Source organism: Pseudescherichia sp. (genome assembly GCF_031998825.1).
In the GTDB taxonomy this organism is placed as follows: Bacteria; Pseudomonadota; Gammaproteobacteria; order Enterobacterales; family Enterobacteriaceae; genus Pseudescherichia.
In genome coordinates, this window is the sequence record NZ_DAMACX010000031.1 from 1 (window position 1) to 52,554 (window position 52,554).

Genomic DNA, 52,554 nt, shown 5'->3' on the forward strand with positions numbered 1-52,554 from the left:
ACTTTCATGATATCTCCTGAGCGTGGGAAAATTACTGGCGCAGATTGTAACGGAATTCTGCCCCCGTGTACCCTTAAGCTTAAAAAAAGCTGGGACATATCGCTAGTCCGGATGAAAAATCCCGATCACTTGCTCATCTTTGCGAACATGCTCGCGGGCCTCTTTATCCGCCTCGCGCATCTGATGGCCGCACTTAATACACTCAACAATATCGACATTATTCTCGCGCCACATTGCCAATGTGTCCTGCGCCTGGCAGGCCGGGCACTTTGCGCCCGCGATAAAACGTTTACGTATCGCCATACATTTAACCTCTATTCAAACTCGTCCCAGCCATCAAGCTGCCGCCGCTCCTGCTGCATTTCACGCTGGAAAATCTCTTCCAGCTCGCGCCGCGCCTCACGACTGCGGGAGATCTGCTGTGTATCAGTATGCACCACCGGCATCAGCTCGCGCAGCATTCGCATATCGAGACGGCGGAAGTGCAGCTGCGCCCGCAGCGCCTGGTGCGGGTGCATGCCCAGCGATACCAGCGCCTTGCGTCCCAGCTCCAGCGCACTGGAGAAGGTCTCACGGGAGAACTGCGTTACGCCCGACTGGAGCAGCTCGTGGGCCTCGAAACGTCCCCGCGCCCGGGCGAGGATCGCCAGGTGTGGGAAGTGCTGCTGGCAGATCGCTACCAGCTTCATGGTGTCTTCCGGCTCGTTGCAGGTGATGACGATCGACTCCGCTGCCTCCGCGCCCGCCGAGCGCAGCAGCTCTATCTGGGTAGCGTCGCCATAGTAGACCTTGTAACCATATTTCCGCATCAGGTTAACCGCACTGATATCGCGCTCCAGCACGGTGATGCGCATCTTGTTAGCCATCAGCAGGCGGCCAATCACCTGGCCGAAGCGGCCAAAGCCGACAATGATCACCTGCGGCTTATCATCCTCAACCCAGGGTTTCTCACCCTCCTCATCCGGCGTGTTAAAGCGCCGGGAGAGTCCCTTATCGATGCCCTTCATCAGCAGTGGCGTGGTCATCATCGACAGGGTGACCGTCACCAGCAGCAGCGCCATCTGATCGTTATGGAACAGTCGCTGCGAGGAGGCGGTAGAGAAGAGCACAAAGGCAAACTCTCCGCCCTGGCTAAGCACGCCGGCGAACTGCATCCGCTCCGAGCTTCTCAGGCCGTAGAGGCGCGCCAGCAGATAGAGCACCGTGGTTTTCACCGCCACCAAAATAGCGACCGCCGCGATGACCCACGGCAGGTGGGTATAGAGCACGCCCAGATTCAGCGCCATCCCTACTGAGATAAAGAAGAGCCCCAGCAGCAGCCCCTTGAAGGGATCGATTGCCGACTCCAGCTCATGGCGGTACTCGCTCTCTGCCAGCAGCACCCCGGCGATAAAGGTGCCGAGCGCCATCGACAGCCCCAGCGCGTCCATAAACAGCGCCGAGCCGAGCACCAGCAGCAGCGCGGCGGCGGTAAAGACCTCGCGCACGCCGGAGCCGGCAATAAAGCGGAACACCGGGCGCAGCAGATAGCGGCCGCCCACCAGCATCCCGGCGAAGGCGATCACCTTCATGCCGATCTTGATCCAGTCGAAGTGCTCATCGCCGCCGCCCGCCAGCAGCGGCACCAGCGCCAGGGCCGGGATCACCGCCAGGTCCTGGAACAGCAGCACCGAGAACCCCAGCTGTCCAGCTTCGCTGCGGTTCATCCCCTTGTCGCGCATTAGCTGGAGCGCCATCGCGGTAGAGGACATCGCCAGGCCAATACCGCCAATGACCGCCGCCTGCCAGGCGAAGTCGGTCAGCATCAGCAGACCGGCGAGGATCGCAGCGCTGAGCAGCACCTGCGCCGCCCCAACGCCAAAGATCGACTGCCGCAGCTGCCACAGCTTCGACGGGTTGAGCTCCAGACCGATGATAAACATCAGAAACACGACGCCCATCTCAGAGAAGTGGAGGATCTCATCGACGTCGCTGATAAATCCCAGCCCCCATGGGCCGATGGCAATGCCTGCCAGCAGATAGCCCAGTACCGCGCCAATGCCCAGCCGGGCGGCTAGCGGCACGGCGACCACGGCGGCAAACAGAAACAGCACGCCTGCCAGCAGCAGATCGGTTCCGTCCATTAGCGACCTCCCGTCGCGGTAGGTGATGCCAGCCAGTCACCGTAGGCTCGGGCATGGCTTGCCAGCGCCTCTTTCGGCTGGCGGCGCGCCCAGTAGACAATATAGGGCGTCATCCACTGCATGCGGCACATGGCCGCCGTCAGCTCAAAGGGACGCAGGATATCGCTAAGCGGATAGCGATTAAGGCCGTCGTAGCGGTAGGCGCTCTCCGGCTCGCCGGTGGTGATCACGCAGCGCCAGCGCTTGCCTGCCAGCTGGTTGCCTCCCGGTCCGCTGGCGAAGCCGCGGGTCAGGACGCGATCGAGCTACTCTTTGAGCAGCGCTGGGCAGCTGTAGGTGTAGAGGGGAAACTGAAAGACGATCACGTCGTGCTCGCGCAGCAGCGCCTGCTCGCGGGGAATATCGATAAAAAAGTCTGGGTAGTGCGCATAGAGATCGTGTACGGTCACATTGTGCAGCTGCATTGCCGGCTTAAGCAGGACCCGGTTGGCTACTGAGTCCTGGGATTCCGGATGGGCATACAGCAGCAGCACTCTGGCTGTCTGGGACATCACTCCCCTCCCGGTTCTATTTTTGTATATCGTTGTCGTTTCGGGCTACCATTGCGCCCCAGTGCGGCATTATAGGCGCACCCCACATTATCATAATGACAAATTAACATAGTCTGAACATACGGCGCTCTATGATTGTTTTCTCCTCACTACAAATTCGTCGCGGCGTGCGTGTCCTGTTGGATAACGCCACCGCCACCATCAACCCCGGCCAGAAAGTCGGGCTGGTGGGTAAAAACGGCTGCGGGAAATCGACCCTGCTGGCGCTGCTGAAAAATGAGCTGACTGCCGACGGCGGCAGCTTCACCTACCCCGCTAACTGGCAGCTGGCGTGGGTGAATCAGGAGACCCCTGCCCTCAGCGAGCCTGCCATCGACTATGTTATTGATGGCGATCGTGAGTATCGCCAGCTGGAGGCCCAGCTGAATGACGCCAACGAGCGCAACGACGGTCATGCCATCGCCACCGTTCACGGCAAGCTCGACGCCATCGACGCCTGGACTATCCGCTCTCGCGCCGCCAGCCTGCTGCACGGGCTGGGTTTCTCTACCGAGCAGCTTGAACGGCCGGTAAGCGACTTCTCCGGCGGCTGGCGTATGCGCCTCAACCTTGCCCAGGCGCTGGTCTGCCGTTCGGACCTGCTCCTGCTCGATGAGCCGACCAACCACCTCGATCTCGATGCGGTGATCTGGCTGGAGCGCTGGCTGAAGAGCTATCAGGGGACGCTGATCCTCATCTCCCATGACCGTGACTTCCTCGATCCGGTGGTAGATAAAATTATCCATATCGAACAGCAGAACATGTTCGAGTATACCGGCAACTACAGCTCGTTTGAGCGCCAGCGCGCAACCCGTCTGGCGCAGCAGCAGGCCACCTACGAGAGCCAGCAGCAGCGCGTGGCGCATTTGCAAAGCTTTATCGACCGCTTCAAAGCTAAGGCCAGCAAGGCCAAGCAGGCCCAGAGTCGGGTGAAGATGCTGGAGCGCATGGAGCTTATCGCCCCGGCGCACGTGGATAACCCCTTCCACTTCAGCTTCCGCGCGCCGGAGAGCCTGCCCAATCCGCTGCTGAAGATGGAGAAGGTGAGCGCAGGCTACGGCGATCGCACCATTCTTAACTCGATCAAGCTCAACCTTGTTCCTGGCTCGCGCATTGGCCTGCTGGGGCGCAACGGCGCGGGTAAATCGACGCTGATCAAACTGCTGGCGGGCGAGCTTGCCCCTACCAGCGGCGATATCGGTCTCGCGAAGGGCATCAAGCTTGGCTACTTCGCCCAGCACCAGCTGGAGTTCCTGCGGGCGGATGAGTCGCCGTTGCAGCATCTGGCCCGCCTTGCCCCTCAGGAAGCGGAGCAGAAGCTGCGGGACTATCTTGGCGGCTTTGGCTTCCAGGGCGATAAGGTCACAGAGAACACCGAACGCTTCTCCGGCGGTGAAAAGGCCCGGCTGGTACTGGCCCTGATCGTCTGGCAGCGCCCTAACCTGCTGCTGCTTGATGAGCCAACCAACCACCTGGATCTCGACATGCGCCAGGCCCTGACCGAAGCGCTGATTGAGTTTGAGGGCGCGCTGGTGGTGGTGTCGCACGATCGCCACCTGATCCGCTCCACCACCGACGATCTCTACCTGGTCCACGACGGCAAAGTCGAGCCGTTTGACGGCGATCTGGAGGATTACCAGCAGTGGCTGAGTGACGTGCAGAAGCAGGAGAGCCAACCTGCCGATGCGGCGAAGGAGAATGGCAACAGCGCCCAGGCGCGGAAAGACCAGAAGCGCCGGGAAGCCGAACTGCGTACCCAGACCCAGCCGCTTCGCAAAGAGATCGCCCGTCTGGAGAAGGAGATGGAGAAGCTCAACGCCCAGCTGGCGAAGGCCGAAGAGAAGCTTGGCGACAGCGGCCTGTACGATCAGAGCCGCAAGGCCGAGCTGACCGAGTGTTTACAGGCGCAGGCGAGCGCGAAGTCGGGCCTGGAGGAGTGTGAGATGGCGTGGCTTGAGGCACAGGAGCAGCTTGAAGGCATGCTGCAAAGCGAGTAGCGCTATGGAGATCGCCAGCGACATCACCTTCCGCAAGCTGACCATCTTCATGACCTTTATGGAGAAGGGCAACATCGCCCGCACCGCCGAGGCGCTGGAGATCAGCGGCGTCAGCGTCCACCGGGCGCTGCACACCCTGGAGGAGAGCGTGCGCTGTCCGCTGTTTGTGCACAAGGGACGTAACCTGCTGGCGCTGCCCGCCGCCTGGACGCTGCTGGAGTATTGCCAGGAGGTGACGCAGCTGATGGCCCGCGGCCTCGAGGAGACGCGCAAAACGGCGGGCGTCGGCCAGGGTCGGCTGCGCGTCGGCACGCTCTACTCGCTCACCCTGGAGACGGTGCCGCACCTGATTATGGGGATGAAGCTGCGGCGGCCGGAGCTGGAGATTAACCTGACGATGGGCTCCAACGACATGCTGCTGCAGAAGCTGGAGGATGGCGAGCTGGATGCGATCCTTATCTCGCTCTCTGACAACCAGGTTGATCTGGTCCAGTTCGAAGTGCTGCCGCTGTTTCACGACGACATCTTTCTGGCCGCACCGGCCTCCGCTACCCTCAATACCGGTGAGCTGGCCGATCTGCGCGACTACCGCCAGCAGAAGTTTGTCTCGCTGGCGGAGGGGTTTGCTACCTACGCCGGATTCCAGGAGGCGTTTCACATCGCCGGGTTTGAACCTGAGATCGTCACCCGTGTGAATGATATCTTCTCAATGCTCAGCCTGGTGCAGGCCGGGGTAGGCTTTACCCTGATGCCGGGGCGGATGAAGAAAGTCTATGAAAGTTCGGTACAGCTGCTGAAGTTGGCCCAGCCGTACCAGATGCAGCAGCAGATCGGCATTGTCTTTGCCCGCAGCCGCGAGCACGACCCCAACCTGCTGGCGCTGGCCGCCGAAGGGCGCATGTACGCCCGCAGTTTGCCGACGTCGTAATACCGTAGGCCCGGTAAGCGTAGCGCCACCGGGCAATAAAACATTATCGGGCGAGACGCTTCGCCAGGTGCGCAACCACTTCCGGCCCGCTGCGCTCAAGAGAGACTGTCTCCCCTTCCCACGCCGCCTGACGGGTTAAGCAGGTCAGAATGCCGCCCGGCGGCATCTCAATAGCCAGCCGCGCCTCGCGCTCGTTGGCGGCAATCACCGCCTCCTGCCAGCGCACCGTCCGCGCCATGTTCATCGCCAGATCGTCCGCAATGCGCTCCGGCTGCCACAGTACGCGGGCGGTGCTGCCGCTGAGGTAGGCGCAACGCGGTCGGGAGAGCCTCACCTGGGCAAAGGCCTGCGCCAGCTTCTGCGCGGGCGCATTCAGCAGCTCGCAGTGCGACGGCACGCTCACCGCCAGACGCTGAGCTTTCGTCGCCCCTTTCGCCAGCGCCTGCTGCGCCACCTGGGCCATATCCTCATCGCGCCCGGCGATAACGATCTGCGTCTCGGCGTTGAGGTTAGCGATATAGGTGCCGCTGCCGTCAACCAGCGCCTCCACCTGCGTCAGGGTCAGGCCCATGATCGCCGTCAGGCCATAGCCGTGCGGGTAGGCCTGCTCCATCAGATCGCCGCGCAGCGCCACCAGGCTTAACGCATCGTTGAACGCCAGCGCCCCGGCGATCACCGCCGCCGGGTAGGCACCAATCGACAGGCCGCTAACCAGATCCGGTTCAATGCCGCGGCGCTGCATCTCTCGCGCCCAGGCGACGCCAGCAATCAGCAGGGAGAGCTGCACCGCACGGGTATGCTTCAGCGCCTCAGGGCTGTCGAGGGTATCGGCCTCCGCGCCCAATACTTCACGCGCCTCGGCCATCTCATGACCCGGCAGATGTTGCAGCATGCCGGGACGCTGGGTTCCCTGTCCGGGAAAGGTAAACAGAGTTTTCATCAATCCTCCCTGCGCCAGGGATCGCTGACAAGGCGTGGGCCCCGGCTGGTTTTAAGCAATACGCGCCCATCGCGCAGCCATTCGTTGAGGGCAAAGCCGCCGTACGGGGTATCCACTTGGGTATCCACCCGGCACAGGGCATGGTTCAACGGCGTCTGCCAGCGGAGCAGCAGCGCGCGGGAGAGCGGCTGCGGGGCGCGGATCAGCAGGTCAAGGTCGCTGCTGGCGTGGATCACCGGAATGCCAGTAGCCAGGGCATAGCCGCTGCTGCCGGTGATGCCCCAGACCCACGGCCACGCCTGCTGGGCGAGCTGCAACGCCACCTGCACTGGCGGCTGGGAGATAAACGGCGAGCGCAGCAGATCGTTACTGTCCACCAGCTGCTCCGGGGAGACCACCCGCACCACCTGCGATGCGTGGGTCCAGCCCGCTGCGCGCTGGTCGCGGCGGATACCTCGGACGCCAACCGGAATGCGCTCCTCGTCCACATCACGCCGCACCACCACCGGTAAATCAGGATGCCAGACCGTCTCCACCCAGGGTTCATCAACCCCGTCGAGAGCCTCGCGGTTTGTCAGCCAGATAAGATCGTGGGGGCGCAGCATGGTCATAGTTACATTCCTGAAGTCAGCGAGATAAACAGCGGCAGCGACAGGATACACAGTACGGAGCTTAACAGCAGCACGGCTTCTGCATCCGGAGACTGCACGCCAAAGCGGTTACCGAACACCACGCCGAAGAAACCGGCTGAGAGTGCAATCATCAGAATGGCGGTGATCGCCACGGAGCCGGAGAGGCCGAGGGCCAGCACGATACCCCAGGCAATCGCCGGTTGGATAAGCAGTTTGGCAATCGTTGACGTGATCACCATGGTGTTAATTTGCAGCTTCCGCGCGGAGAGGATCACCCCGGTCAGGAAGAGCGCTGCCGCCGTGGCGGAGAGGCCCAGCGGTTTAATCGCCGCCAGCACCAGCTCCGGCATTTTGATGCCAATCGCGGAGAGGATCACCCCCAGCAGCGGCCCCATGACGATCGGTTTTTTAATTGAGCGCCACATCAGCACCGGCAGCATGGAGAGCGTAGAGCCGCTGTTGTTGCCTTCGGCACGCGCTTTTTCACGCTCCAGGATCAGCAGGCAGAACGGGGTCATCAGCACGGAGCCGCAGGCGATAGAGACCGCCACGGAGAGTGACGTTGACGGGCCTTCACCCAGCACGCTGCCCAAAATCGGCAGGCCCAGTGCGGCGTAGTTCGGCAGCGCAACGGTAAGGGTCAGCACGGCGGCATCCTGCGGCGACTTTTTAAAGACTTTTGTCGCCAGGAAGTAGATCGCGGCATAGGTGATCCACATCGCCAGGGTCAGGACCAGAATCAGCGGCGACTGGGCGACAATGCCGGTCCACGGGGTCTGCACCGTGGCGCTAAACAGCGCGGCGGGCAGGGCAAAATCCATCACGAAGATATTGAGCAGGGAAACATTTTTATTATCAACCATCTTTGCTTTGCCAGCCCAGAATCCCAGCAGCATGATGATAAAAATCGGTGCGAGAGCATGAACAATTACGTAAGTCATAAAAAATCACCTGTGGTTAAAAGTTTTAGCACTGGCGCGATGATTATTATTTTTTCAGGGCGTCGTTCTCCTCGCGGGCGCAGCGAGTGCGCCCACGGGGACTTACCTCTGGCAGGTCTCTCTTTTCTTACCAGCTCGCTTTCATGCGCTCGCGCACAAGAAGGGAGCTATGGCGGTTGTCAGCCCCGAGACGGTTTTTCAGCGTACGGTCCTGACGAGCGTCATGGATGGCCTGTTGCAGAGTGCTGTGCACCTGCGCCAGATCGTTATCGGTTGGCGCATCGGGATTGCTAATATCCAGCAGATTGGCCAGCAGCCCGAGGGTAGCGTAGTTATCGATGTCGTAGGCCATCGGCGGAATGGTCGCCGCCAGCTTCTCCAGCGCCTCGACGGTACGCAGCGTAATGCGCGCCGCGGACTCTTTGCCCATCGCGTGGATCAGGACACCTTTATCGTTGAAGGCGATCAGCCGGTTTGCCTGGTAGCCGTGGGCCAGAAACGCCCCGGACATCGCTTTCCCGACGATCAGCCCAATCACCGGATGGCCCGCCAGCCGTGCGTTGGCATAGGCCGCAGCGGCCCCGGCCAGCGCCTGATGAATACCAAACGCCTCTTCACGGCGGCCATAGGCCTGGCTTGGCACATCGATTATCGCCACAATCGGGCGCTTAACGGCGCTGTCGGCATCCAGGGCGATGGTTTCACTCACCACCTTCGCCAGGGTCCACCCCTCCAGCAGCCCGACTTCACCCTGGGCGGCGCGAGGATAGTGGTTGTGGGCATCCGGAACCACGGTAATGAAGCGCACTGCTTCCCCGTTAAGCTCGCCGTCAGCGGCCTGAACGGACGGACACAGTCCTGCAAGACGTGTGGCATTGGGCGCGAGTTTTTCCAGCCATAACGCGCCGCGGCTTATTGAATGACTCATTATTTCTCCTCCCGGGCAAAGAGCGCGTTGATCTGCTCAGCATCAGCCTGTTTTGCCGTATCGAAATGGCTCAGGCGATCCAGATACCAGGCGTAGTTGTCGGTACGGTGCTTAGCCGGAACGCCTTTGGCGATAGCGTCGTTCATCGCGCCTTTTACGGCGTTGATGCCGTCGCCCACCAGCGCATCCACCAGCCCGCTCTGATAGCGGACCTCACCGCCGGTCATGCTCCAGATAAACGGCCGGTCGCGAGAATCGTACTCGGCAATGCCGGCTTCCTGCTCAATAACCTGCGGGCCGTTCAGGCCGAGACGTGCCTCACGGGTAACAATCAGGTAGCTACAGAGCGCCGCGGCAATGGACATCCCGCCGAAGCAGCCCACCGTACCAGCCACAATGCCCACCACCGGGGTGTAGCGGCGCAGATCGACAATCGCCGCATGGATATCAGCAATCGCTGCCAGGCCGAGGTTAGCTTCTTGTAAACGTACCCCGCCGGTCTCCAGACAGAGCACCGCCTGGGTAGGTATACCGTTGCGGTTATCTTCCGCCGCCAGCTCCAGCGCCGCCGCCATTTTTGCGCCTGACACTTCGCCCATGCTGCCGCCCTGGAAGGTCCCTTCGATAGCCACCACCACGGCGGGCTGACCGTTGATAGTCCCTTTAGCCACCACCATGCCGTCATCGGCCTGCGGTACGATGCCCTGCGGCCCCAGCCACGGCGAGATAATGCCTTCAAACGGATCCAGCAGCTCGCGGAAGCTACCCTCATCCAGCAGTGTACGCGCGCGCTCACGCGCTTTCAGTTCGATAAAGCTACGGTCATCACGCATGGCTCACCCCCTCAAATACCTGTTCGATACGAATGCGTGCCACGCCCGGCGTTGCGCCAAAATCGTGAATAACCAGCTTGCCCGCAGGCAGCTCGCTTACCACGCCGAGGCGGTTAAACAGCGCCTCCCAGCGGGCACGGCTGTTGTCTACGGAGGTGGTGATATCAATAGTCAGCGTCTCGCCCGGCGCGGCGGTGAATAACACCTCCATATCGCCAGAGCCGACAACGCCTGCCAGCGCTTTGCCGCTTAGCGTGCGGCTGGCGGGCACAGAGATTGTGATCTGTTCCATAACATCCTCTTAATGCTGTAAATAGGGCGATTCGACACGGTCAAGAAACAGGGTCGCAGCGAGCAGATCCGCTGCGCCACCCGGCGAGGCGTTGAGCATCAGCATCTGACGATCTAACCTCGCCAGCGCCTGCTGCCCGGCCAGCTGCGCGGTGCCGCCTGCGTTGAGTACGGCACGTGCGCCAAACTGCATGGCCTCAAGGCCTTCCATCCCGGCGCGTGAAAGTACGCAGGTGTCGGTCAGCGACGTCATGATCGCCATCAGCGCATCGAGCCTGGCCTGCGTTTCGCTGCTGCCGTTCAGCCGGCTCTGCCGCAGCTGCGGTAAAGCGTGCTGCATGATGTGCGGGAACCCCTGCTGAGCCTCTTCACGTGCACCCGGCACGCGATAGCGATGCGTAGCGCGAAGTCCTTTGCTAAAGATCTTCGGGGCAGCGTCATCCGGCAGCATCGCCAGCGCTGCGGCGGTGTCGGCAATGGCCTGTGCGTTTTCCGCGCCACCGAGCATCGCCACCGCGCTGACCAGCAGCCCCAGCGCCCAAATCGCACCCCGGTGGGTATTCACGCCATAGGTGGCTGCCATCATCTGCTGCTCGCCTTCGCGGCCGAGTCGTCCAATGGTTTGTCTAAGCGCAATATCCGCTGGCCGCTGCCAGCTCTGCTGCGCCAGGGCCTGAAACGTCGGGGTCAGGCTGCGCGCCGAGCGCTCCATCAGCGCTAACGACAGGTCGTGATGTGCGCCGTTTCCCCGGCTGTCCACAAGTCCGGGCTTCGGGCTTAATCGTGCTTCGTCAATCAGACACTGGGTGGCGGTATGCGCCAGCCACTCGGCACCGCCTGTAACCTGAATTTGTGGCAGATGTTTCATTACCAGCTCCGGAATTTCGCAGGTGGGTTGTAGAGGCCGTCTGACCACTCGACCAGGTCAGCCACGCTGCCTGCCGCCAGCAGAGAGCGGGTGGCATCGGAGCGGCGAATCCCCATATCTTCCGGGTAGAGCACCTTGCCGCTTTGACGCAGCGCAGCGACGCGCTTAGCATCAACGCCCAGACCGATGTCGGTGATCCCAGCCACTGCGGCAACCATCGCCCGGCGCTCCTCCATGCTCTCGGCGCGCCACAGGTGAGCCAGACCCTCTTCGGTCAATACGTGGGTCACGTCGTCGCCGTAGATCATCACCGGTGCCAGCGGCATGCCGGAGGCTTTTGCGACCTCAACGGCGTCGAGCTTCTCAACGAAGGTCGGTTTCACCCCGGCCTGGAAGGTCTCTACCATCTGCACCACCAGTTTTTTACCGCGCTGTAGCGGATCCGGTTCGGCAATCATGTTGAGCCACGCCGGGGTAGCGTGACGGCGGCCGTGAGGATCGTGGCCCATGTTTGGCGCCCCGCCGAAGCCGGAGAGGCGGCCCCGGGTTACCGTTGAGGAGTTGGCATAGCCATCCACCTGCAACGTTGAGCCGATAAACATATCTACCGCATACTGGCCAGCCAGCTGGCAGAAGGCGCGATTCGAGCGCATTGAGCCGTCGGCCCCGGTAAAGAAGACGTCAGGACGGGCGCGGATATACTCCTCCATCCCCAGCTCGCCGCCGAAGCAGTGAACGCTCTCCACCCAGCCACTTTCAATTGCCGGGATCAGCGTGGGGTGCGGATTCAGGGTCCAGTGCTTACAGATTTTGCCCTTCAGGCCGAGCTGTTCCCCGTAGGTGGGCAACAGCAGCTCGATAGCGGCGGTGTTGAAGCCGATCCCGTGGTTCAGGGACTGCACCTGGTGCTCGGCGTAGATGCCTTTAATCGCCATCATCGCCATCAGGATATGCTCCTGCTTGATCAGGCGCGGATCGCGAGTAAACAGCGGTTCGATAAAGAACGGCTTGTCGGCCACCACCACGTAGTCGATCCACGAGCCGGGGATATCGACACGGGGCAGGTCGGACTCGTCATCTACCAGCTCGTTGACCTGCGCAATGACGATACCATCATGGAACGCCGCGGCCTCTACCAGCGCCGGGGTATCTTCGGTGCTTGCCCCGGTGTAGAGATTGCCCTTACGGTCGGCTTTAAAACCGGCGATCAGCGCCACGTTCGGGGCCAGGTCAACATAGAGGCGTGAGTAGAGTTCGATGTAGGTGTGAATAGCGCCGATCTCGAGGAGATCGTCCTCTAACAGCTGCGAGATGCGCAGGCTTTGTGTCCCGGAGAAGGAGAAATCCAGCTTACGGGCGATGCCCTTTTCGAAAATATCGAGATGCTCGCTGCGCCCAACGCTTGGCATGATCATATGCAGGTTGTGCACTTTTTGCGGATTGACCTCCGCCAGCGAGCGGGAGAGAAAGTCTGCCTGCTTCTGGTTGTTCCCCTCGAGAACCACCCGGTCGCCCGGCGCAATCAGTTTTTCCAGCATGGCGACAAGGTCGCCGGTCGGCAGTACCTTGCCCTGCACCGGTACAGAGTCCAGACGGCGCTGCTTCTCAGTGCGTCGCGTGTTCCATACCCGCGCTGGCTTTTGCCCAGATAACATTATTAACCTCCTGATTCAGCTAATCATTTTGATTTGCTTAACGCTGAAACAAGTGTGCACCCTGTAGAAAAATGCATCAATAAAGCGACCAGCAGGATCGTTAGCCTGAGAGTAATAATCAAAACGAGGATTTGTGATTCAGATCAGACCAGAGGGTAGAAAAATGCGCTAAGGCGGGATGATGCAGGGGTATTGACCCATTTTCATAAACATAATTTATCTGTGAAGGTATAGTATTCAGCAGATCACTGAAGAATATATCGCACGAGATGGCCCAGATAACTCCCTTAACACTCCCCGCTGCGGCGGAGGATGACGTTGAATTTCGCCCGATGCCGGGGGCACGTAACCCGCATTTGCAGACGATGCTGCCGCGTATTTTGCGCCGTCGCCTGCAATTTACCGCTCAATGGCAACGTCTTGAGCTGCCCGACGGCGACTTTGTCGATCTGGCGTGGAGCGAAGATCCGCAGCAGGCAAAAGATAAGCCCCGGCTGGTCGTTTTTCATGGCCTGGAGGGCAGCCTGCATAGCCCCTACGCCCACGGACTGATCCATGCTGCTAAACAGCGTGGCTGGCTCGGGGTAGTGATGCACTTTCGCGGCTGTAGCGGCGAGCCTAATCGCCTGAACCGCATCTACCACTCTGGCGAAACCGAAGACGGCAGCGCATTCCTGCACTGGCTGCATAATGAGTTCGGCCCGGCACCGACGGCGGCGGTGGGTTACTCCCTCGGCGGCAATATGCTTGGCTGCCTGCTGGCAAAAGCCGACGATAGCCTGCCGCTCAACGCGGGGGTGATTGTTTCGGCTCCGCTGGTGCTGGAGGCCTGTAGCCTCCATATGGATAAGGGTTTCTCACGTTTTTACCAGCGTTATCTCCTCAACCTGCTGAAAGCCAACGCTACACGCAAGCTGAAGGCCTATCCCGGCTCTCTGCCAATCGATCTCGCCCAGCTTAAGCGCGTGCGCCGCATCCGTGAGTTTGATGACCTGATCACCGCGAAGGCACACGGATTCGATGATGCCATCGACTACTATCGCCGGAGCAGCGCTATGCCGGTGCTGCCGCAGATCCGCAAGCCAACGCTGATTATCCATGCTAAAGACGATCCCTTTATGGATCACCACGTCATTCCGGCAGCGGGCCATTTACCCGCTAATATTGAGTATCAGTTAACCGAACATGGCGGCCACGTTGGCTTTGTTGGCGGCACCCTGCGCCGCCCTGAGATGTGGCTTGAGAAGCGCATCCCCGACTGGCTGGCGCCCTATCTGGAGGCATAAATGATTATTCCCTGGCAAGAGGTTGCCCCTGACACGCTCAACAGCCTGATTGAGAGCTTTGTCTTGCGCGAAGGCACCGATTATGGTGAACATGAGCGTTCGCTTGAGCAAAAGGTTGCCGACGTAAAGCGTCAGCTGGAAACGGGTGAGGTCGTGCTGGTGTGGTCAGAGCTACACGAGACGGTCAATATTATGCCCCGGAAACAGTTTCGCGAATAACGCTGCGTCAGGCGATCCGCCCTCTTCTGTTCTTTATCAGGGAGTCGTTCGCTATGTCAGCCAAACATCCGGTGATTGCTGTTACAGGTTCCAGCGGCGCAGGAACCACCACCACCAGCCTCGCCTTTCGTAAAATCTTTGCCCAGCTTGGTCTGCGCGCCGCCGAGGTGGAAGGCGATAGCTTTCACCGCTATACCCGTCCGGAGATGGATATGGCGATCCGCAAGGCGCGCGATGCCGGACGGCATATCAGCTACTTTGGCCCGGACGCTAACGATTTCGGTCTGCTTGAGCAGACCTTTATCGAATATGGCCACAACGGCACCGGCCAGGCGCGCAAGTATCTGCATACCTACGACGAAGCCGTGCCCTGGAACCAGATCCCCGGCACCTTCACGCCGTGGCAGCCGCTGCCGGAGCCTACCGATATTCTGTTTTATGAGGGGCTGCACGGCGGCGTGGTGACGCCCCAGCACGACGTGGCGCGACATGTGGATCTGCTGGTAGGCGTGGTGCCGATTATCAACCTCGAGTGGATCCAGAAGATGATCCGCGATACCAGCGAGCGCGGCCACTCCCGGGAGACGGTCATGGACTCGGTGGTGCGCTCCATGGATGACTACATCAACTTTATTACGCCGCAGTTCTCCCGCACCCACATCAACTTCCAGCGTGTCCCCACCGTCGATACCTCTAATCCCTTTGCTGCGAAAAATATCCCCTCGCTGGACGAGAGCTTTGTGGTGATCCACTTTCGCGATCTGGAGGGCATCGACTACCCCTGGCTGCTGGCGATGCTGCAGGGCTCGTTTATCTCCCACATCAACACCCTGGTGGTGCCGGGTGGCAAAATGGGGCTGGCGATGGAGCTGATTATGCTGCCGCTGGTGCAGCGGCTGATGGAAGGCAAGAAGATTGAATAAGGTAATGCGCGTCATCCAGGCCCGGCAAGCGCAGCGTCACCGGGCGTAAAATCACCCCTCAACCACCTCGTATGAATGGGTGATATTGACCGCTTTCTCCAGCATCAGCGCTACGGAGCAATATTTTTCCGCCGAGAGATCCACCGCGCGTGATACCGCCGCATCCTTCAGCTCTTTGCCGGTAACGATAAAGTGCAGGTTGATGTGGGTGAAGAGACGCGGTGCCTCTTCCCGACGCTCGGAGGTCAGCTTCACTTCGCAATCGGTCACGTTATGGCGCCCTTTTTGCAGGATCGACACGACGTCGATGGCGCTGCATCCGCCTGCCGCCATCAGCACCATCTCCATCGGGCTAGGCGCTTTATCCCCGGCGTTACCGTCCATTAAGATCTGATGGCCGGAAGCGGATTCCCCGAGGAACGTCAAACCTTCAACCCATTTTACGCGTGCTTGCATTTTCATCACTCCAGAGTGGCAATTTTCCCGACAGATTACGCGCACCGGGTAAAACGCGCAACGGAAGGCGACCTGTATCAAGCTGAAGCGAGACACCAGGAGACACACGGCGAAAGCTATGCTAAAACAGTCTGGATGCTACAGTAATGCATTGACATTATGCAGGTATGCAGAGGACTTCAACCATTACAGGCCGCATGCCTTTTTGACGGCCCCCTTCCCAGGAATCGGGAAGCATATGATTGCAACCCCAGCCGCCGGATTCGTCCCGCGACTGGCGCCAGCTTATAACAGAGGATAACCGCGCATGGTGCTTGGCAAACCACAAACAGACCCGACTCTCGAATGGTTTTTGTCTCATTGCCATATTCATAAGTACCCGTCGAAGAGCACGCTGATTCACCAGGGTGAAAAAGCGGAAACGCTGTATTACATCGTCAAAGGCTCAGTGGCAGTGCTCATCAAGGACGAGGAAGGGAAAGAGATGATCCTCTCTTACCTGAACCAGGGAGACTTTATCGGTGAACTGGGCCTGTTTGAAGAGGGCCAGGAGCGCAGCGCATGGGTACGGGCGAAAACCGCCTGTGAAGTGGCCGAAATTTCCTATAAAAAGTTCCGTCAGCTTATCCAGGTTAACCCGGATATTCTGATGCGCCTTTCGTCGCAGATGGCACGTCGCCTGCAGGTCACCTCTGAGAAAGTGGGCAACCTTGCCTTCCTCGACGTTACCGGCCGCATCGCGCAGACGCTGCTGAACCTGGCTAAACAGCCGGACGCGATGACCCACCCGGACGGGATGCAGATCAAAATCACCCGCCAGGAGATCGGCCAGATTGTAGGCTGCTCCCGTGAAACCGTGGGCCGTATCCTGAAGATGCTGGAAGATCAAAACCTGATCTCCGCGCACGGCAAAACCATCGTCGTCTACGGAACGCGTTAAGCTTTAAGAACGGCGTGTTGCCTCTGCATACGCCGTTTTTGCTCTCTCCCTCATGTGGCGCAGGCTAATCTACCACCCCGAAGTTAACTACGCACTGCGGCAAACGCTGGTGCTGTGTCTTCCCGTGGCTATCGGCCTGGCGCTGGGTCATCTGCAACAGGGGCTGCTCTTCTCGCTGGTGCCTGCCTGCTGCAACATTGCCGGTCTCGATACCCCACACAAACGCTTCTTTAAGCGCCTGATTATCGGCGGCTCGCTGTTTGCCGGCTGCAGCCTGGCGGTGCAGCTGCTGCTGGAGGCTAACGTAGCGCTACCGCTGATCCTCGCCGGGCTGGCAATGCTGCTGGGCGTCACGGCGGAGATTAGCCCCCTACACGCTCGCCTGCTTCCGGCCTCGCTTATCGCCGCTATCTTTACCCTGAGCCTGGCGGGCAATATGCCCGTCTGGGAGCCGCTGCTTATCTACGCCCTGGGCACGCTCTGGTATGGCGCCTTTAACTGGTTCTGGTTCTGGCTGTGGCGCGAGCAGCCCCTGCGCGAATCCCTGAGCCTGCTCTACCGCCAGCTCGCCGACTACTGCGAGGCGAAATACAGCCTGCTGACGCAGCATGCCGACCCGGAAAAGGCCCTGCCGCCGCTGCTGGCGCGCCAGCAAAAGGCGGTGGATCTCATCAGCCAGTGCTATCAGCAGCTGCATATGCTTGCCGCTAACCAGCATAACGACTACAAACGCCTGCTGCGGGCGTTTCAGGTGGCGCTGGATCTGCAGGAACACATCTCGGTAAGTCTGCACCAGCCGGAAGAGGTGCAGAAGCTGGTGGAGCGCAGCCATGCCGAAGCGGTGATCCGCTGGAATGCGCAGGTAGTCGCCGCCCGGCTGCGGGTGCTCGCGGACGACATTCTGTATCATCGCTACCCGACCCGCTTCACTATGGAGAAGCAGATTGGTGCCCTGGAGAAGATCGCCCGTCAGCATCCGCAAAATCCGGTTGGCCAGTTCTGCGCCTGGCACTTTAGCCGTATCGCCCGCGTGCTGCGCACCCAGCGTCCGCTCTATACCCGCGACCTGATGGCCGACCAGCAGCGCCGCCAGCCGCTGTGGGAGGCGCTCAAGAGCTATCTGTCGCTGAAGTCTCCGGCGCTGCGCAATGCCGCCCGCATCAGCGTTATGCTGAGCATCGCCAGCCTGATGGGCAGCGCGCTGCATCTGCCGAAGCCCTACTGGATCCTGATGACGGTGCTGCTAGTCACGCAGAACGGCTACGGCGCTACGCGGGTGCGTATTTTACACCGGGCGGCGGGCACGCTGGCCGGGTTAACCATTGCCGGGATCGCCCTGCACTTCCATGTCCCGGAGGGGTACACGCTGCTGGGGATGCTGTTTATCACGCTGGTAAGCTACCTGATTATTCGCAAAAGCTACGGCTGGGCAACGGTGGGCTTCACCATCACGGCGGTATACTCAATTCAAATCCTGACCCTGAGCGGCGAGAACTTTATCGTTGCCCGCCTGATCGATACCCTGATTGGCTGCCTGATCGCTTTCGGCGGGATGGTCTGGCTCTGGCCGCAGTGGCAGAGCGGGCTGCTGCGGAAAAATGCCCATGATGCCATTGAGAAGGATCAGGATGCGATTCGCCTGATCCTCAGCGACGATCCGCAGCCAACGCCGCTGGCCTACCAGCGGATACGGGTCAACCAGGCGCACAACGCGCTCTTTAACTCGCTCAACCAGGCGATGCAGGAGCCGGGGTTCAATACCCACTATCTGGAAGATATGAAGCTCTGGGTGACCCATAGCCAGTTTATCGTTGAGCATATTAATGCCCTGACGACGCTGGCCCGAGAGCACGCCATGCTGACGCCGGATCTGGCCCAGCGCTATCTGGAGTCCTGTGAAATTGCGCTGCAGCGCTGCCAACAGCGGCTGGACTATGACGGGGCCGGAGCTTCCGGCGACGCGAATATTCTTGAAGCGCCGGAGACGCTCACCCACGGCCCGATGAGTCCAATGGAGATGCACCTCCAGCGCATTATCGGGCATCTGAACAGCATGCACACCATCTCGTCGGTGGCATGGCGTCAGCGCCCGCATCATGGCATCTGGCTTAACCGCCGGTGGAGTAAAGATTAAGCCCTGACGATGTTGGCGACCGCCACGGCAAAGCGCTGCATACCTTCATCAATATCCTGCTCGCTGACCACCAGCGACGGCGCAAAGCGCATCACGTCTGGCCCGGCATTGAGCACCATCACGCCCTCGTCGGCTGCCGCGTAGAGCAGATCGCGGGCGCGCCCCTTGAACTGCGGCTTCAGTTCTGCCCCAATCAGCAGGCCCATGCCACGAATATCGCTGAACACGTTAAACTGTTCGTCGATCTGCTGCAAATGCTTCACAAAGCGCTGGCGCTTCTCACCAACGCCTTGCAGCACCTCAGGCGAGCTGATGATGTCAAACGCTGCGCCCGCTACTGCGCAGGCCAATGGGTTGCCGCCATAGGTCGAGCCGTGGGAGCCAACGTGGAAGGCGCTGGCGATCGCCTCGGTGGTCAGCACGGCGCTGATCGGGAAACCGCCCCCCAGCGCCTTGGCACTGGTGAGGATATCCGGCGTTACGCCGTAGTGCATGTAGGCAAAGAGATCGCCGCTGCGTCCCATCCCGCACTGCACCTCATCAAACACCAGCAGCGCCTGATGCTGGTCGCACAGCTCGCGCAGGCCCTGTAAGAACTCAGGCGTCGCGGCGGTGACGCCCCCTTCCCCCTGTACCGGCTCAACCACCACCGCACAGGTGTGATCGTCCATCACCGCTTTGACCGCATGAAGATCGTTAAACGGCACGTGGATGATATCAGCCGGTTTCGGTCCAAAGCCGTCGGAGTACTTCGGCTGGCCGCCGACCGAGACGGTAAATAGCGAGCGCCCGTGGAAGGCGTTATGGAAGGCGATGATTTTGGTTTTATAGGGGCTGTGACGGGTAGAGGCGTAGTAGCGCGCCAGCTTAAAGGCGGTTTCGTTGGCCTCGGTGCCGGAGTTCATGAACAGCACGCGCTCGGCAAAGGTGGTGTCGATAATCTTGCGCGCCAGGCGCAGCGCCGGCTCGTTGGTGAAGACGTTGCTGGTGTGCCACAGGGTTTCGCCCTGGCTCTTCAACGCCTCTACCAGCGCAGGATGGCAGTGGCCCAGCGCCGTAACGGCAATCCCGCCCGCAAAATCAACATACTCTTTGCCCTGCTGATCCCACACCCGACTGCCTTTGCCTTTCACCGGGATAAACTCCGCCGGTGCATAAACGGGCAGTATTACTTCGTCAAATGTTGCGCGCGTAACTGCGTTCTGTTCAGTTGCCATGTCATGCCCATCCATTCTATGCAGCAATTATATGCAGTAATGATTATGAAAATATAATCACAAAATATGCATAAAAAATCAGCTCAAGGCAACTAGAAATCGGCCTGGTTAAGAAAGTTTGCCAGCAGCGCATGCCCCTGCTCGCTCAGGATGCTTTCCGGATGGAACTGCACCCCCTGTAGATCCCACTCCCGATGGCGGATAGCCATGATCTCCTGGGTATCGCTCCAGGCGGTCACCTCAAAGCAGTCTGGCAGCGTCGCGGGATCGATCAGCAGCGAGTGGTAGCGGGTGACGGTGAGTGGATTGTTGAGCCCGTAAAACACGCCCCGGCCAGTGTGGGTAATGACGGAGGTTTTGCCGTGCATCACCTTCTGCGCCCGGACGATGGTCGCGCCAAAAACCTGCGCAATCGCCTGGTGACCCAGGCAGACGCCGAGGATCGGCAGCTTACCGGCATAGTGACGAATAACCTCCAGCGATATGCCCGACTCGTCCGGCGTGCAGGGGCCAGGCGAGATGACGATCTTCTCCGGGGCCAGCGTCGCGATATCGGCGAGGGTTAACTCGTCGTTGCGCTTTACCACCACCTCAGCCCCCAGCTCGCAGAAGTACTGATAGAGGTTCCAGGTAAAGGAGTCGTAGTTGTCGATAAGCAGGATCATGGTAAGTCACTTGATAACTATCTTTGCGACATTGTACGCAGCCTGAGAAATTCTGACTATGACCTACTGAAAGAAGTGCTTACTATTGCACTAAGTGCTACAGTAAAATGAACAAGGATGTGAATCAAATGCGGGTTTTTAAAACAAAATGGTTCAGTAAAACGGCAAAAAACCATGCCATCAAGGACGATGAGTTATGTCTGGCTATCAACGCTGTATGTGAAGGAAAAGCAGATAACCTTGGCGGCGGCGTCTATAAAAAGCGCCTGAACCACAATCGCGATCGCGCCATTATCCTGGCTAAAGGTGGGAGGAATTGGTTTTACACTTTCCTGTATGCCAAACAGGATATGGCAAATATCACTCATGAAGAACTCACAGGCTTTCGAACGCTCGCAAAGCATTACGCGGGCCTGAAAACTGAAAAACTGAGCTTGTTAATTGACGCTAAAGAGTTGCTGGAGATTTGTCATGACCGCAAAAGAGAAATTTAAAAGTACCGCTTTTGAAGCGATTCATAGCGCTGCTGCGGGATTACACAGCGTAGATGCTATCTCTCAGGAAACAATGCGTAGCTTTGATAAAGCCTGCATTGGCCAGGTAGATGACATCCAGCCGGATGAAATCAAAAAGCTGCGGGAGAGGTTTAACGTTAGCCAGCCTGTTTTTGCCCACTATTTAAACACCAGCGTTTCAACCGTACAAAAATGGGAAAGCGGAGCTAAACGGCCGAATGGGTTATCACTAAAGCTGTTAAGCGTTATACAAAAGCATGGGCTGGACATATTGATATAGATATGTCCGCCCCCGCGCAGGCCGGATAAGCGCAGCGCCATCCGGCAACGTTTTACTCCGCTTCGCTCACCACGTGAGTAAAGATGTCGATAAGTGCTGAGAGGTCACCCATTGCGCCGCTCTGGTTGGCGGCGCTCCAGGCATCGGGCTCAATGCCGCGCCAGTCGAGCTGATACCCGGCATGGATTGCCAGCTGCTCAAAGAAGATCCGCTCGGCGATGCCGTTACCGATCCGGAACGGATGCAGGACGTTAATCTCGCAGTAGTAGTGCGCCAGACGCTCGATAAACGCGGTCTTCTCCAGGCCTTGCAACCAGTCCTCATCCTCCAGCGCCTGCATCAGGGCGTTGCCCTCATTCTCGATATAGTCAAAATTACAGAAGCGCGTATCGCCCTGATAGATGTTGACCTCGCGGATCTCACCGGCCCACTCAAAGATATCCTGGTAGAGATGACGATGGATGGCGCAGAGATGCGGCAGGCCCCGGGCAACGGGACCCAGCTCCAGGGTAGCGGCACGCAGCGAGGTAAACTCGTAGGCCGCCTCTTCCAGCTGTTTTGCCTGATGAATACCCAGTCGGTTGCTCATCACGTTGCGGCCGGCGTAGAAGTACGGGTCACGCCCGTCACCAAACTTATCGCTCATGCTGCCTCCGCAGCGCTTCAAGGCGCGCCTCTGCTTCTTCTGCGTTGAGCGTGACCAGGGCGCACTCCACCCCTTCCAGACGCCTGCTGGCCTGGAAATTGACGTTACGCTGCTGCTCCCAGAGACGGGATTTTTGCCGTTCGGTGAGTTTTTTCGCCATTGTGTCTCCCTGATGATGTGCGTCATTTGCCACAAGTATAAGCGGCATTTTCACGTTACGCAGGGAAGCAGGCAGAGCACGGGCAGGTGATACCCGTGCAAAAAAGCGTTAAGGCAGGACTTTTGCGGAGAGGATAACAACCGGTTTTGACGGCACATTTTGATACGGACCGACGTTATGGGTCTGTACCTGGGAAATCTTGTCCGCGATATCCATGCCTTTCACAACTTTACCGAAAACGGCATAGCCGAAGTCGCGCTGGCCGTGATCGAGAAAAGCGTTATCCGCAACGTTGATAAAGAACTGGCTGGTGGCACTGTCTTTGTCAGCGGTGCGGGCCATGGAGATAGTGCCGCGAGTGTTGCGCAGGCCGTTATCCGCTTCGTTTTTGATAGGCGGGTTCGGCTGCTTCTGCTGCATCTGCTCGTTAAAACCGCCGCCCTGCACCATGAAGCCTGGGATCACGCGGTGAAAGGTCGTGTTGTTATAGAAGCCGCTGTTCACATAGTCGACAAAATTCTTCACTGATACCGGGGCTTTCTGGCCGTTCAGCTCCAGCTCAATGTTTCCGGCAGAGGTGGTTAACAGAACATGAGGATCGCCTTTTGCGGCGAAGGCAGCCGGAGAGAGTGCAGAGAGAGCAAAAATAGCCGCTACAGCCGCCAGAGTCGTTTTAACCATGTGAATTCCTACAGTGAACAGTGAAGAGAGCGAGTCGCTTGATTCTAAAGAGCATGCTGCCCCCAGGCCAGCGCTTTACTCAATTTTACGAATTTGAAACAGATGTGTCTGTAGCTCACTATGGCGCAACAGGTGGAAAATGTGTGACACGTTTCAAAATAAAATGTGCAACATGATCAATTTTCATTTTTAAAGATTTAAATGTGTCACCTGAACGCATAAAATCTGCCCGTTCACGGCGCAGTCAACGCGCTTTACACTTCTATTCACAGGCCAGTCTCATGACTAACAGCAATCGAATCAAGCTCACCTGGATTAGCTTTTTCTCCTACGCCCTTACCGGTGCGTTGGTGATCGTCACCGGTATGGTGATGGGCGATATCGCTAAGTATTTCAACCTGCCCGTTTCCAGCATGAGTAATACCTTTACCTTCCTGAACACCGGGATCCTGATCTCTATCTTCCTAAACGCCTGGCTGATGGAGATCGTGCCGCTTAAAACCCAGCTGCGTTTTGGCTTTGTGCTGATGGTGCTGGCCGTGGCGGCACTGATGCTGACCCACAGCCTGGCGATCTTCTCTGCCGCCATGTTCGTGCTGGGGCTGGTGAGCGGTATCACCATGTCGATTGGTACCTTCCTGGTGACCCAGATGTATGAAGGCCGCCAGCGTGGCTCTCGCCTGCTGTTTACCGACTCCTTCTTCAGCATGGCCGGGATGATCTTCCCGATGGTGGCCGCGTTCCTGCTGGCGCGCAGCATTGAGTGGTACTGGGTCTACGCCTGCATTGGCCTGGTCTACGTCGCCATCTTCGTGCTCACCATCGGCTGCGAATTCCCGGCACTGGGCAAACATGCTGCCCCAAGCGATAAGCCGGTGGTGAAAGAGAAGTGGGGCATCGGCGTTCTGTTCCTCTCCATCGCCGCGCTCTGCTACATCCTCGGTCAGCTGGGCTTTATCTCCTGGGTGCCGGAGTATGCCAAAGGGCTGGGCATGGACGTTAGCGGACAGGGCAAACTGGTCAGCGACTTCTGGATGTCTTACATGGTCGGCATGTGGGCGTTTAGCTTTATTCTGCGCTTCTTCGACCTGCAGCGTATTCTGACTGTACTGGCCGGGTTGGCGACCGTACTGATGTACTTCTTCATCACCAGCAGCCCGGAACATATGGCGTGGTTTATTTTGGCCCTCGGCTTCTTCTCCAGCGCCATCTACACCACCATTATTACCCTCGGCTCTCAGCAGACCAAAGTGGCTTCGCCGAAGCTGGTTAACTTTGTTCTCACCTGCGGCACCATTGGCACCATGCTCACCTTCGTGGTGACCGGCCCTATCGTGGCCAATAGTGGCCCGCAGGCAGCGCTGATGACCGCTAACGGTCTTTATGCCGTGGTATTCGTGATGTGCTTCGCGCTTGGCTTCGTGAGTCGCCATCGTCAGCACAGCAACACGGCTTCTGCGCACTAAGTTATCCCGCCCCTTTTCGTCCTGAAAAGGGGCTAGCGCCTTCCCCTCCCAATAGTTAAACGCCTTTAAACTTTAGTGGTAAGGCAGCGCAGGAAAAAACCCTCTTTTTTGTATGTTATTTGCGCTATCGCGAAAAGCCAGCTAATTCCGTGACTTAGAAAAATGCTGTTAAATCAGCAATATACTCCTTAGGGAGTAGGTAAAGGTGAATTTGATTTGCATCAATAAACGCCGCGGCTGAATCGTTAAGGTAGGCAGTAATAGAAAAGAAATCGAGGCAAAAATGAGCAAAGTCAAAATCGCTATTATCGGTAACGGCATGGTCGGCCACCGTTTTATTGAGGATCTTCTCGATAAAGCTGACGCTGCCCGTTTCGACATTACCGTGTTTTGTGAAGAGCCGCGGAAAGCCTACGATCGCGTACACCTCTCTTCCTACTTCTCTCACCACACCGCCGAAGAGCTCTCTCTGGTGCGGGAAGGCTTCTACGAGAAGCACGGCGTCAAGGTGCTGGTGGGCGAGCGTGCTATCACTATCAACCGCCAGGAGAAGGTGATCCACTCCAGCGCGGGCCGCACGGTCTATTACGATAAGCTGATTATGGCTACCGGCTCCTATCCGTGGATCCCACCGATTAAAGGCTCCGAAACCCAGGACTGCTTTGTTTACCGCACCATTGAAGATTTGAACGCCATTGAAGCCTGCGCGCGCCGTAGCCGCCGGGGCGCAGTGGTAGGCGGCGGCCTGCTCGGTCTGGAAGCCGCCGGGGCGCTGAAGAACCTCGGCGTCGAGACCCACGTCATTGAGTTCGCGCCAATGCTGATGGCCGAGCAGCTTGACCAGATGGGCGGCGAGCAGCTGAAACGCAAAATTGAGAGCATGGGCGTGCGCGTGCACACCAGCAAAAACACCCAGGAGATTGTCCAGGAGGGCGTAGAGGGTCGTAAGACCATGCGCTTTGCCGACGGCAGCAGCCTGGAGATCGACTTTATCGTCTTCTCAACCGGTATTCGCCCGCGCGACAAGCTGGCGACCCAGTGCGGCCTGGCGACGGCCCAGCGCGGCGGCATCATGGTGAACGATACCTGCCAGACTTCCGACCCGGATATCTACGCTATTGGCGAGTGCGCCAGCTGGAACAACCGCGTCTACGGCCTGGTCGCCCCTGGCTACAAAATGGCACAGGTGGCGGTAGACCATATCCTCGGTACCCCGAACGCTTTTGAAGGGGCGGATTTGAGCGCCAAGCTGAAGCTGCTGGGCGTGGACGTGGGCGGTATTGGCGATGCCCATGGCCGCACGCCGAACTCCCGCAGCTACGTCTATCTGGACGAGAGCAAAGAGGTCTACAAACGCCTGATCGTTAGCCCGGACAACAAAACCCTGCTCGGTGCGGTACTGGTGGGCGACACCAGCGACTTCGGCAATTTACAGCAGCTGGTGCTGAACGCCATCGAGCTGCCGGAGAACCCGGACGCGCTGATCCTGCCCGCCCACGCGGGCAGCGGAAAACCCTCTATCGGCGTCGATAAGCTGCCGGACAGCGCGCAGATCTGCTCCTGCTTCGACGTGACCAAAGGCATGCTGATCTCCGCAATCAACAAAGGCTGCCATACGGTGGCCGCGCTGAAGGCGGAAACCAAAGCCGGAACCGGCTGCGGCGGCTGTATCCCGCTGGTGACTCAGGTGCTGAACGCCGAGCTGGCGAAACAGGGCATCGAAGTGAACCACAGCCTGTGTGAACACTTTGCCTACTCCCGTCAGGAGCTGTACCACCTGATCCGCGTGGAAGGGATCAAAACCTTTGACGAGCTGCTGGCGAAACACGGTAAAGGCTACGGGTGTGAAGTGTGTAAACCTACCGTTGGCTCCCTGCTCGCCTCCTGCTGGAATGAATATGTTCTGAAGCCGCAGCATACGCCGCTGCAGGATACCAACGATAACTTCCTCGCCAACATTCAGAAAGACGGCACCTACTCGGTGATCCCGCGCTCTGCCGGGGGCGAAATCACCCCGGAAGGGCTGATGGAGGTGGGACGTATCGCCCGCGAGTTTAACCTCTACACCAAAATCACCGGCTCCCAGCGTATCGGCCTGTTCGGTGCACAGAAAGATGACCTGCCGGAGATCTGGCGTCAGCTGATTGAAGCCGGGTTCGAAACCGGTCATGCCTACGCTAAAGCGCTGCGGATGGCGAAAACCTGCGTCGGTTCGACCTGGTGCCGCTACGGCGTAGGCGACAGCGTGGGCTTCGGCGTCGAGCTGGAGAACCGCTACAAAGGCATCCGTACCCCACACAAAATGAAGTTTGGCGTCTCTGGCTGCACCCGTGAATGTGCGGAAGCGCAGGGCAAAGACGTGGGCATCATCGCCACTGAAAAAGGCTGGAACCTCTACGTCTGCGGTAACGGCGGGATGAAACCACGCCATGCGGATCTGCTGGCGGCGGACCTCGACCGCGACACGCTGGTGCGCTATCTCGACCGCTTTATGATGTTCTACATCCGCACCGCCGACAAGCTGACCCGTACCGCATCCTGGCTGGACAATCTGGAAGGCGGCATTGACTACCTGAAGAGCGTGATTATCGACGACAAGCTTGGCCTGAACAGCCAGCTGGAAGCGGAGATGGCCCGCCTGCGCGACGCCGTTATCTGCGAGTGGACTGCCACCGTCAACGATCCGCAGGCGCAGGTGCGCTTCAAACACTTTATCAACAGCGATCGCCGCGACCCGGCAGTACAGATCGTACCGGAACGTCAGCAGCATCGCCCGGCTACGCCGTATGAGCGTATCCCGGTCACCCTGGTGGAGGAAACCGTATGAGCCAGTGGAACACCGTCTGTCAGCTCGCTGACATCGTGCCGGCAACCGGCGTCTGCGCCCTGCTGAACAACCAGCAGATCGCCATCTTCCGTCCGCGGGCCGATGAGCAGGTTTACGCCATCAGCAACATCGATCCCTTCTTTGAGGCCAGCGTACTGTCGCGGGGCATCATCGCCGAGCACGATGGCGAGCTGTGGGTGGCCAGCCCGCTGAAGAAGCAGCGCTTCCGCCTGCGCGACGGCCTGTGCATGGAGGATGCGGACCACTCCGTGGCGCGCTTCGATGCGCGGGTTAAAGACGGCGAAGTACAAATTAAAGCGTAATACCCTGGCGGGGGTGCAATGCCCTCGCCCGTTAACTTTCTCTTTTTTAACTTTTTCTTTTCTAACTTTGGATGATCAACCCTATGTTTACCGACACTATCAACAAGTGTGCGGCTAACGCTGCGCGCATTGCACGCCTCTCTACACATAATCCGCTGGGCTTCTGGATCAGCTCCGCAATGGCCGGTGCCTACGTAGGCCTGGCGATTATCCTGATTTTTACCCTCGGTAATCTGCTGGACCCGGCGGTACGTCCGCTGGTGATGGGTGCTACCTTCGGCATCGCGCTGACGCTGGTGATCATTGCTGGCTCCGAGCTGTTTACCGGCCACACCATGTTTCTAACCCTGGGCGTTAAGGCGGGCACCATCAGCCACGGTCAGATGTGGACGATCCTGCCGCAAACCTGGCTGGGCAACCTGGTGGGTTCGGTGCTTGTGGCTCTGCTCTACTTCTGGGGCGGCGGCAGCCTGCTGTCGGTCGATACCAGCCTGGTGCACACCGTCGCGCTGGCGAAAACCAGCGCCCCTGCCAGCGTGCTGTTCTTCAAAGGCGTGCTCTGCAACTGGCTGGTTTGCCTGGCGATTTGGATGGCGATCCGTACTGAGGGCGCGGCGAAGTTCCTCGCTATCTGGTGGTGCCTGCTGGCGTTTATCGCCTCCGGCTACGAGCACTCGGTTGCCAACATGACCCTGTTCGCTTTATCGTGGTTCGGCCACCACAGCGAAGCCTATACCCTTACCGGTATCGGACATAACCTGTTGTGGGTTACGCTGGGGAATACTTTATCCGGGGCCATATTTATGGGGCTGGGATATTGGTATGCTACCCCTCGCGCAGAGCGTCCTGCTCCTGCTAAAAACGCCGCGCAGGAAACCGTCAGCCCCTAAAACGATAACGAGGTTATGTCGTGCACCATCTTCCTATTTTTTGCCAGTTACGCGATCGCGACTGCCTGCTCGTCGGCGGTGGCGATGTCGCAGAGCGTAAAGCCCGCTTGCTTCTGGAAGCCGGTGCGCGTCTTACCGTCAATGCGCTGCACTTCGATCCGCAGTTTACCGTATGGGCGGACGAAGGCATGGTCACCCTGGTCGAAGGTCACTTCGATGAGGCGCTGCTCGATCCCTGCTGGCTGGTGATTGCCGCTACCGACGATGATGCGGTTAATCAGCAGGTCAGCGATGCGGCAGAAGCGCGCCGCATTTTCTGTAACGTGGTCGATGCGCCGAAAGAGGCGAGCTTTATCATGCCGTCGATTATCGACCGCTCGCCGCTGATGGTGGCGATCTCCTCCGGCGGTACTTCGCCGGTGCTGGCGCGCCTGCTGCGGGAGAAGCTGGAGTCGCTGCTGCCGCTGCACCTCGGCAAAATTGCCGGCTACGCCGGAACCCTGCGCGGACGAGTGAAAGCCACCTTCGCGACCATGGCCGAGCGCCGCCGCTTCTGGGAGAAGTTTTTTACCAACGACCGTCTCGCTCAGTATCTGGCGAACAGCGATCGTCTCGCCATCGACAAAGAGACGGAGTCGCTGTTTAACGCGCCGCTCGATAACCGGGGGGAGGTGGTGCTGGTCGGTGCAGGGCCGGGCGATGCTGGCCTGCTGACGCTGAAAGGGCTACAGCAGATCCAGCAGGCGGACGTGGTGGTCTACGACCGTCTGGTGTCAGACGACATTATGAACCTGGTGCGCCGCGACGCCGATCGTATTTTTGTCGGCAAACGCGCGGGCTACCACTGCGTGCCGCAGGAGGAGATTAACCAGATCCTGCTGCGCCAGGCGCAGTCCGGCAAGCGCGTGGTGCGCCTGAAGGGTGGCGATCCCTTTATCTTTGGCCGCGGCGGCGAAGAGTTGGAGACGCTGTGCCATGCGGGGATCCCCTTCTCCGTGGTGCCGGGCATTACCGCCGCCTCGGGCTGTTCCGCCTACTCCGGTATTCCGCTAACCCACCGCGACTATGCCCAGAGCGTGCGGCTGATCACCGGCCACCTGAAAACCGGCGGCGAGCTGGACTGGGAAAACCTGGCCGCAGAGAAGCAGACCCTGGTGTTCTATATGGGGCTAAACCAGGCCGCAACTATTCAGCAGAAGCTTATTGAGCACGGAATGCAGGCGGATATGCCGGTAGCCCTGGTGGAGAACGGCACGGCGGTACAGCAGCGGGTAGTAAGCGGGATACTGAGCGAGCTGGGTACGCTGGCGCAGCAGGTTGAGAGCCCGGCGCTGATCATCGTTGGCCGCGTCGTTGCTCTGCGCGACAAGCTGAACTGGTTCTCGCACCACTGATCGCGACTGTAATCGTAGTCATCGTAGGCCGGGCAAACGCAGTGCCGCCCGGCATTGCTGCATCAGCATAGAAACGCCCGGTGGCGCTGCGCTTACCGGGCCTACATTAGCCTTACAACGTAATTTTAAGGCTTGCCAACAAAGCCGATTGCTTCGTATACCGCTTTCAGCGTCTCTGCGGCGCGGGCGCTGGCTTTCTCGGCACCCTCTTTCATGATGCGCTGCAGGAAGGCCTCATCGTTACGGTAGCGGTGGTAGCGCTCCTGAAGTTCAGTCAGCATACCGGAAACCGCTTCCGCCACTTCACCCTTCAGATGGCCGTACATTTTACCTTCAAAATGCTGCTCCAGCTCGGCAATGCTCTGCCCGGTCACGCCAGAGAGGATATCCAGCAGGTTAGAGACGCCCGCCTTCTCCTTCACGTCATAGCGCACCACCGGCGGCTCTTCGGAGTCGGTTACCGCACGCTTGATCTTCTTCACTACCGACTTCGGATCTTCCAGCAGGCCGATAACGTTGTTGCGGTTGTCGTCAGACTTGGACATCTTCTTGGTCGGCTCCAGCAGGGACATCACGCGGGCACCGGATTTCGGAATGAACGGCTCTGGTACTTTGAACACGTCGCCGTAGATGGCGTTGAAGCGCTGGGCGATATCACGGCTCAGCTCCAGATGCTGCTTCTGGTCTTCACCGACCGGCACCTGGTTGGTCTGATAGAGCAGAATATCCGCCGCCATCAGCACCGGGTAGTCAAACAGGCCGGCGTTGATGTTCTCAGAGTAGCGCGCTGACTTGTCTTTAAACTGGGTCATGCGGCTCAGCTCACCGAAATAGGTGTAGCAGTTCAGTGCCCAGCCGAGCTGGGCATGCTCCGGCACGTGGGACTGAACGAAAATGGTGCTCTTCTGGGGATCGATCCCACAGGCCAGGTAGAGCGCCAGCGTATCCAGGGTGGCTTTGCGCAGCTTCTCAGGATCCTGGCGCGCGGTGATGGCGTGGAGATCCACGATACAGTAGATGCAGTCGTACTCATCCTGCATGGTTACCCACTGACGCAGCGCACCCATATAGTTGCCGATGGTCAGTTCACCTGAGGGCTGTGCGCCACTAAAGACGATGGGCTTAGTCATTTTTCTGTTCCTGATGTTCACTATATGGAAGCCCAAGCGCGGGCAGTAACTCTTTAAAATGGTCGAAGATATGATCCGGCTCGCTCAGCGCGATGGCTTCGCCATAGTTGTAGCCATAGGTCAGGCCCACGGCGCAGCAGCCAGCCGCCTTCGCCGCCTGAATATCATTCCGCGAATCGCCGACGAACAGCAACGCCTGCGGTACCACCCCAAGCTTCTCGGCTACCAGCAGCAGCGGCTCCGGGTGCGGCTTTTTGTTTTTGACGTCGTCACCGCCGATAACCAGCGTGAAGTAGCGGGCAATATCCAGCGCCTCGAGCAGCGGCGCAACAAACGGCGTCGGCTTATTGGTCACCAGCGCCAGCGGATAGCCCTCTTCATGCAGCGCCGCCAGGGTGCCCGCCACGTCCGGGAAGAGGAAGCTACCCTCTTCAACGGCCTCGGCGTAGTAGCGGTTAAACAGCTTGCGCAGAATGCGGGCCTGCTCCTCTTCGGGAATGGCAGCATGATCGATAGCCGGTTTGCCCGCCATTGCACGCTGGCTGGCGTGCTCCTGACGAGACCAGGCCAGCGCCCGCTGCATCAGCACGTCTGCACCGTTGCCGATCCACGTCACCACCCGCGCCTCACCGGCAGCAGGCAGCTCCAGGGCATACAGCGCCTGGTCTACCGCATGGGTCAGGCCCGGCGCGCTATCCACCAGCGTGCCGTCGAGGTCGAATGCAACCGCCTGGATTCCGTCGATTTTTTTAGCCATGATGCACCTTTGCCAGCTCGCTGCGCATCTTATCGATGACTTTGCGGTAGTCCGGCTGGTCAAAAATGGCCGAGCCGGCGACAAACATATCTGCGCCCGCGGCAGCAATCTCGCCGATATTATCCGCCTTCACGCCGCCGTCAACTTCAAGGCGAATGTCGTAGCCGGAGGCGTCAATGCGGCGGCGCACTTCGCGCAGCTTATCGAGAGTATGAGGAATAAAGGACTGGCCGCCGAAGCCCGGGTTGACCGACATCAGCAGGATCACATCCAGCTTGTCCATGACGTAGTCAAGCCAGCTCAGGGAGGTCGCCGGGTTGAATACCAGCCCCGCTTTACAGCCGTGCTCTTTGATCAGCTGCAGCGAGCGGTCGACGTGCTCGGTGGCTTCCGGATGGAAAGTAATGATGCTCGCCCCCGCGGCGGCGAAATCCGGGATCAGACGATCCACCGGCTTCACCATCAGGTGAACGTCAATCGGGGCGGTGATGCCGTAGTCGCGCAGGGCTTTCAATACCATTGGCCCCATGGTCAGGTTGGGGACGTAGTGGTTATCCATGACGTCAAAATGCACCACGTCGCCACCGGCCGCCAGCGCGTTAGCGGTGTCCTCACCCAGGCGGGCAAAGTCAGCCGACAGAATTGAAGGGGCAATCAAATACTGTTTCATCCGCATCTCCTTGAGAACTATTTTTTATCTGCCGGGCGATAGAGCGCCAGCAGTTCGTCCACCTTTTTGCGTGTGCCACCGTTGCTGCTAATGCTGCGTCGCACTTTAACCTGAAAATGCGTCGCCGCTTTGTACCACTCACGGGTGTCCGGCGTATCGTGATTCGAAATTAACACCGGGATTTGCTTGCTGACCAGCACTTCCGCCATCTCTGCCAGACGCGCCTGCTCTAGCGGGCTAAAGCTATTGGTATGGTAGGCGGTAAAGTTCGCCGTCGCGGAGAGAGGCGCATAGGGCGGATCGCAATAGACCACGGAGTTTACGTCGGCGAGCGCCATGCACTCCTCATAGGAGAGGCAACGAAACTCTGCCTTCTGCGCCTTTTCAGCAAAATGGTACAGCTCGGCTTCCGGGAAGTAGGGCTTTTTATAGCGGCCGAAGGGCACATTAAACTCACCGCGCAGATTATAGCGGCACAGGCCGTTATAGCCGTGGCGGTTCAGATATAAAAACAGCACCGCACGCCGCAAGGCATCCCGACACTGATTGAACTCGCTGCGCAGCTGGTAGTAGACCTCCGCCTGATTATGCTGCGGCGTAAACAGCTCGCGGGCGTTGAGAATGTACTCATCGGTGCGGGTTTTAACGATGTTGTAGAGGCCAATCAGGTCGCTGTTGATATCCGCAAGGATATAGCGCGAAAAGTCGGTATTGAGAAATACCGACCCGGCCCCGACAAAGGGTTCGATGAGGCATTCACCCGGGGGTAAATGCTTTTTAATATCGTCGAGCAGGGGGTATTTTCCCCCTGCCCATTTCAGAAAAGCGCGATTCTTTTTCATGCTGACTAACTAATAACACCCTTTGCAGCTGGGGCGTAAGCCCGACAGCATTTGCGCTTTACTCACTATTTGAGATCGGCCTGCACCTGATGCAGCGGCTTCGCCCACGGGTTTTTCGCCTGTACGTCGGCTGGCAGCGTAGAGACAGCGCGTTTCGCTTCATCTTTCGAAGCATAGACGCCGCTCACCAGCACATACCACGGCTGGCCGTTACGCGAGGTCTGATAAACCACGAAGTTTTTCAGATTCTCTTTCTTCGCCCACGCGTTCAGGTTGTTGTAGTTCGACGAGCTGCTCAGCTGCAGCGTGTAGTGGCTGCCCGGCGCTGACTTCAGGGAACCTACGTTGCCGGTAGAGGCGTTGCCAGATGCCGCTGGCGCTGCTGCTGCCGGTGCGGCGGCGGCTGGCGCAGAGGTTGTCGTGGCAGGCTTCGCCGACTGGGTTGGCGCCGTTGCCGTTACCGCCGCAGACGGTTTCGCCGCAGGGGCTGCGCTGGCCGTCGCTTTAGGCTGGGCACTGGCCGCCGGCGCGGTGGTCGCGGTCTCGGTGCGCTTCGGCTGGGCTGCTGCTTTCGGTGCGCTCTGGGCAGGCTTCGGCTCGATCGTTGTCTGCTGACGCTCGGTGCGCGGTGCGGCACGGTGCTCGGTTGCAGTTGCCTGACGCTCAGAAGCGGCGGTCTGGCGCGACTCTGCTGCCTTGCTGTTGTGCACCGGGGCAACGGTAGCAGGCTCGGTTGGCAGGGTGGAGTTCACCGCCACGCTGTCTACCTGGTTTTGATTCTGCGGCTGCGCCAGAGCGTTGTTCAGGTCGCCCTGCACTTCTACGCGCTGCTGCCCTTCCGGCGCGGCAGTGGTCTGCCCCTCGGTTGGGGTAGAGGCGATTGGCGGCAGAGAGACATCCTGCGGATTACCCGCCGTCTGCTCAGCGGACGTTGTGCCCGGCGCAGGCTGCGTGCCGTTGGCCTGGTCGGCGGCGTTATCTGACAGGTTGACGCTCTTCTCCGTCGAGGCCTGCTCGCTGCCGGACTTATCGGCAGGCGATTTCAGCGCGGAGCCGATGCCCACGATCAGCAGCAGCAGAACCAGGATCCCCAGCCCCATCATCAGGTACTGGCGGGAGGCGGATTTGGCGGCAGGGGCTTTTTTACGCTTGCGGGGACGACGCTCTACGCGCTCCTCATCCACGGCGCTCTCTTCCAGCTCAGCCTCTTCGTCATAGCTTTCGTCAATCTCTTCACGTGCTTTACGCGTCCGTGAAGGGCGACGATCGTCAGCGTCCAGGTCGACATCATCAAAGTTGATCTGCGGATCGCTGTCGCGTTCAGAAGACGGGCGATTACGCCCTGGGCGACGATCGCTGGGATCGGTTTTCAGCTCGTCTTCTGGTTTGAATTCATCCATTTAACACCCCACTCAAAGGCTAATGCCAACCACTAGTGCGCATCGCCCGAAGTTAAACACCACGACTGGCGTGGCCAGACCTTTCTATTTTTACGCCTGCTGGCAATCAGCAATAGCGCCAAGAACAACATCGTGTGGCACTCCGCCACGCACTTCACTCTTCCCTATTGCCAGCGGCAGGACTAAACGCATCTCGCCCGCCAGCACCTTTTTGTCACGCAGCATGTGAGGAATATAGGCTTCTGCGGACATCTCCTGCGGACCGTTGACCGGCAGGCCAGCGCGCGTAAGTAAAGTGATGATTCGTTGCGTATCGTCACGGCTAAACTGCCCAAGGCGTTCAGCCGCGCGTGCTGCCATAACCATTCCTGCCGCCACCGCTTCACCGTGCAGCCAGTTACCGTAGCCCATCTCGGCTTCGATAGCGTGACCAAACGTATGGCCCAGGTTGAGTAAAGCACGTAAGCCCGTCTCGCGCTCGTCCGCGGCGACAACGTCGGCTTTCAGCTCACAACAACGGCGAATACAGTACGCCATGGCGGGACCGTCGAGGCGCAGAAGCGCATCAAGGTTCTCTTCCAGCCAGCCAAAAAATGCGGCGTCAAGGATGATGCCGTACTTGATCACTTCAGCCAGACCAGAGGAGAGTTCACGCGCCGGCAGCGTCGCCAGGCAGTCGAGATCGACGACTACCGAGACGGGCTGGTAGAACGCGCCGATCATATTTTTGCCGAGAGGGTGATTCACCGCCGTCTTGCCGCCAACGGAGGAATCGACCTGAGAAAGGAGCGTGGTGGGCACCTGAATAAAGCGCACCCCACGTTGATAGCTCGCTGCCGCGAAGCCGGTAAGATCGCCGACCACGCCGCCGCCAAGGGCGACCAGCGTTGTGTCACGCCCGTGAGGTTTCTGCAACAGGGCGGTGAAGACCGTATCCAGTACCGCCAGGCTTTTATACTGCTCGCCGTCCGGTAGCACGACGCTGTCAACCCGCACGCCCGCCTGTTCGAGAACATGGCGGATTTTTTCGAGATAGAGCGGAGCCAGCGTCTCGTTAGTGACCAGCATCACCTGGTCGCCAGACTTCAAAGGCAAGAAGGAAGCTGGATCGTTAAACAAACCAGCCGCGATGGTGATTGGGTAACTACGTTCCCCAAGAGTGACGGTAATCCTCTCCATGACGCGACATCCACCTCAATTGCTAAAACCTGCAGGCGTTATATTAAGCCAGAATCAGTTGCTTTCCAGCATATGAATAATCTGGTTTGCGACTACTTTTGCGCTCTGATCGTCGGTGCGGATGGTGACGTCGGCAATCTCTTCATAAAGAGGGTTCCGTTCGTCAGCCAGCGCTTCGAGAACTTCCCGCGGCGGCGTCTCCACCTGTAACAGTGGACGCTTTTTATCGCGTTGAGTACGAGCCAGCTGCTTTTCGATAGTGGTTTCCAGATACACCACTACGCCACGGGCGGAGAGACGATTACGGGTTTCGCGGGATTTCACAGAGCCGCCGCCTGTCGCCAGCACAATGCCCTGCTTCTCGGTCAGTTCGTTAATGACCTTTTCTTCGCGATCGCGGAAACCTTCTTCACCTTCTACATCGAAGACCCAGCCCACATCAGCTCCGGTTCGTTTCTCAATCTCTTGATCAGAATCGTAAAATTCCATATTGAGTTGTTGAGCTAACTGACGCCCAATAGTGCTTTTGCCGGCACCCATAGGCCCAACCAGAAAGATATTGCGTTTCTCTGCCATTTTTTCGGTACTACTATAAGACTATTCGTTAATGGTAAACCCACTTCGCAGACACCTGGCGGAGCAGGACATGAACTGAAACCTCATATGCGTAAGTTCGAGAATCAGACTGAAAATTATCTCAATACTCGCGCCGTTTTGGCAACTGAATAAATCACCAACCTTGCGAAGAGGTCAATTGAGGTAAGACGGGAGTAGCTGACGCTCAAAATCGGTACTCCTTGTAAGCTAATTCATCCCCCACGTCAAACACCTGAGTTCAGTTCACGGCAAAAATCATCATATTTAAGCTTTACCCTTTCCCCCTTCATGCAGCGGCATGAGGCGTGGCGTGATAAAAACCACCAGCTCGCGCCGCTCATTATCGTGACCGTCGTGGCGAAAGAGGTGGCCCAGCCAGGGCAGGCTGCCAAGCCCTGGCACGCTCTCACTACCGGATTTATTCTGTTGCTGAAAGATCCCCCCCAGCGCCAGCGTATCGCCGCTGCCCACCTCCACCTGAGTTTCAATCTCCTGCTTATCGATGGCCAGCACCTCACCGTCCGCCTGCTGGAGTACCTGGCCAGGCATATTCTGGCTGATGCGCAGCTTCAGGCGCACCCTGCCGCCCTGCAGCACCGTTGGCGTCACCTCCATGCCGAGCACCGCCTCCTTGAACTCGACTGAGGTCGCGCCGCTCTCGCCGCTGGAGACCTGATAGGGGATCTCGCTGCCCTGCTTAATGCTGGCGGGCTGCTGATGAGAGGCCAGCAGGCGCGGGCTGGCGATAATCTCCAGCTGCTGCGCCTGCTCAAGGGCTGACAGCTCAACGTCCAGCATCCGGCCATCGATGCGCCCGATGTTAAATCCGACCCGCGTCGTGGCCTCACTCACCGCAAGATCGCTGCTCAGTGCGGTAATATCGCCGATCTTCCCAGCCGCCTGTGCCTCGGCCAGCGTCCACTTCACCCCCAGCTCGCGCAGGCTCTTTTCATTAATAGTCACAATATGCGCCGCCAGCTCCACCTGGGCGACGGGCAGATCCATCTCTGCGATCCAGCGCTCGATGGCCTGCAGCGTAGCCGCGTTGTCGCGCAGCAGCAGGCGGTTCATGCGCTTATCGGCCAGCATCGTTCCCTGTGGGCTGAGCAGCTTGCCACCCGCTTTGGCCAGCGCTTCCGCCTCGGCATAGCGTAGCGTAACGCTCTTTCCCACCAGCGGCAGGGCGCGCTGCTGCTTCGCCTTGTCGGCCTCACGCTTCTCCTGCTGCTGCTGCCACCAGGCCTGAGTATGTACCTGGAGAACGTTGCCCTCTCTCTGTAAAACCAGCCCGGCGCTGGCGATCACCGTCTGCAGGGCCTGCGCCCACGGGACCTCCACCAGATGCAGAGAGAGCGTGCCGCTGACCTCTGGCGCAGCAATAAGATTGTACTTTCCCAGCTCCGCCAGGGTCTGCAATACCTGTACCACCGGCACATCATCGACGATCAGCGTCACCGGTACGGGACTTTTTGCCTCCGCCGTCAGCGCGCTGAGAAGCAGCCCTGCTGCCGCTATCCACTTTTTCATCCTTAGCTCCTTGTCGCTGCCACTGCCACAGCGCCGGTTCGCAGCCCGCGGCGGTGGCAACCTGTAACGTCCGATCCGTGACCGAGACGACGCGCCAGCCGGGCGGCAGGCTCTGCCCCACTGCCGCTCTGTGCCATCTCCCCTCTGGGTTACGCAGCACGCCCCGGCGCTGGCCGTTAACGGTGATAAAGCCCTGGTAACGCCACTGGGCCAGCGCCGCCGTCTGACAGCGGTCCGGCAGCGGCTGGAAAGGGTCGCGCATACCCAGCAGCAGCGGCAGCATCAGCATCAGCAGTAACGCTCTGCGCATGTCAGGGGCCATCGCCGCTCTCCAGCTCCAGGCGCAGATGCAGCACCTCCTCTTTTAACGCCAGCGAAAAAGCGGTGGCCTGCATACCCTGCTCGGCGAGGCGGGCAAAGGTCTCTGGCACATCCTGCCATCCGCTTTGCAGCACCATCTCGCCGCCATGCTCGTTCGGATGCCAGCTGAGCAGCCGGGCACTGCCGGTCTGGAAAGCCAGGGCGGAAAAAGCGCGTCCGGGTAGAGGCGCTGTTGCCGCCTGCTCTCCTGCCTGGCGCAGCGGCATAATGTTCGCCCATAGCTGGCTGCGGCTCTGCTGCTGCGCATGCAGCTCAGCCAGCCGCTGCGTCCGCTCGCCTGTGTATGGCCGCACCGCCAGAAGCCAGGCCAGCACAGCGCAGCACATCGTCACGCTTAGCCAGGCGGCTACCCGACTACGGGCAGAGAGCGCGAGCCAACGTTCAGGGCTAAGGCGCATGGGGCACATCCAAAACCAGAGCGTAATCAAATTGCCATCGCCCCTGCGCATCCCGCGAGGCTGAACCAGGTTTGCCCATTCTCAGACCTGGGAGGGCGTGGAGCGCCGTTTCGAGCTGGCTCAACGCTATAAAACTGACCGCATAGCCCGCCAGCGACAGCGCTCCCTGCTGGTAGCGCAGCTCGCTCAGCCACGCCTGCTCCGGCAGCGTGTCAGCAAGGCGGGTTAAAATCTGCTGCCACTCCCGCGTAGCCTGCAACCGCTGTTGACGCTGCTGCTGTGCCTGCCACTCGGCCTGCCGGGCAAGCAGGCGCGCCTGGCGCTGCGTCAGCCCTGCCTGCAACGTTACACCCGCCTGCTGCAACAGCCCCAGCCGCCGGCTCTCCTGAAACGCCCGCATACGGATTACCGCGGCCAGCAACACAATCAGCAGCAGGGTGACAGAGAAGATCGTCAGCCAGAGACGCAGGCATTGGCGCTGCCGCTGGGCGCGCCAGGGGAGAAAGTTGACCGCTTGCGCCATTACTCACCTCCCAGCGCCAGGCCAATGGCTATCGCCCAGGCCGTGCCGTTTTCCGGCAGCGGTGGATAGCGGCGTGCAATGGCGCTCCAGGGATCGAAGCTCCCCGGTTCGGCATCACAAAGCGTGGCCTCCTTCAGCGGCAGGCCTAACACCTGCGCCAGTTCATCAAGGTTATTGGCATCCTCACGCGCCCGCCGGCCCCAGCCGCTGCGCGTAGCCCAGAGCCACTGGGTAGCATCGCGCCAGGCCAGCCAGCGCAGCGGCGGCGCAAGCAGCGGGATAAAGCGCTGTAGCGCGTAGGCGTCGGGGGTGATGGCCGAGAGGTGCAGGCTCAGGCTATCCGCCAGCGTCAGCAGCGCGGCAACCTCGCTGCTCTGCGCCGCCGTCACGCTGTACGCACGCTGCACGCTGTCGTCGGTGTAGTCAAAACGCAGGTCGTCGGCAGGCATCCCCAGCTCGCGGGCGAGCGTGTTTGCTACCCACTGTAGTTGGGCGCTCTCGCCTAGCCGTACGGCGGGACGAGGCAGCCTTTTTTGCAGCGTGCGTCCGGCGGGAAAGGCGAGGCTAATCTGGTGCCTGCGCGGCAGGGTTTTACTCCACGCCTGTAGCACCGTATGGAGGTGTTCAGGCTGCTTGATCTGCCCGTCGACAAGGGCGCCCGCCGCCAGCGGCAGCTGCCACCAGTGGCGCAGCACAGAGTGGGATTTTTCCTGCGTTAGCGCGATGGCATAGATGCCATCCTGCTGAATATGAAGGCCTATTCGCCAGCGACTGATTGCCATAAATCACGATCTCCTTATCGTCCGTCAGGGTGACGGCTATATCAATGCATCAGGCTTGCCTTTATACTACCGCGCGATTGTTTATAAACTGCCCAAAGAAAACTAAATGGGAAATCTCCGGTGAAGTTCGTAAAGTATCTATTTATCCTTGCAGTCTGTTGCATTCTGCTGGGAGCAGGCTCGGTTTATGGCCTCTACAAATTTATTGAGCCACAGCTGCCTGACGTCGCCACGCTGAAAGACGTGCGGCTGCAAATTCCGATGCAGGTCTATACCGCCGACGGCGAGCTGATTGCGCAGTATGGCGAAAAGCGCCGTATTCCGCTGACCCTGGATCAGATCCCGCCCGTTATGGTCAAAGCCTTCATTGCAACGGAAGACAGCCGTTTCTATGAGCATCACGGCGTCGATCCGGTGGGGATTTTCCGTGCCGCCAGCGTCGCGCTCTTCTCCGGCCACGCGTCTCAGGGGGCGAGTACCATTACGCAGCAGCTGGCGCGTAACTTCTTCCTGAGTCCGGAAAAGACGCTGATACGTAAGCTGAAAGAGGTTTTCCTCGCCATTCGCATCGAGCAGATGATGACGAAGGATGAGATCCTTGAGCTTTATCTAAACAAGATCTACCTCGGCTATCGCGCCTATGGTGTCGGCGCGGCGGCGCAGGTCTATTTTGGCAAGTCGGTCGATCAGCTTACCCTCAGCGAAATCGCGGTAATTGCCGGACTGCCGAAAGCACCCTCCACATTCAACCCACTCTACTCCCTCGAGCGGGCCACCTCGCGGCGTAACGTGGTGCTGGCGCGTATGATGAGCGAGGGCTACATCAGTCAGTCGCAGTATGACAGCGCCCGCGGTGAAGCCATTGATGCCAACTACCACGCCCCGGAGATCGCCTTCTCCTCCCCTTACCTCTCGGAGATGGTGCGCCAGGATATGGTGTCGCGTTACGGCGAGAAGGCGTATGAGGATGGCTACCGGGTCTACACCACTATCACGCGGAAGACACAGGAAGCGGCCCAGCAGGCGGTACGCGACAACGTGATGGATTACGACATGCGTCACGGCTATCGCGGACCGGCAAACGTGCTGTGGAAGCTGGGCGAAAGCCCGTGGGACAGCAAAAAAATCACCGACTCTCTGCGGGCGCTGCCGACCTACGGACCGCTGCTTCCCGCCGTAGTGATGCAGGCCAATGCCCAGGAAGCGACGGCGATGCTGGCCGACGGCACGTCGGTGTCACTGCGCATGGACGGGGTGCGCTGGGCGCGTCCTTTCCGCTCGGATACCGCTCAGGGCGCGACGCCGCGCCGGGTAACCGATGCGGTGCAGGCCGGGCAGCAGATCTGGGTTCGCCAGGTGAATGACGCCTGGTGGCTGGCGCAGGTGCCGGACGTGAACTCAGCCCTGGTCTCCATTAACCCGCAGAACGGGGCAGTCATCGCCCTGGTCGGCGGCTTCGACTTCAACCAGAGCAAGTTTAACCGTGCCACCCAAGCGCTGCGCCAGGTCGGCTCGAACATCAAGCCGTTCCTCTACACTGCGGCAATGGACAAGGGGCTGACCCTGGCGAGCATTCTTAATGACGTACCCATTTCGCGCTGGGATGCGGGCGCAGGCTCCGACTGGCGACCGAAAAACTCGCCGCCGGAGTATGCCGGCCCTATTCGTCTGCGCCAGGGGCTAGGCCAGTCGAAAAACGTAGTGATGGTGCGAGCCATGCGGGCGATGGGCGTCGACTACGCCGCGGAGTACCTGCAGCGCTTCGGCTTCCCGGCGCAGAACATTGTACACACCGAATCGCTGGCGCTCGGGTCCGCCTCCTTTACGCCTTTGCAGGTCGCGCGTGGCTATGCGGTGATGGCGAACGGCGGCTTCCTGGTCGACCCGTGGTTTATCAGCAAGATCGAAAACGATCAGGGTAAGATGCTGTTTGAAGCGCAGCCGAAGGTAGCCTGCGCAGAGTGTGATATTCCGGTGATCTATGGCGAAACGCAGAAGTCCAACGTGCTGGAGAACAGCAACGTTGAGGACGTGGCCGTATCACAGGAGCAGCAGAATCTCACCGTGCCGATGCCGCAGCTAGAGCAGGCCAACCGGGCGCTGGTTGCTCAGACCGGTGCGCCACAGTATGCGCCGCATGTGATCAATACCCCGCTCTCCTTCCTGATCAAGAGCGCGCTGAACACCAATATCTTTGGCGAACCGGGCTGGCAGGGTACCGGCTGGCGTGCCGGACGCGATCTCAAGCGTAACGATATCGGCGGCAAAACCGGCACCACCAACAGCTCGAAGGATGCCTGGTTCTCCGGCTACGGCCCGGGCGTTGTGACCTCGGTATGGATTGGTTTTGACGATCACCGCCGCGATCTTGGCCGCACGACCGCCTCTGGCGCGATTAAGGATCAGATCTCAGGTTATGAAGGCGGGGCGAAGAGCGCTCAGCCCGCCTGGGATGCCTTTATGAAGAGCGTGCTGGACGGCGTGCCGGAAGCGCCGCTTACGCCGCCGCCGGGTATTATTACGGTGAATATCGACCGCAGCACCGGGCAGTTGGCCAACGGTGGCAACAGCCGTCAGGAGTTCTTCATTGAAGGCACGCAGCCAACGCAGCAGGCAGTGCATGAGGTGGGGACAACGCTTATCGATAACGGCGAGACGCACGAGCTGTTTTGAGTGGTTAACACGCCGGGTGGCGGCTTCGCCTGACCCGGCCTACATTTTGTCGCGGTAGGCCCGGCAAGCGTTAGCGCCGCCGGGCGTGATTGAATTTAAAGTCGTCCCTGCCCTTTCAGCCACTCGCGGACTAAAAACAGCGCGCTGACGTTGCGGGCCTCGTTAAAATCGGGGTCTTCAAGCAGATCCATCAGATGTGCCAGCGGCCAGCGCACCTGCGGCAGCGGCTCTGGCTCATCCCCTTCCAGCGACTCCGGATAGAGATCTTCTGCAACCACGATGTTCATCTTGCTGGAGAAGTAGGAGGGCGCCATGCTGAGCTTTTTCAGGAAGGTCAGCTGGTTAGCACCAAAGCCGATCTCCTCTTTTAGCTCGCGGTTCGCCGCTTCATAGACATTCTCGCCAGCGTCAATCAGCCCTTTCGGGAACCCCAGCTCGTAGGATTCAATGCCGACGGCATACTCACGGATCAGCATCACGTGCTCATCGACAATGGCCACAATCATAACGGCTTCACGGGTCGAGGGGCGCATACGCTCATACACGCGGCGAACGCCGTTGCTAAATTCCAGATCCACGCTTTCGACGTTAAACAGGCGCGATTTAGCCACCGTTTCTACGTTAAGGATGGTGGGTTTTTGCAATGATTTGCTCATTCTGATGGGTCTTTACAGTGAAAACTTTCGCCATTGTGCGGCAAACCGCACGGTTTCGGCAACGGCAATTGCCTTTTATTTACATATGTGCAACGTAGAATGAGTCATTAATCATTTAACCTAAAAAGTCAAGAGGTTGAAATGAAACTAGGAATTTGCTGATATGGTCAACGATACGGCTTTGTTACTATCGGGCGCTGCTACAATTCGCTTCGCCAACAAGGTGCACTGACTACACCTCTGTAAGAAAAGTAAGATGGGAAAAGCATGAGCACCATTTTGATTTTTATCGCTGCTATGCTGGCCTGCGCACTCCTTGCAGGGTGGTTTTTCAGACGACGCTCGCACCGTCGCTTCCGTCTGCCGTACCTGCCAGATTTCGCCGGCGCGGCGAACCGTAAGCTTACGCCAGAAGAGCGTAGCGCGGTAGAAGCCTATATCGAGACGCTGTCCCGTACCCAGCAGGCGCCTGGCCTGACGGGCGCAACCGCTGCCCCTGTCGCTCTCTCCCTGAATGCGCAAAGCAATACGGTGCTCTCCGTTACCCACTCGATCACCCGCTACGGCATTAACAGCGACGACCTAAACAAGTGGCGCTACTTCCTCGACTCGGTTGAAGTTCATCTGCCGCCGTTCTGGGAGCAGTATATTACCGACGAGAACGTGGTTGAGCTTATCCGCACCGATACGCTGCCGCTGGTGATCTCCCTTAACGGCCATACGCTAAGCGACTCTATCCATGAAGCGCGCGGCTATGCGCTGGAGCTGCCCTCCTCTACCCAGACCTCTATCCGTGGGGAAGAGAGCGAACAGATTGAGCTGCTGAATATTCGTCAGGAGACGCGGGAGGAGTATGCCCTGAGTCGCCCGGACGGCCTGCGGGAAGCGCTCTTGATTGTGACCTCATTCCTGCTGTTCTATTTCTGCCTTGCGACGCCGGACGTCTTTGTACCGTGGATGGCCGGGGGTGCGGTTATGCTGCTCGCCGCCGGGCTGTGGGGGATCTTCGCCCCACCGGCTAAAAACACCCTGCGGGAGATCCACTGCCTGCGCGGCACGCCCCGGCGCTGGGGGCTGTTTGGTGAAAACAATCAGGAGCAGATCAACAATATCTCGTTAGGGATTATCGATCTGATCTACCCCCGCCACTGGCAGCCCTACATCACCCAGGATCTGGGCCAGCAAACCGACATCGATATCTACCTTGACCGCCACGTCGTGCGCCAGGGACGGTTTTTATCCCTGCATGACGAAGCGATCAACTTCCCGTTACAGCACTGGCTGCGCAGCGCCATTATCTCCCTCGGCGCGCTGGTGGTGTTGATTCTGCTGCTGATCTGGGTGCCGCTGGATATGCCGGTTAAATTCACTCTGTCATGGATGAAGGGCGCGCAGACGGTTGAGGCTACCAGCGTGAGCCAGCTTGAGCAGGCCGGGCTGCGGATAGGTGATACCCTGAGCATCCAGGGCACCGGGATGTGCAATATTCATATGCAGGAGAATTGGCGCGGACGGCAAAACTCGCCTTTCTCACCGTTCGACTGCTCGCAGATTATCTGGAACGATGCGCCGCCGCTGCCGCTGCCGGAATCCGATACCGTTAATAAAGCGAACGCGCTGATCCAGGCGGTCAACCGCCAGCTGCACCCCTCCAGCGAAGAGGATTCCCACGTCAGCGCCGCGCTGCGCTCGGCGATTCAGAAGTCGGGCATGGTACTGTTAGATGATTTCGCCGAGATTGTGCTGAAAACTCAGGATCTCTGCTCTGCCGACGACGAATGCGTGCGGCTGAAAAATGCGCTGGTGAACCTCGGCAACACCAAAGACTGGGAGACGCTGACCAAGCGCGCCAGCGCCGGCAGGCTCAGCGGTGTCAACGTACTGCTGCGTCCGGTCAGCGCCGAATCCCTCGATAATCTGGTCACCACCTCCACCGCCCCCTTCCTGCTGCGCGAGACCTCACGTGCCGCCCAGGCGTTGAACAGCCCGGCGCCGGGCGGGTTTGTGATCGCCAGCGATGAGGGCAGCGAGCTGGTGGATCAGCCCTGGCCGCCGATTGCCCTGTATGACTATCCGCCCCAGGAGCAGTGGAACGAGTTTCAACGGCTGGCACAAATGTTAATGCAGACCCCGTTTAGCGCCGAGGGTATCGTCACTAACATCTATACCGATGCCAACGGAACGAAGCATGTTAGCCTGCACCGGATGCCATCCAGCGCCGGACTGTGGCGCTATATTGGTACTGCGCTGCTGCTGCTGGCGATGATCGTCTCTACTCTCTATAACGCCGTCCAGGCCGTGCGTCGCTATCAGCGCCACCGCTCACGCCTTGCCGATATTCAGGAGTACTACGACAGCTGCCTGAATCCGCAGCTGCTTCAGGCCTCCGACAGCCTCATCTGATCGCCTCATCTGATAAATACGACGCGCGTCGGGGTATGCTACCCTGTCGCGCTTATCCTCTCGCAGGAGTATCTCATGCATATTGATATCAACTGGCAGGACGTGGAGACCGTGCTGCTGGACATGGACGGCACGCTGCTGGACCTCGCGTTCGATAACTACTTCTGGCAGACGCTGGTACCGGAGACCTTTGGTTCCGCGCGTGGCTTAACGCCGCCCGAGGCGCAGGCGCACATGCAGGCGGAGTACCATGCCGTGCAGCATACGCTAAACTGGTACTGTCTGGATTACTGGAGCGAACGTCTCGGCCTCGATATCTGTGCCATGACCACCGCTGAGGGAGCACGTGCCGTTCTGCGTGAGGATACGGTGCCTTTTCTGGACGCGCTGAAAGCCTGTGGCAAGCGTCGCATTCTGCTCACCAATGCGCACCCGCATAACCTGGCGGTGAAGCTTGAGCATACCGGGCTTGGCGCACACCTTGATTTATTGCTTTCTACCCACACATTTGGTTATCCGAAAGAGGATCAACGATTGTGGCAAGCCGTCGTTGAGGCTACCGGCCTGAACCCGGAGAAGACGCTGTTTATTGATGACAGCGAGCCGATTCTGGATGCGGCGGCGACATTCGGTATTCGTTACTGTCTCGGCGTCACCAATCCTGACTCCGGGCTGGTGGAGAAGCGCTATCAGCGCCACCCTGGACTCAACGACTATCGCCGCCTGATCCCCTCCCTCAAATGAAGGAGACGCGATGAAAGAAAAGCCCGCGCAAGAAGTCCGCTTAGACAAATGGCTCTGGGCGGCGCGCTTTTACAAAACCCGCGCCCTGGCCCGCGAGATGATCGAGGGTGGCAAGGTGCACTACAACGGGCAACGCAGCAAGCCGGGTAAAATCGTCGAGCTGAATGCCACCCTGACCCTGCGTCAGGGAAACGATGAACGCACGGTAGTGGTAAAAGCCATTACCGATCAGCGCCGCCCAGCAAGCGAGGCGGTAGCGCTGTATGAAGAGACGGCTGAGAGTATTGAAAAACGCGAGAAGATGGCGCTGGCCCGCAAGATGAACGCGTTAACGATGCCGCACCCGGAGCGTCGCCCGGATAAAAAAGAGCGCCGCGACCTGATGAAATTTAAATACGGTGATGACGAGTAGTCTTCGCCCTCCAGAGAGATAATTATGGCCCAACACGACCAATTACACCGCTATCTGTTTGAAAACTACGCTGTTCGTGGCGAACTGGTAACGGTATCCGAAAGCCTGCGGCAGATCCTTGAAAACCACAGCTATCCGCAGCCGGTGAAAAACATCCTCGCGGAGCTGCTGGTGGCCACCAGCCTGCTGACCGCTACGCTGAAGTTTGCCGGTGACATTACCGTCCAGCTGCAGGGCGACGGCCCGATGAGCCTCGCGGTCATCAACGGCAACAACAAGCAGCAGCTGCGCGGCGTGGCCCGTGTTCAGGGCGAGATCGCAGACGATGCCGATCTGAAAACCCTGGTCGGCAACGGCTATCTGGTGATCACCATCTCCCCGGAAGAGGGCGAGCGCTATCAGGGCGTTGTTGGCCTGGAAGGTGATACGCTGGCAGCGTGTCTGGAGGACTACTTCATGCGCTCGGAGCAGCTGCCGACGCGCCTCTACATCCGCACCGGCGAGGTCGACGGCCTGCCAGCCGCAGGCGGTATGCTGTTACAGGTGCTGCCAGCCCAGGATACCGATGCTAATGACTTCGAACACCTGGCGACGCTGACCGACACCATCAAAACGGAAGAGCTGCTTACCCTGCCGGCGAACGAAGTGCTGTGGCGTCTCTATCACGAAGAAGAGGTGACGCTCTACGATCCGCAAGACGTTGAGTTTAAGTGCACCTGTTCTCGTGAACGCTGCGCCGGGGCGCTGAAGACGCTGCCGGATGAGGAGATCGACAGCATTCTGGAGGAGGATGGCGAAATCGATATGCATTGCGACTACTGTGGCAACCACTATCTGTTTAACGCCATGGATATTGCGGAGATCCGCAACAACGCCTCTCCTGCCGATCCGCAGGTACACTGATCCTTTTAGCGCGCCGTTGCCAGACGGCGCGCCGTTTGCTTACCGGAAAGCGATTACACTCACAATCTCACCGATAAATTGACCTGCTTTTTGCCTTTATAGAGCATTTTCGCTATGCATCTGATGAATCCTGCCATAATTTGTCTCGCTTACGGGTACCTCTAACAGCGTTTTCACCAGCGAAGGCTTGTCTGGATGCATAAATCTATGAGCCTCGTCGCGGTTAACCCCCTCAGAATAACCCTACAATCGCAGGCAATACATATTGGCTAAGGAGCAGTGACATGCGCGTTAAACGTTTAACCCCGCAGGATCTCAAGGCTTATGGTATCAATGATGTTCAGGATATCGTCTATAACCCCGACTACGATACGCTGTATCAGGAAGAACTCAGTCCAGACCTGGAAGGATTTGAGCGGGGCAGAGTGACGAATTCTGGTGCTGTCGCCGTCGATACCGGCGTGTTTACCGGGCGTTCGCCGAAAGATAAGTACATTGTCCGCGATGACACTACCCGCGACACCGTGTGGTGGGCAGATAAAGGCAAAGGCAAGAACGACAACAAACCGCTCTCTCCCGAGGTATGGCAGCAGCTGAAAGGGCTGGTGACCCAGCAGCTCTCCGGCAAGCGACTGTTTATTATCGACGCCTTCTGTGGGGCGAATGCCGATACCCGCCTCGCGGTGCGCTTTATTACCGAAGTGGCCTGGCAGGCGCACTTTGTGAAGAATATGTTTATCCGCCCGACGGATGAGGAGCTGGCTGACTTTACGCCGGACTTTATCGTCATGAATGGTGCAAAATGCACAAACTCACAGTGGAAGGAGCAGGGTCTTCACTCTGAGAATTTCGTTGCCTTTAACCTGACCGAGCGCATTCAGCTTATCGGCGGCACCTGGTACGGCGGCGAGATGAAGAAAGGGATGTTCTCGATTATGAACTACCTGTTGCCGCTCAAGGGCGTCGCCTCTATGCACTGCTCGGCGAACGTCGGTGAAGCGGGCGACGTGGCGGTGTTCTTTGGCCTCTCCGGCACCGGCAAAACCACGCTCTCCACCGATCCCAAGCGCCGCCTGATTGGCGACGACGAGCACGGCTGGGATGACGACGGCGTGTTTAACTTCGAAGGCGGCTGCTACGCCAAGACCATCAAACTCTCCCGTGAGGCGGAGCCGGATATCTATAATGCTATTCGCCGCGACGCGCTGCTGGAGAACGTTACCGTACTCGACGACGGGACCATCGATTTTGACGACGGCAGCAAGACCGAAAACACCCGCGTCTCCTATCCCCTCTACCACATCGATAATATCGTCAAGCCGGTATCAAAAGCGGGCCACGCCACCAGGGTTATCTTCCTGACCGCCGACGCCTTTGGCGTATTGCCGCCGGTCTCGCGCCTGAACGCTAATCAGACGCAGTACCACTTCCTCTCTGGCTTTACCGCCAAGCTGGCCGGTACCGAACGCGGCGTGACGGAGCCCACCCCAACCTTCTCCGCCTGCTTTGGCGCGGCGTTCCTCTCTCTACACCCGACGCAGTATGCCGAAGTGCTGGTCAAACGGATGCAGGCGGCGGGCGCGCAGGCCTATCTGGTCAATACCGGCTGGAACGGCACGGGGAAACGGATCTCTATCAAAGATACGCGCGCCATTATTGACGCCATCCTGGATGGCTCTATTGATAAGGCTGACACCTTTACGCTGCCGATCTTTGATCTGGCAATCCCCACCAGCCTGCCGGGCGTCGATCCACAGATCCTCGATCCGCGTAACACCTACGCCTCTCCTGAGCAGTGGCAGGAGAAAGCCACCGCGCTGGCGAAGCTGTTTATTGAGAACTTTGAGAAGTATACCGATACGCCTGCGGGTGCGGCGTTGGTGAGCGCAGGACCGAAATTATAAGCATGTAAAACGCCGGGTGGCGCTGCGCTTACCCGGCCTACGTCCTACACATTATTCTGACCACGGGTCACGGGAACAGGGAACCAGGCGCGAATCGAAAGACCGCCGCGCTCGCTGGTGCTCAGCTCCAGCATGCCGTTATGGTTGTCGACGATACGCTGTACGATTGCCAGCCCTAATCCGGTGCCGCTGGTGCTGCGGGCGCTGTCGCCGCGCACAAAGGGCTGGAACAGGTGCTTGCGCTGTTCCGGCTTAATGCCCGGACCGTCGTCTTCTACCTGGAACCAGGCGCGGTTCGCCTCGCTGCCGCTGCTAACCCGGATCCAGCCGTTGCCGTAACGGGCGGCGTTTACCACCATGTTGGCGATGGCGCGCTTAATTGACAGCGGATGCATGCGCAGGTAGATCTCTTCCGGATGCAGCGCGGTATCAATTTCACGCTCGTAGCCGCTCTCTGCCGCAACCACTTCCCCCAGCACCGCATTCAGCTCGGCTATCTCCATCGGCATCTCCTGGCCGGTACGCAGATAGTCGATAAACTGCTCGATAATGGCGTTACACTCTTCGATATCTTTGTTGATCGACTCCGACAGGTAGCCATCCTGCTCGCCCATCATCTCCGTCGCCAGCCGGATGCGGGTCAGCGGCGTACGCAGATCGTGGCTGACACCGGCCATCAACAGGGTACGATCGTCGGCAAGCTGCTTAACCCCTGCCGCCATCTGGTTGAAGGCCCGGGTCACCGAGCGCACCTCCGACGCGCCATACTCGCGCAGCGGGGGCGGGATCTGCCCTTTCCCCACCTTCAGCGCCGCATGCTCAAGATCCACCAGCGGTCGGTTCTGAATACGTATAAAGAGCCACGCTCCGCCTATCGCCAGCAGCATAATCGCCAGGGTGTAGCGGAACAGCGGTGAGAAGTCGCCCTGGTGGATCTCGGTTAGCGGCACACGCACCCAGATGTTGGGCGACAGCCACGTCTTCAGCCATACCACCGGCGAGCTTTTGTTTACCTCAACGCGCACTTCCGTCGGGCCGCCCAGCTGCTGGGCCATCTGCTGGCTTAAAAAGCCATAGTGCTGCGCCCAGCGCAGACCGGCATCTTCCGCCGCCTCGTTCGAGTAGAGGGAGATACCCAGCTCACGATAGATCTCCCGGCGGAAAGCCGGGGGCACTACCAGCTGCGTGCCATCCTCCAGCTGCAGCTTGTCGGTCATCAGCATACGCACTTCGTACGCCAGCACCTTATTAAACTGCTGCAGGCTGGGCAGAATGGCAAAGTTCAGCACCACCAGATAGGTTGTCACCAGGCTGACAAACAGCAGGGTGACAATCAGCAGCAGCGTGCGGGCAAAGGAACTTCGCGGCGAGAAGCGCAGTCGCCTCATGCTTTAGAGCCGTCCGGCACAAAGACGTAGCCCAGACCCCAGACGGTCTGAATATAGCGCGGGTGCGCCGGATCCTCTTCCACCATGCGGCGCAGGCGGGAGATTTGTACGTCAATGGAACGTTCCATTGCCGAATATTCGCGGCCACGCGCCAGGTTCATCAACTTATCGCGGGAGAGCGGCTCACGCGGGTGACTAACCAGCGCCTTCAGCACCGCAAACTCGCCGCTGGTGAGCGGCATCGGCTCATCTTCGCGGAACATTTCACGGGTGCCGAGGTTGAGCTTGAACTTACCAAACTGAATCACGGCTTCATCCTGCGACGGCGCGCCGGGCAGCTCATTGGCCTGGCGGCGCAGCACTGCACGGATGCGGGCCAGCAGCTCGCGAGGGTTAAACGGCTTCGGAATATAGTCGTCCGCGCCGATCTCCAGCCCCACGATACGGTCAACCTCTTCCCCTTTCGCCGTGACCATAATGATCGGCATCGGGTTGCTCTGGCTACGCAGGCGGCGGCAGATGGACAAACCGTCCTCGCCGGGAAGCATCAGGTCGAGTACCATCAGGTGGAAGGATTCACGGGTAAGCAGGCGATCCATCTGTTCTGCGTTGGCCACGCTGCGAACCTGGAAGCCTTGCTCGGTGAGATAACGTTCCAGCAGTGCGCGCAGGCGCATATCGTCATCGACGACCAGAATCTTATAATTCTCTTGCATTGTTTGTACTCCCAAAGGTTCGGACAATATAAGTGCGTATTCTAAAAAAGTGTGCGCCGACCACCAGCGAAATCTGGTATACATTCTAGTCGAAATTGTTACAAAGCATATTTAACAGCAGCTTAAAGGCATAAACCGGATGAAAACGCCACTTATCACCCGAGAAGGTTACGACAAGCTTAAACAGGAGCTGGACTATCTCTGGCGTCAGGAGCGCCCGGAGGTCACGAAAAAGGTGACCTGGGCGGCAAGTCTCGGCGACCGCAGCGAGAATGCTGACTATCAGTATAATAAAAAACGCCTGCGGGAAATTGACCGCCGCGTCAGATACCTGACGAAATGCCTGGAAAACCTGAAAATTGTTGATTACTCCCCGCAGCAGGAGGGCAAAGTGTTCTTCGGTGCCTGGGTGGAGATCGAAAACGACGACGGCGACACTAAACGCTTTCGCATCGTGGGCTACGACGAGATTTTTGGCCGCAAGGACTATATCTCCATCGATTCCCCAATGGCCCGTGCGCTGCTGAAGAAAGAGGTCGGTGACCTGGCGATCGTCCAGACGCCGGGCGGTGAGGCGAGCTGGTACGTCAACGAAATTGAGTACGTTAAATAGTCCTGGAGCATCCTCCCCGGCTGGCATTTTTGCCAGCCAGTCCGTATAACTATCCCCCTGATTTTCGATCCACCACTCGATCCACTAGATGAAATAGCCATGATGAATGATTCGCTCTGCCGCATTATTGCGGGTGAACTTCAGGCCAGTGCCGAACAGGTAGAAGCTGCCGTTCGCCTGCTTGATGAAGGGAACACCGTGCCGTTTA

General features: G+C 58.9%; 53 protein-coding genes and 1 pseudogene. 22 read left to right on the forward strand and 32 right to left on the reverse strand.

Annotated elements, in window-relative coordinates:
* Positions 1–102: 102 nt before the first annotated feature.
* The 3 genes and pseudogenes from RTP97_RS14340 to kefG form a co-directional block, all read right to left on the reverse strand.
* Positions 103–303, reverse strand: coding sequence for a YheV family putative zinc ribbon protein (locus RTP97_RS14340; protein WP_312211924.1), 201 nt, complete (start codon positions 301–303; stop codon positions 103–105).
* A gap of 11 nt (positions 304–314) precedes the next feature.
* Positions 315–2,123, reverse strand: a complete 1,809-nt coding sequence (gene kefB, locus RTP97_RS14345; RefSeq protein ID WP_312414787.1) for a glutathione-regulated potassium-efflux system protein KefB — start codon at positions 2,121–2,123, stop codon at positions 315–317.
* Positions 2,123–2,674: pseudogene (kefG, locus tag RTP97_RS14350) on the reverse strand (glutathione-regulated potassium-efflux system ancillary protein KefG). The gene kefB and the pseudogene kefG overlap by 1 nt, the downstream one beginning before the upstream one ends.
* A 131-nt stretch (positions 2,675–2,805) precedes the next feature.
* Between kefG and RTP97_RS14355 the strand changes: the two are divergent.
* Together RTP97_RS14355 and RTP97_RS14360 are read left to right on the forward strand one after the other, a co-directional pair.
* The gene (locus tag RTP97_RS14355) at positions 2,806–4,710 is read left to right on the forward strand and encodes an ABC transporter ATP-binding protein (RefSeq protein WP_312414790.1); all 1,905 of its coding nucleotides are present in this window, start codon (positions 2,806–2,808) and stop codon (positions 4,708–4,710) included.
* A 4-nt stretch (positions 4,711–4,714) separates the two neighbouring features.
* Positions 4,715–5,638 carry a LysR family transcriptional regulator gene (locus RTP97_RS14360; protein WP_312414792.1) on the forward strand — a complete coding sequence of 308 codons (924 nt, stop codon included), beginning with the start codon at positions 4,715–4,717 and terminating at the stop codon, positions 5,636–5,638.
* A 43-nt stretch (positions 5,639–5,681) separates the two neighbouring features.
* Here RTP97_RS14360 and mdcH read toward each other — a convergent pair whose 3' ends face one another.
* The 8 genes from mdcH to mdcA form a co-directional block, all read right to left on the reverse strand.
* Positions 5,682–6,578 carry a malonate decarboxylase subunit epsilon gene (gene mdcH / locus RTP97_RS14365; RefSeq protein WP_312414794.1) on the reverse strand — a complete coding sequence of 299 codons (897 nt, stop codon included), beginning with the start codon at positions 6,576–6,578 and terminating at the stop codon, positions 5,682–5,684.
* A complete protein-coding gene (locus tag RTP97_RS14370) occupies positions 6,578–7,189 on the reverse strand; it encodes a malonate decarboxylase holo-ACP synthase (protein ID WP_312414797.1) in 612 nt (203 codons plus the stop codon). The genes mdcH and RTP97_RS14370 overlap by 1 nt, the downstream gene beginning before the upstream one ends.
* Before the next feature lie 2 nt (positions 7,190–7,191).
* Positions 7,192–8,151 (reverse strand): AEC family transporter, encoded by a 960-nt coding sequence (locus RTP97_RS14375; RefSeq protein ID WP_312414800.1) that lies wholly within the window; start codon positions 8,149–8,151, stop codon positions 7,192–7,194.
* A 127-nt stretch (positions 8,152–8,278) separates the two neighbouring features.
* Positions 8,279–9,079, reverse strand: coding sequence for a biotin-independent malonate decarboxylase subunit gamma (gene mdcE, locus RTP97_RS14380; protein ID WP_312414802.1), 801 nt, complete (start codon positions 9,077–9,079; stop codon positions 8,279–8,281).
* On the reverse strand, positions 9,079–9,912 hold the full coding sequence (locus RTP97_RS14385; RefSeq protein WP_312414804.1) for a biotin-independent malonate decarboxylase subunit beta: 834 nt from the start codon (positions 9,910–9,912) through the stop codon (positions 9,079–9,081). Before RTP97_RS14385 ends, mdcE begins: the two co-directional genes overlap by 1 nt.
* Positions 9,905–10,204: a malonate decarboxylase acyl carrier protein gene (gene mdcC, locus RTP97_RS14390; RefSeq protein WP_312414806.1), complete on the reverse strand. Its 300-nt coding sequence runs from the start codon at positions 10,202–10,204 to the stop codon at positions 9,905–9,907. Before mdcC ends, RTP97_RS14385 begins: the two co-directional genes overlap by 8 nt.
* A gap of 9 nt (positions 10,205–10,213) precedes the next feature.
* The gene (locus tag RTP97_RS14395) at positions 10,214–11,071 is read right to left on the reverse strand and encodes a triphosphoribosyl-dephospho-CoA synthase (protein ID WP_312414808.1); all 858 of its coding nucleotides are present in this window, start codon (positions 11,069–11,071) and stop codon (positions 10,214–10,216) included.
* Entirely contained in the window at positions 11,071–12,726 is a 1,656-nt protein-coding gene (gene mdcA / locus RTP97_RS14400; RefSeq protein ID WP_312414811.1) for a malonate decarboxylase subunit alpha, read from the reverse strand. Before mdcA ends, RTP97_RS14395 begins: the two co-directional genes overlap by 1 nt.
* 269 nt (positions 12,727–12,995) lie before the next feature.
* On the opposite strand from mdcA, the gene RTP97_RS14405 reads away from it, so the two are divergent.
* From RTP97_RS14405 to RTP97_RS14415, 3 genes are read left to right on the forward strand one after another with little or no spacing between them, the layout of a single operon-like run.
* Positions 12,996–14,012 (forward strand): hydrolase, encoded by a 1,017-nt coding sequence (locus tag RTP97_RS14405; RefSeq protein ID WP_312414817.1) that lies wholly within the window; start codon positions 12,996–12,998, stop codon positions 14,010–14,012.
* Complete coding sequence (locus RTP97_RS14410) at positions 14,013–14,231, forward strand: YheU family protein (RefSeq protein ID WP_238082659.1); 219 nt, start codon at positions 14,013–14,015, stop codon at positions 14,229–14,231. It abuts the gene before it with no gap.
* A 53-nt stretch (positions 14,232–14,284) separates the two neighbouring features.
* The gene (locus RTP97_RS14415; protein ID WP_312211910.1) at positions 14,285–15,154 is read left to right on the forward strand and encodes a phosphoribulokinase; all 870 of its coding nucleotides are present in this window, start codon (positions 14,285–14,287) and stop codon (positions 15,152–15,154) included.
* A gap of 51 nt (positions 15,155–15,205) precedes the next feature.
* Here RTP97_RS14415 and RTP97_RS14420 read toward each other — a convergent pair whose 3' ends face one another.
* Positions 15,206–15,610 carry an OsmC family protein gene (locus tag RTP97_RS14420; RefSeq protein WP_312414819.1) on the reverse strand — a complete coding sequence of 135 codons (405 nt, stop codon included), beginning with the start codon at positions 15,608–15,610 and terminating at the stop codon, positions 15,206–15,208.
* Positions 15,611–15,917: 307 nt separating this feature from the next.
* On the opposite strand from RTP97_RS14420, the gene crp reads away from it, so the two are divergent.
* Together crp and RTP97_RS14430 are read left to right on the forward strand one after the other, a co-directional pair.
* Entirely contained in the window at positions 15,918–16,550 is a 633-nt protein-coding gene (gene crp / locus RTP97_RS14425; RefSeq protein WP_000242758.1) for a cAMP-activated global transcriptional regulator CRP, read from the forward strand.
* 52 nt (positions 16,551–16,602) lie between these two features.
* Positions 16,603–18,684, forward strand: coding sequence for a YccS/YhfK family putative transporter (locus RTP97_RS14430; RefSeq protein WP_312414823.1), 2,082 nt, complete (start codon positions 16,603–16,605; stop codon positions 18,682–18,684).
* Here RTP97_RS14430 and RTP97_RS14435 read toward each other — a convergent pair.
* Together RTP97_RS14435 and pabA are read right to left on the reverse strand one after the other, a co-directional pair.
* The gene (locus tag RTP97_RS14435) at positions 18,681–19,901 is read right to left on the reverse strand and encodes an aspartate aminotransferase family protein (protein WP_312414826.1); all 1,221 of its coding nucleotides are present in this window, start codon (positions 19,899–19,901) and stop codon (positions 18,681–18,683) included. The genes RTP97_RS14430 and RTP97_RS14435 overlap by 4 nt on opposite strands.
* 92 nt (positions 19,902–19,993) lie before the next feature.
* Complete coding sequence (pabA, locus tag RTP97_RS14440; RefSeq protein ID WP_312414829.1) at positions 19,994–20,566, reverse strand: aminodeoxychorismate synthase component 2; 573 nt, start codon at positions 20,564–20,566, stop codon at positions 19,994–19,996.
* Positions 20,567–20,694: 128 nt separating this feature from the next.
* Here pabA and RTP97_RS14445 point away from each other — a divergent pair, with 128 nt between their 5' ends.
* The gene (locus tag RTP97_RS14445; protein WP_312414832.1) at positions 20,695–21,060 is read left to right on the forward strand and encodes a type II toxin-antitoxin system RelE/ParE family toxin; all 366 of its coding nucleotides are present in this window, start codon (positions 20,695–20,697) and stop codon (positions 21,058–21,060) included.
* Entirely contained in the window at positions 21,038–21,361 is a 324-nt protein-coding gene (locus RTP97_RS14450) for a DNA-binding transcriptional regulator (RefSeq protein WP_312414834.1), read from the forward strand. Before RTP97_RS14445 ends, RTP97_RS14450 begins: the two co-directional genes overlap by 23 nt.
* Before the next feature lie 52 nt (positions 21,362–21,413).
* Here RTP97_RS14450 and RTP97_RS14455 read toward each other — a convergent pair whose 3' ends face one another.
* From RTP97_RS14455 to ppiA, 3 genes are all read right to left on the reverse strand, one after another.
* Entirely contained in the window at positions 21,414–22,007 is a 594-nt protein-coding gene (locus tag RTP97_RS14455; protein WP_312211903.1) for a putative adenosine monophosphate-protein transferase Fic, read from the reverse strand.
* Complete coding sequence (locus RTP97_RS14460) at positions 21,997–22,167, reverse strand: YhfG family protein (RefSeq protein ID WP_268106017.1); 171 nt, start codon at positions 22,165–22,167, stop codon at positions 21,997–21,999. Before RTP97_RS14460 ends, RTP97_RS14455 begins: the two co-directional genes overlap by 11 nt.
* 108 nt (positions 22,168–22,275) lie before the next feature.
* Positions 22,276–22,848, reverse strand: a complete 573-nt coding sequence (gene ppiA, locus RTP97_RS14465) for a peptidylprolyl isomerase A (protein ID WP_312414838.1) — start codon at positions 22,846–22,848, stop codon at positions 22,276–22,278.
* 281 nt (positions 22,849–23,129) lie between these two features.
* On the opposite strand from ppiA, the gene tsgA reads away from it, so the two are divergent.
* The 5 genes from tsgA (at position 23,130) to cysG (ending at position 29,748) form a co-directional block, all read left to right on the forward strand.
* Complete coding sequence (gene tsgA, locus RTP97_RS14470) at positions 23,130–24,314, forward strand: MFS transporter TsgA (protein WP_312414840.1); 1,185 nt, start codon at positions 23,130–23,132, stop codon at positions 24,312–24,314.
* A gap of 283 nt (positions 24,315–24,597) precedes the next feature.
* Complete coding sequence (gene nirB / locus RTP97_RS14475; RefSeq protein WP_312211901.1) at positions 24,598–27,141, forward strand: nitrite reductase large subunit NirB; 2,544 nt, start codon at positions 24,598–24,600, stop codon at positions 27,139–27,141.
* A complete protein-coding gene (gene nirD, locus RTP97_RS14480) occupies positions 27,138–27,464 on the forward strand; it encodes a nitrite reductase small subunit NirD (RefSeq protein WP_042393096.1) in 327 nt (108 codons plus the stop codon). Before nirB ends, nirD begins: the two co-directional genes overlap by 4 nt.
* Positions 27,465–27,547: 83 nt before the next feature.
* Positions 27,548–28,354, forward strand: a complete 807-nt coding sequence (gene nirC, locus RTP97_RS14485; protein ID WP_312414841.1) for a nitrite transporter NirC — start codon at positions 27,548–27,550, stop codon at positions 28,352–28,354.
* A gap of 20 nt (positions 28,355–28,374) precedes the next feature.
* Positions 28,375–29,748, forward strand: a complete 1,374-nt coding sequence (gene cysG / locus RTP97_RS14490; RefSeq protein WP_312414842.1) for a siroheme synthase CysG — start codon at positions 28,375–28,377, stop codon at positions 29,746–29,748.
* Between the two features lie 125 nt (positions 29,749–29,873).
* On the opposite strand, the gene trpS is transcribed toward cysG, so the two are convergent.
* The 12 genes from trpS to pilM all read right to left on the reverse strand — a co-directional run bounded on the left by trpS (position 29,874) and on the right by pilM (position 39,934).
* The gene (trpS, locus tag RTP97_RS14495) at positions 29,874–30,878 is read right to left on the reverse strand and encodes a tryptophan--tRNA ligase (protein ID WP_312414844.1); all 1,005 of its coding nucleotides are present in this window, start codon (positions 30,876–30,878) and stop codon (positions 29,874–29,876) included.
* Positions 30,871–31,635 carry a phosphoglycolate phosphatase gene (gene gph, locus RTP97_RS14500; protein ID WP_312414847.1) on the reverse strand — a complete coding sequence of 255 codons (765 nt, stop codon included), beginning with the start codon at positions 31,633–31,635 and terminating at the stop codon, positions 30,871–30,873. The genes trpS and gph overlap by 8 nt, the downstream gene beginning before the upstream one ends.
* Positions 31,628–32,305 carry a ribulose-phosphate 3-epimerase gene (gene rpe / locus RTP97_RS14505; RefSeq protein WP_312211896.1) on the reverse strand — a complete coding sequence of 226 codons (678 nt, stop codon included), beginning with the start codon at positions 32,303–32,305 and terminating at the stop codon, positions 31,628–31,630. The genes gph and rpe overlap by 8 nt, the downstream gene beginning before the upstream one ends.
* A gap of 17 nt (positions 32,306–32,322) precedes the next feature.
* Positions 32,323–33,147 carry an adenine-specific DNA-methyltransferase gene (gene dam / locus RTP97_RS14510; RefSeq protein WP_312414850.1) on the reverse strand — a complete coding sequence of 275 codons (825 nt, stop codon included), beginning with the start codon at positions 33,145–33,147 and terminating at the stop codon, positions 32,323–32,325.
* A gap of 65 nt (positions 33,148–33,212) precedes the next feature.
* Entirely contained in the window at positions 33,213–34,547 is a 1,335-nt protein-coding gene (gene damX / locus RTP97_RS14515; RefSeq protein WP_312414853.1) for a cell division protein DamX, read from the reverse strand.
* A 90-nt stretch (positions 34,548–34,637) separates the two neighbouring features.
* Positions 34,638–35,726 carry a 3-dehydroquinate synthase gene (gene aroB, locus RTP97_RS14520; RefSeq protein ID WP_312414856.1) on the reverse strand — a complete coding sequence of 363 codons (1,089 nt, stop codon included), beginning with the start codon at positions 35,724–35,726 and terminating at the stop codon, positions 34,638–34,640.
* A 54-nt stretch (positions 35,727–35,780) separates the two neighbouring features.
* Complete coding sequence (aroK, locus tag RTP97_RS14525) at positions 35,781–36,302, reverse strand: shikimate kinase AroK (protein WP_003861630.1); 522 nt, start codon at positions 36,300–36,302, stop codon at positions 35,781–35,783.
* 285 nt (positions 36,303–36,587) lie between these two features.
* Positions 36,588–37,850 carry a DNA uptake porin HofQ gene (gene hofQ, locus RTP97_RS14530; protein WP_312414859.1) on the reverse strand — a complete coding sequence of 421 codons (1,263 nt, stop codon included), beginning with the start codon at positions 37,848–37,850 and terminating at the stop codon, positions 36,588–36,590.
* On the reverse strand, positions 37,759–38,160 hold the full coding sequence (locus RTP97_RS14535; RefSeq protein WP_312414861.1) for a HofP DNA utilization family protein: 402 nt from the start codon (positions 38,158–38,160) through the stop codon (positions 37,759–37,761). Before RTP97_RS14535 ends, hofQ begins: the two co-directional genes overlap by 92 nt.
* A 1-nt stretch (position 38,161) precedes the next feature.
* Complete coding sequence (locus RTP97_RS14540; RefSeq protein WP_312414864.1) at positions 38,162–38,629, reverse strand: hypothetical protein; 468 nt, start codon at positions 38,627–38,629, stop codon at positions 38,162–38,164.
* Entirely contained in the window at positions 38,619–39,152 is a 534-nt protein-coding gene (locus tag RTP97_RS14545; protein ID WP_312414867.1) for a PilN domain-containing protein, read from the reverse strand. The genes RTP97_RS14540 and RTP97_RS14545 overlap by 11 nt, the downstream gene beginning before the upstream one ends.
* Entirely contained in the window at positions 39,152–39,934 is a 783-nt protein-coding gene (pilM, locus tag RTP97_RS14550) for a pilus assembly protein PilM (RefSeq protein ID WP_312414870.1), read from the reverse strand. The genes RTP97_RS14545 and pilM overlap by 1 nt, the downstream gene beginning before the upstream one ends.
* A 120-nt stretch (positions 39,935–40,054) precedes the next feature.
* Between pilM and mrcA the strand changes: the two genes are divergently transcribed.
* Positions 40,055–42,607 carry a peptidoglycan glycosyltransferase/peptidoglycan DD-transpeptidase MrcA gene (gene mrcA, locus RTP97_RS14555; protein WP_312414873.1) on the forward strand — a complete coding sequence of 851 codons (2,553 nt, stop codon included), beginning with the start codon at positions 40,055–40,057 and terminating at the stop codon, positions 42,605–42,607.
* Positions 42,608–42,702: 95 nt separating this feature from the next.
* On the opposite strand, the gene nudE is transcribed toward mrcA, so the two are convergent.
* On the reverse strand, positions 42,703–43,263 hold the full coding sequence (nudE, locus tag RTP97_RS14560; protein WP_103820318.1) for an ADP compounds hydrolase NudE: 561 nt from the start codon (positions 43,261–43,263) through the stop codon (positions 42,703–42,705).
* Between the two features lie 267 nt (positions 43,264–43,530).
* On the opposite strand from nudE, the gene RTP97_RS14565 reads away from it, so the two are divergent.
* From RTP97_RS14565 to pckA, 5 genes are all read left to right on the forward strand, one after another.
* Positions 43,531–45,666, forward strand: a complete 2,136-nt coding sequence (locus RTP97_RS14565; protein ID WP_312414876.1) for an intracellular growth attenuator family protein — start codon at positions 43,531–43,533, stop codon at positions 45,664–45,666.
* A 75-nt stretch (positions 45,667–45,741) separates the two neighbouring features.
* A complete protein-coding gene (gene yrfG, locus RTP97_RS14570) occupies positions 45,742–46,410 on the forward strand; it encodes a GMP/IMP nucleotidase (RefSeq protein ID WP_312414879.1) in 669 nt (222 codons plus the stop codon).
* A gap of 10 nt (positions 46,411–46,420) precedes the next feature.
* Positions 46,421–46,822, forward strand: a complete 402-nt coding sequence (hslR, locus tag RTP97_RS14575; RefSeq protein WP_312211884.1) for a ribosome-associated heat shock protein Hsp15 — start codon at positions 46,421–46,423, stop codon at positions 46,820–46,822.
* Between the two features lie 24 nt (positions 46,823–46,846).
* Positions 46,847–47,725, forward strand: coding sequence for an Hsp33 family molecular chaperone HslO (gene hslO / locus RTP97_RS14580; RefSeq protein WP_312414883.1), 879 nt, complete (start codon positions 46,847–46,849; stop codon positions 47,723–47,725).
* 284 nt (positions 47,726–48,009) lie between these two features.
* The gene (pckA, locus tag RTP97_RS14585; protein WP_312414885.1) at positions 48,010–49,629 is read left to right on the forward strand and encodes a phosphoenolpyruvate carboxykinase (ATP); all 1,620 of its coding nucleotides are present in this window, start codon (positions 48,010–48,012) and stop codon (positions 49,627–49,629) included.
* Positions 49,630–49,673: 44 nt separating this feature from the next.
* Here pckA and envZ read toward each other — a convergent pair whose 3' ends face one another.
* Both envZ and ompR read right to left on the reverse strand, forming a co-directional pair.
* Positions 49,674–51,017 (reverse strand): two-component system sensor histidine kinase EnvZ, encoded by a 1,344-nt coding sequence (gene envZ / locus RTP97_RS14590; protein ID WP_312414888.1) that lies wholly within the window; start codon positions 51,015–51,017, stop codon positions 49,674–49,676.
* The gene (ompR, locus tag RTP97_RS14595; protein ID WP_042393138.1) at positions 51,014–51,733 is read right to left on the reverse strand and encodes a two-component system response regulator OmpR; all 720 of its coding nucleotides are present in this window, start codon (positions 51,731–51,733) and stop codon (positions 51,014–51,016) included. Before ompR ends, envZ begins: the two co-directional genes overlap by 4 nt.
* Before the next feature lie 139 nt (positions 51,734–51,872).
* Between ompR and greB the strand changes: the two genes are divergently transcribed.
* Positions 51,873–52,346: a transcription elongation factor GreB gene (greB, locus tag RTP97_RS14600; RefSeq protein ID WP_103820325.1), complete on the forward strand. Its 474-nt coding sequence runs from the start codon at positions 51,873–51,875 to the stop codon at positions 52,344–52,346.
* Between the two features lie 99 nt (positions 52,347–52,445).
* Positions 52,446–52,554: Tex-like N-terminal domain-containing protein (locus RTP97_RS21445; protein ID WP_409455949.1), on the forward strand; the 109-nt coding region annotated here is incomplete at its 3' end.

What these genes read in the sequence shown, in the direction of transcription:
- mdcH (WP_312414794.1), bottom strand. Translation starts at nt 6,578, where the DNA reads ATGAAAACTCTGTTTACCTTTCCCGGACAGGGAACCCAGCGTCCCGGC.
- nudE (WP_103820318.1), bottom strand. Translation starts at nt 43,263, where the DNA reads ATGAGCAAATCATTGCAAAAACCCACCATCCTTAACGTAGAAACGGTG.
- aroB (WP_312414856.1), bottom strand. Translation starts at nt 35,726, where the DNA reads ATGGAGAGGATTACCGTCACTCTTGGGGAACGTAGTTACCCAATCACC.
- yrfG (WP_312414879.1), top strand. Translation starts at nt 45,742, where the DNA reads ATGCATATTGATATCAACTGGCAGGACGTGGAGACCGTGCTGCTGGAC.
- pabA (WP_312414829.1), bottom strand. Translation starts at nt 20,566, where the DNA reads ATGATCCTGCTTATCGACAACTACGACTCCTTTACCTGGAACCTCTAT.
- RTP97_RS14370 (WP_312414797.1), bottom strand. Translation starts at nt 7,189, where the DNA reads ATGACCATGCTGCGCCCCCACGATCTTATCTGGCTGACAAACCGCGAG.
- RTP97_RS14540 (WP_312414864.1), bottom strand. Translation starts at nt 38,629, where the DNA reads ATGCGCCTTAGCCCTGAACGTTGGCTCGCGCTCTCTGCCCGTAGTCGG.
- RTP97_RS14395 (WP_312414808.1), bottom strand. Translation starts at nt 11,071, where the DNA reads ATGAAACATCTGCCACAAATTCAGGTTACAGGCGGTGCCGAGTGGCTG.
- RTP97_RS14545 (WP_312414867.1), bottom strand. Translation starts at nt 39,152, where the DNA reads ATGGCGCAAGCGGTCAACTTTCTCCCCTGGCGCGCCCAGCGGCAGCGC.
- gph (WP_312414847.1), bottom strand. Translation starts at nt 31,635, where the DNA reads ATGGCTAAAAAAATCGACGGAATCCAGGCGGTTGCATTCGACCTCGAC.
- ompR (WP_042393138.1), bottom strand. Translation starts at nt 51,733, where the DNA reads ATGCAAGAGAATTATAAGATTCTGGTCGTCGATGACGATATGCGCCTG.
- rpe (WP_312211896.1), bottom strand. Translation starts at nt 32,305, where the DNA reads ATGAAACAGTATTTGATTGCCCCTTCAATTCTGTCGGCTGACTTTGCC.
- RTP97_RS14360 (WP_312414792.1), top strand. Translation starts at nt 4,715, where the DNA reads ATGGAGATCGCCAGCGACATCACCTTCCGCAAGCTGACCATCTTCATG.
- RTP97_RS14435 (WP_312414826.1), bottom strand. Translation starts at nt 19,901, where the DNA reads ATGGCAACTGAACAGAACGCAGTTACGCGCGCAACATTTGACGAAGTA.
- pilM (WP_312414870.1), bottom strand. Translation starts at nt 39,934, where the DNA reads ATGGCAATCAGTCGCTGGCGAATAGGCCTTCATATTCAGCAGGATGGC.
- damX (WP_312414853.1), bottom strand. Translation starts at nt 34,547, where the DNA reads ATGGATGAATTCAAACCAGAAGACGAGCTGAAAACCGATCCCAGCGAT.
- RTP97_RS14445 (WP_312414832.1), top strand. Translation starts at nt 20,695, where the DNA reads ATGCGGGTTTTTAAAACAAAATGGTTCAGTAAAACGGCAAAAAACCAT.
- crp (WP_000242758.1), top strand. Translation starts at nt 15,918, where the DNA reads ATGGTGCTTGGCAAACCACAAACAGACCCGACTCTCGAATGGTTTTTG.
- RTP97_RS14450 (WP_312414834.1), top strand. Translation starts at nt 21,038, where the DNA reads ATGACCGCAAAAGAGAAATTTAAAAGTACCGCTTTTGAAGCGATTCAT.
- RTP97_RS14385 (WP_312414804.1), bottom strand. Translation starts at nt 9,912, where the DNA reads ATGCGTGATGACCGTAGCTTTATCGAACTGAAAGCGCGTGAGCGCGCG.
- greB (WP_103820325.1), top strand. Translation starts at nt 51,873, where the DNA reads ATGAAAACGCCACTTATCACCCGAGAAGGTTACGACAAGCTTAAACAG.
- RTP97_RS14535 (WP_312414861.1), bottom strand. Translation starts at nt 38,160, where the DNA reads ATGCGCAGAGCGTTACTGCTGATGCTGATGCTGCCGCTGCTGCTGGGT.
- aroK (WP_003861630.1), bottom strand. Translation starts at nt 36,302, where the DNA reads ATGGCAGAGAAACGCAATATCTTTCTGGTTGGGCCTATGGGTGCCGGC.
- hslO (WP_312414883.1), top strand. Translation starts at nt 46,847, where the DNA reads ATGGCCCAACACGACCAATTACACCGCTATCTGTTTGAAAACTACGCT.
- mdcE (WP_312414802.1), bottom strand. Translation starts at nt 9,079, where the DNA reads ATGAGTCATTCAATAAGCCGCGGCGCGTTATGGCTGGAAAAACTCGCG.
- kefB (WP_312414787.1), bottom strand. Translation starts at nt 2,123, where the DNA reads ATGGACGGAACCGATCTGCTGCTGGCAGGCGTGCTGTTTCTGTTTGCC.
- nirC (WP_312414841.1), top strand. Translation starts at nt 27,548, where the DNA reads ATGTTTACCGACACTATCAACAAGTGTGCGGCTAACGCTGCGCGCATT.
- RTP97_RS14565 (WP_312414876.1), top strand. Translation starts at nt 43,531, where the DNA reads ATGAGCACCATTTTGATTTTTATCGCTGCTATGCTGGCCTGCGCACTC.
- RTP97_RS14455 (WP_312211903.1), bottom strand. Translation starts at nt 22,007, where the DNA reads ATGAGCGATAAGTTTGGTGACGGGCGTGACCCGTACTTCTACGCCGGC.
- ppiA (WP_312414838.1), bottom strand. Translation starts at nt 22,848, where the DNA reads ATGGTTAAAACGACTCTGGCGGCTGTAGCGGCTATTTTTGCTCTCTCT.
- hslR (WP_312211884.1), top strand. Translation starts at nt 46,421, where the DNA reads ATGAAAGAAAAGCCCGCGCAAGAAGTCCGCTTAGACAAATGGCTCTGG.
- RTP97_RS14430 (WP_312414823.1), top strand. Translation starts at nt 16,603, where the DNA reads ATGTGGCGCAGGCTAATCTACCACCCCGAAGTTAACTACGCACTGCGG.
- hofQ (WP_312414859.1), bottom strand. Translation starts at nt 37,850, where the DNA reads ATGAAAAAGTGGATAGCGGCAGCAGGGCTGCTTCTCAGCGCGCTGACG.
- RTP97_RS14415 (WP_312211910.1), top strand. Translation starts at nt 14,285, where the DNA reads ATGTCAGCCAAACATCCGGTGATTGCTGTTACAGGTTCCAGCGGCGCA.
- nirD (WP_042393096.1), top strand. Translation starts at nt 27,138, where the DNA reads ATGAGCCAGTGGAACACCGTCTGTCAGCTCGCTGACATCGTGCCGGCA.
- trpS (WP_312414844.1), bottom strand. Translation starts at nt 30,878, where the DNA reads ATGACTAAGCCCATCGTCTTTAGTGGCGCACAGCCCTCAGGTGAACTG.
- nirB (WP_312211901.1), top strand. Translation starts at nt 24,598, where the DNA reads ATGAGCAAAGTCAAAATCGCTATTATCGGTAACGGCATGGTCGGCCAC.
- RTP97_RS14460 (WP_268106017.1), bottom strand. Translation starts at nt 22,167, where the DNA reads ATGGCGAAAAAACTCACCGAACGGCAAAAATCCCGTCTCTGGGAGCAG.
- RTP97_RS14375 (WP_312414800.1), bottom strand. Translation starts at nt 8,151, where the DNA reads ATGACTTACGTAATTGTTCATGCTCTCGCACCGATTTTTATCATCATG.
- mdcC (WP_312414806.1), bottom strand. Translation starts at nt 10,204, where the DNA reads ATGGAACAGATCACAATCTCTGTGCCCGCCAGCCGCACGCTAAGCGGC.
- dam (WP_312414850.1), bottom strand. Translation starts at nt 33,147, where the DNA reads ATGAAAAAGAATCGCGCTTTTCTGAAATGGGCAGGGGGAAAATACCCC.
- tsgA (WP_312414840.1), top strand. Translation starts at nt 23,130, where the DNA reads ATGACTAACAGCAATCGAATCAAGCTCACCTGGATTAGCTTTTTCTCC.
- pckA (WP_312414885.1), top strand. Translation starts at nt 48,010, where the DNA reads ATGCGCGTTAAACGTTTAACCCCGCAGGATCTCAAGGCTTATGGTATC.
- RTP97_RS14355 (WP_312414790.1), top strand. Translation starts at nt 2,806, where the DNA reads ATGATTGTTTTCTCCTCACTACAAATTCGTCGCGGCGTGCGTGTCCTG.
- RTP97_RS14405 (WP_312414817.1), top strand. Translation starts at nt 12,996, where the DNA reads ATGGCCCAGATAACTCCCTTAACACTCCCCGCTGCGGCGGAGGATGAC.
- RTP97_RS14410 (WP_238082659.1), top strand. Translation starts at nt 14,013, where the DNA reads ATGATTATTCCCTGGCAAGAGGTTGCCCCTGACACGCTCAACAGCCTG.
- envZ (WP_312414888.1), bottom strand. Translation starts at nt 51,017, where the DNA reads ATGAGGCGACTGCGCTTCTCGCCGCGAAGTTCCTTTGCCCGCACGCTG.
- RTP97_RS14340 (WP_312211924.1), bottom strand. Translation starts at nt 303, where the DNA reads ATGGCGATACGTAAACGTTTTATCGCGGGCGCAAAGTGCCCGGCCTGC.
- mdcA (WP_312414811.1), bottom strand. Translation starts at nt 12,726, where the DNA reads ATGTTATCTGGGCAAAAGCCAGCGCGGGTATGGAACACGCGACGCACT.
- RTP97_RS14420 (WP_312414819.1), bottom strand. Translation starts at nt 15,610, where the DNA reads ATGCAAGCACGCGTAAAATGGGTTGAAGGTTTGACGTTCCTCGGGGAA.